Raw genomic sequence first — 57,671 nt, forward strand, 5'->3', positions numbered from 1 at the left:
AAAACCTGAGAAGTTGTATTGTTAAATGTTCTGGGGGTTGCAGAATAACAGCCTAATATGGTTAACTTCATAAAGGTTAAAAATCAAGGTCACGTTCTATTTCTTCCATCTCAATAAGGTCTATTGCCTCTTGAACAGTTGGTACAACCACCAAAGATTCAGGAATATCATCCGTATGCAAAGCATCAGTTACCAGTACGAAAGATTTTTTATTATTTCTATGTTTGTTTGATACTTCTAGAAACTCTAATAGTTCTTCTATCTTCAACTTATCTAATGAAAACAAATTGAGAATTAAATTATCTTCCTTATAATTTGAATAGGTTTCAAAAAATTTATTGGAAAAATCTTTAAAAACAGCAGATTCTCTGGTAAAGATAACTACTGTTTCTTCCTTACTTATTAACATATTTTTATTGTTTGATTTTTGACGCTAGTAAATAAATAACTGCCATTCTAATGGCCACACCATTCTCAACTTGATTAAGAATTATAGCTTGGTCAGAATCAGCCACATCACTTGTAATTTCAACTCCTCTGTTAATTGGACCTGGATGCATAATAACAATTTCTTTATCTAGCCTGTCTAATAATTGTTTATTTACGCCAAATTGTTGTGTGTATTCTCTGGTAGATGGAAAATAACTAATATCCATTCTTTCATTTTGCACACGAAGCATATTGGCTACATCACACCATTGAAGTGCTTTTTCTAATTTAGTTTCTACAGTTACCCCTAAGGATTCAATATATCTTGGTATTAAGGTTAATGGACCGCACACCTTCACCTCTGCTCCCAGTTTTTTCAAAGCAAATATATTGGACAATGCCACTCTGGAATGAAGTATATCTCCTACTATGACCACCTTTTTACCTTCAACAGATCCTAATTTTTCTTTTATAGAAAATGTATCTAACAATGCTTGGGTTGGATGTTCATGTGCTCCATCTCCTGCATTGATAATACTAGCATTTACATGTTTTGATAAAAAAACACCTGCCCCAGGATTTGGATGTCTCATGACCACCATATCTACCTTCATAGATAGAATATTGTTAACTGTATCAATTAGGGTTTCTCCTTTCTTTACAGAAGATTGTGATGCTGAAAAATTAATCACGTCAGCGGTAAGTCGCTTTTGAGCTAATTCAAAAGACAATTTGGTACGCGTACTATTCTCAAAAAAAAGATTTGCAATAGTAATATCACGTAAAGAAGGAACCTTTTTAATAGGTCTATTGATTACTTCCTTAAAATGATCTGCTGTATCAAAAATAAGTTGAATATCTGAAGGGTTCAGATACTTAATTCCGAGTAAATGTTTTACACTTAATTCACTCATTTGTTTTTTCTTGCTTTATACTATTAACTCCCATTTTAGGTTTTAACTAGATATATAACATCTTCACCTTCATTCTCTTTCCACATTACCTTCACTTTTTCATTATTTATAGCATCTACTTGTCTACCTCTATAATTAGGTTGAATTGGTAGATGCCTGCTGAATCTTCTATCTATAAGTGTTAGTAATTCAATTTCTAAAGGACGCCCAAAAGACTGAATTGCGGTTAATGCGGCGCGGATACTTCTTCCTGTGTAAAGTACATCATCTATAAAAACAACCTTCTTATCTTCTACAATAAAATCTATTTGAGTCTTGTTGGCCTCCAAAGGTTTATCTCCTCGTCTAAAATCGTCCCTATAAAAAGTGATATCCAAATATCCGAGTTTAAGATTGGTAATGCCATAGTCTTTAGTAAGCAAAGTAGCTAAACGATCTGCCAAAAAAATTCCTCTTGGCTGAATCCCTACCAAAACTGTATTTGAAAAGTCAAGATGATTTTCAATAAGCTGACAAGCCAATCTGTTTAATATAATATGAATATCCTTTGAAGAAAGCAGTACTTTTTGGCTCATAATTTGAATACCCTCTAATATAGGTCAAAGTTATGCATTTATTAGGGAATATTAAAAGAGGGGCCAAATAAAGAAATATTTATATTAAAAAAACCCTCCAAATTACTATTTGAAGGGTTTAGTATTTATAACAAAAAAGAAAAATGATTACTTCTTTCCTTCCATTTTATCTTTCAACTCTTGCAGTGCATCAAGATCTCCCAAGGTAGTCTTTTCTGCATTATTGTTACTCGCTGAAGCAGCTTTTACATTTTTCTGCTCTTCTGCTTTAAAAATAGCAGTATGAGAAGCTACAACACGCTTAAAGTCTTTGTTGAATTCAATAATTTTGAAATCGGCCACTTCGCCTTTTTTCAATTTTTTCCCATCTTCTTTTTCAAGATGACGAGATGGTACAAAAGCTACAATATCTTCATTGAAGTTAATCGTAGCACCTTTATCAACAATTTCTCCAATTTCTGCATTATGTACTTTTCCTACAGCGAATTCACTTTCATATTTATCCCAAGGGTTTTCGGTAGTTTGTTTATGACCTAAACTTAACTTTCTGCCATCAACATCTAACTCAAGTACAACAACTTCAAGCTTATCACCCACATTCACAAATTCTGATGGATGCTTAACTTTTTTAGTCCATGAAAGATCTGAAATATAAATAAGACCATCAATACCTTCCTCTAATTCTACAAACACTCCAAAATTGGTAAAGTTTCTAACAATACCTTCGTGCTTAGAACCAACAGGATACTTAGTAGTAATATCTGTCCATGGATCTGGAGTTAATTGCTTAATACCAAGAGACATCTTACGTTCTTCTCTATCTAGCGTCAATACAACTGCATCTATTTCATCACCTACATTTACAAAATCTTGCGCAGAACGCAAATGGGTAGACCAAGACATTTCAGAAACGTGAATAAGTCCTTCAACTCCTTCCGCCACTTCAATAAAAGCTCCGTAATCTGCTATCACGACAACTTTACCTTTCACTTTATCTCCTACTTTGATTTCTTCACCAAGTGCTTCCCATGGATGTTTTTGTAGTTGTTTAAGACCTAATTGAATTCTAGATTTATTATCATCAAAATCAAGAATTACCACATTAAGTTTTTGATCTAGGTCTACTACTTCGTTAGGGTGATTAATTCTACTCCAAGAAAGGTCTGTAATATGGATAAGTCCATCTACACCACCTAAATCAATAAATACACCGTATGATGTAATATTTTTAACAACTCCTTCAAGCACCTGACCTTTTTCAAGCTGCCCAATGATTTCTTTCTTTTGCTCTTCAATATCTGCTTCAATCAACGCTTTATGGGAAACTACTACGTTTTTGAATTCGTGATTAATTTTAACCACCTTAAATTCCATAGTCTTACCTACATATTGATCATAATCGCGAATTGGCTTCACATCTATCTGAGATCCTGGAAGGAAGGCTTCAATACCAAACACGTCAACGATCATACCTCCTTTGGTTCTGCACTTCACATAACCATTCACAATTTCTCCATTGTCATGAGCTGCATTTACTCGATCCCATGCTTTAATAGTTCTTGCCTTTCTGTGAGACAATACTAACTGACCTGTTCTATCTTCTCTAACATCAATTAATACCTCTACTTTATCCCCTACTTTAAGATCTGGATTGTACCGAAATTCATTTAAGGAAATAACCCCTTCAGATTTCGCATTGATATCAATAATTGCTTCTCTTTCTGTAAGGTGAACAACTGTACCTTCTACTACCTCTTCATCTGCAGTATCAACAAAATTGTTTTCTACCAGAGATTCAAATTCTTTTAGTTTTTCGTCTTCAACCTGCTCTATGCCTTCTTCGTAATTTTGCCAGTTAAAGTTTGCTAAAAATTCTTCAGGATTTTGAGTTTCCTGATTTTCTGTTTTTGTGCTTGTTTCAGCCATTGCTGATTAAAAATTTGTATTCTACATCTAACCGAGAGTGAGCAATTGATAGATTGTAAAAGTGTTTATATTTATTTAAGTTTTTATTTTCCCTTTTCTCTCATATATTGCAAAAAGGAGTGCAAAAGTATCACTATATTATTTGATTTACAAGTAATTAAATATTAAAATAATAATAGCCCTTCTACATTCTCAATATGGAATAAATGTTAAATAGATGAAAGAAAATAATTATCTTTGGGCATCTAAACATTAAAATTAAAACCATGAGTGTAAAATCTAAATACAAATCTGTTCTGGATTTGGGTGAAAAATTAAATATCAAAGACGGTAACGTTACTGAAGAAAATGGAGTTTTAAAAATAAAAGGGCAAGCCGCTACTCCTTATGAAAAAAATGTTCTTTGGGATGAAATTAAAGAAGTTGGTGGTGAAAGTCCTTCTGATATCAAAGCGAATATTAGTGTCGCAGATGAATCTGTTTACCACAGACATATTGTTCAAAAAGGTGAAACACTAGGTAAAATAGCAAAGCATTATTATAAAGATGCTTCAAAATACAATGCTATTTTTAAAGCAAACACAGATAAACTTAAAAATCCAGATCTTATCCATCCAGATCAGGAATTGGTGATACCAAATATCTAAAACAAAAAAACCGCTTAAAGCGGTTTTTTTTATTTATTGACCTAAATAATGTAATTAGCTATTTTGAATTGCCTGCAATACATGTTGATGAATTTGTTTAAACTGTTCTTCTAGACCCATTGATGAGTTATCAACTTCAATAGCATCTTTTGCTTTTTTTAAGGGAGAAGTTTTGCGAGTTGAATCTATTTCATCTCTTGAAGTAACATTTTTAAGTACCTCATCATAAGTAACATTTTCACCTCGTTCCAGTAATTCATCATATCTGCGTTGCGCTCTTTTTTGAGCTGATGCGGTTAAAAATAGTTTTAATTCTGCATCAGGAAAGACTACCGTACCAATATCACGACCATCCATCACAATTCCTTTTTTCTCTCCCATACTTTTTTGCATTTCAACTAATTTTGAACGCACTTCTGGAATAGTAGCTATACTACTAACAAAGGAAGAAACCTGCATAGTTCTTATTTCTTTTTCCACATTCCTTCCATTGAGATACATTTCTGAATAATTTAAATTTGAATTGAATTTAAATTCAAGATTAATGTTAGAAAGTTCTGCTACCAATGCTTCCCTATTTTCATGATCTTTAGAAATATATCCATTTTCAAGTGCAAAGAGTGTAATTGCTCTGTACATTGCTCCCGTATCTACATATACGTATTCAAGTTCTTTAGCCAATCTTTTTGCTATAGTACTTTTTCCTGTAGAAGAAAATCCATCAATAGCTATAGTTATTTTTTGATTCATAAACTTGATAAAAAGTAAGGTGCATTAAATTAACTAAAAATATAGAAAGCTTCTATAAAAATGAAATTGAAAAAGCACTGTAAAAATGCTCGCTACTGTAGATACTATAAAAAAACCTGGTTTAACCAGGTTTTATTTTATAACACCTTAGCATTTTTAACCTTCTGATTAGTGATGGCGATGTCAATAACCTCACTCATCTCAGATACATAATGAAAGGTAAGACCTTTTAGATAAGATTCTTTTATCTCTTCAATATCTCTTTTGTTTTCTTTACATAAAATAAGCTCTTTAATCCGGGCTCTTTTTGCTGCGAGAATTTTTTCTTTAATCCCTCCTACAGGAAGTACTTTCCCTCTAAGGGTAATTTCACCTGTCATGGCGAGACTCTTTTTAACTCTTTTTTGTGTAAACAAGGATACTAATGAGGTAAGCATCGTAATACCTGCACTAGGACCATCTTTTGGTGTGGCCCCTTCCGGTACATGTATATGTACATTATATTTGCCAAAAATATCTGGATTTATATCCCACTTTTCTGCGTTAGATTTAATATACTCCATTGCAATGGTAGCCGACTCTTTCATAACCTGTCCCAGATTACCTGTTATATTAAGGGCTCCTTTTCCCTTAGACAAGATAGATTCTATAAATAATATATCACCTCCTACACTCGTCCAAGCTAAACCTGTAACCACTCCTGCCACTTCATTATTTTCATACTTGTCACGTTCAAGTCTAGCAGGTCCTAAAACTTTAATCACATCTTCTTGAGATACTTTTACTGCATAGGTTTCCTCCATAGCAATTGACTTTGCCGCATACCTTACCATTTTGGCAATTTGTTTCTCTAGTGAGCGAACTCCAGACTCGCGGGTGTAGCCTTCTACAATTTTTTCTAATAAGCGCTTATCTATTTTTAAATGCTCTTTTGTAAGTCCGTGTTCTCTAAGTTGCTTGGGTAACAAATGTTGTTTCGCTATTTCTACTTTTTCTTCTGTAGTATACCCAGTAACTTTGATGATTTCCATTCTGTCACGCAAGGCAGGCTGAATAGTAGAAAGACTATTTGCAGTAGCAATAAACATTACTTTAGAAAGGTCATAACCCATCTCCAAGAAGTTATCATAGAACTCATTGTTTTGTTCAGGATCTAAAACTTCAAGCATGGCAGAAGACGGATCTCCTTGATGACTTGATGCCAATTTATCTATTTCATCTAATACAAATACTGGGTTGGAGGTGCCTGCTTTCTTAATAGATTGTAATAATCGCCCGGGCATGGCACCAATATATGTCTTTCTATGTCCTCTTATTTCTGCCTCATCACGCAATCCGCCAAGTGACATTCTAACGTATTCTCTTCCCAATGCCTCTGCTATTGATTTCCCTAAAGATGTCTTCCCTACACCAGGAGGCCCATATAAACAAAGTATGGGAGACTTCATATCGCCTCTTAACTTTAAGACTGCTAAATACTCTATTATTCGTTTTTTAACATCTTCAAGTCCGTAATGATCTCTGTCTAAAATTTGCTGTGCTTTTTTAAGATCAAACTTATCTTTTGAAAACTCATTCCAAGGAAGATCAAGAAAAAGATCTAAATAATTTCTCTGTATTGAATACTCTGCAACTTGAGGATTCATTCTATGCATTTTAGCGAGCTCTTTATTGAAATGTTCTTTTACTTTTTCATTCCATTTTTTATCTTTTGCTCTTTTTCTCATTTCTTCAATCTCTTCCTCATAAGACCCTCCTCCTAATTCTTCTTGGATGGTTTTCATTTGTTGTTGAAGAAAATATTCACGTTGTTGTTGATCGAGATCATGCCTTACTTTAGATTGAATATCATTCCTTAACTCCAATCGCTGAAGTTCAATGTTCATATATTTTAAAGTAGCTAATGCTCTTTTAGTAAGATCGTTAATCTCTAATAATTCCTGCTTCTCCTTCACACTTAAATTCATGTTTGAAGAAACAAAATTGATTAGAAATGAATTACTTTCAATATTTTTAATTGCAAAAGAGGCTTCGGAAGGAATATTAGGATTATCTCTAATAATATTGAGTGCTAATTCTTTTATAGAATCAATTACTGCATTAAACTCCTTATTATTTTCTGCCGCCCTTACTTCAGGTACTTCCTTTACTGTTCCTTTAAAGTAAGGGTCAGTCTGTGTCATCTTATCAATGGCAAAACGCTTTTTACCTTGAATAATAATGGTTGTATTACCATCTGGCATTTTAAGCACTCTGAGAATTCTTGCAACGGTACCAATTTGATGAATATCATCTGCCGCTGGATTCTCCACAGATTCATCCTTTTGTGATACTACTCCAATTACCTTATCAGCGTTATTGGCGTCTTTAATTAATTGTATAGATTTATCTCTACCGGCGGTAATGGGAATTACAACACCTGGAAACAGCACCGTATTTCTTAAAGGAAGAATAGGCAGTAAATCTGGTAACTTTTCATTGTTAATTTCTGCTTCATCTTCTGGGGTCATTAAAGGAATTAATTCTGCATCTTCATCAATTCCTTGAAATGACAAACTGTCAATATTTAAAATTTTTGTCTTTGCCATAGTTCATTTTAAGCCAGATTGTCACTATTCAATCTGGTGATTTTCTTTTTCAACAATTCTTGTTTACTGAAATCATTAAATAGTAAGGGATATAGTTATCTTATTATTTAAATTCAATTATTAGAAGTCAATAGTTATGCCAATCCTTCAATCTGTTATAAAAAAATAAACTTACTTAATTTTACCATTGTTTTAAAAGATGTAAACTTTTTTTCAATCCAAAGTGTAACAATCTTAAAACGCTATCATCTTTTAATATAAATGAATACTTTTTGAGCCAAACAAAATTAGATATCAATCAACTATTGTCCTTATGCAAAAAAGGTGATCAACGTGCACAAATGGAAGTTTATAACCGTTATTACAAAGCCATGTATAATACCGCAATACGGATTGTTAAAGATCGCTTTGAAGCTGAGGACATTATGCAAGAATCATTTTTGAATGCTTTTATGAAACTGCACACTTTTAAAGGAGAGGTTAGTTTTGGTGCCTGGTTAAAGAGAATTGTTATTAATAACAGTATCTATCAGTACCAGAAAGCACGAAAAAAAAATGAGGTATCTATAAATGAAATAATGTACAGGGTCGAAGATTACAACGAGGATGTCTCAGACCATGTGTTTACAAATGTTCAGGCTCGAAAAGTTTTGGAAACCATGAATCTGTTAAAAGATAATTATCGAGTGTCTTTGACCTTACATTTAATTGAAGGATACGATTATCAGGAAATGTCTGAAATCATGAAAATTAGTTATGCAAATTGCCGGACTATGGTTTCCAGAGCTAAAGAAAGTTTACGAAAAAAATTAACCATATCATGTCTATGAAAAAAGATGCTATAGAAGAATTGTTTACCAGCTTAGAGCATACGTTTGATATAGCTGAACCAGAAAACGATCATCAGGCGCGTTTTATGGAAAAGTTACAAAAATCGGGTGTAAAACCGTTGCGTATAGCAAAGAAAAATAAAGCTTGGTATTGGAAGCCATTGAGTATAGCAGCATCCATTGCAATTTTGGTAGTATTTGGGTTAAAGCTAATTAACAACTCTGTACCAAACGTATCACCTGAAGTTGAAAAAACTCAATTTTACTTCGCTTCTTTATTGAATGAAGAAATTGAAAAACTAAATACCATAGCCGATGATGATACCAAAATTTTGGTAAACGATGTTATGCAACAGTTAACGAAACTTCAGGAAGACTACACATTATTGGAACAAGAACTGGTTAAACATGGTGACCATAAGAAAATACTATATGCCATGATCATTAATTTTCAAACTCGAATTAACCTCCTTCAGGAAGTAATCCATCAAATTGAAGAAGCAAAAAAATTAAAAACATCAAATACAAACTTTTATGAAAACTCTTCTATATAATTTATTCATCATTTTCTTATGCCTTCCCAACTCTATATTTGCAGGAAATGGGCATACAGGAAAGTACACCAAAGAAAAAAAGATCAAAAAAGAATATCAAGTTGATGCCAAAGCCATGTTAAAAATTGACAACAGCTACGGAAACCTCTATATGACTACTTGGAATGAGGATAGAGTAGTTATAGAGGTACACATCAAAACCAATGGTAATAACGAAGAAAAAGTTAAGAAAAAATTAGATGAAATTGACGTGATATTTGAAGCCAACAATTCAATGGTATCTGCTAAAACAGCTTTCTCTAAAAGTAAATGGAACTGGAACTGGGGTAAAAGTAATAATGTAAATATTGAGGTAAATTACACCATAAAATTACCTGCTTCTAATAGTGTGAATCTTTCAAATGATTACGGAGGTATTTATTTAGATAAATTAGAAGGAAAAGCTTCTATAAGTTGTGATTACGGAAAAATTGAAATAGGCCAACTCTTGTCAAGAGGTAATTTCTTAAAATTTGATTATACTTCAAAATCTTCTATAGATTTTGTAAAAGGTGCAACGATTCAAGCTGATTATTCGGGATATGTAATTGGAAAGGCAGAAAACCTTATTGTAAAAGCAGATTACACGAGTTCAAGAATTAAGGAGGTAAAAAACATTGAATATAAATGCGATTATGGATCTATAAGTGTAGACCAACTCACCAATATTCAAGGTAATGGGAGTTATTTAAAAACCGAATTGGGTATAGTGAATGGAAATGTTGATATAAACTCTGACTTTAGTTCCATTAAGATTGAAAAACTCACCAGAAATGCTGGAAATGTAGTTATCAGATCTGAATATGCCGGGATAAAGATTGGGTATGCCCCTGAATATTCCTTTAATTTTGAAGTCAAACTGGATTACGCTGGTCTAAAGAGCGATAGTCTTGAATTTACTACCAAGCGTTCTCAGAATAATCAAAAATATTACAAAGGTTTTCACGGAGCTGAAAACAGTAGTAATTTTGTTAAGATCAACTCTCAATATGGAGGTGTTAGCCTCAAACAAATTTAATTCATTTATCAAATAAACATAAACTTATGAAAAAATTAACCACACTCGTTCTTATTTTATTTTTAGGCACCTCCTTACATGCGCAATGGTGGGGAAATGATAAAGTTAAAGGAAATGGTAATGTAACCACAGAAACTAGAAACACAGGAGAATACGACGGTATTTCTTCTGCAGGATTCATGAATATTGTACTTGTTTCAGGAACTGAAGGAAACATAACGATAAAAGGAGAATCCAACCTACTTGAATATATTGAAACAGAAGTCTCGGGAAATAATTTGAATATTAAGGTAAAAAAGGGCTATAACTTAAAACCATCTTCAGGTAAGCAAGTGATCATTACCATACCTGTTAAGGGAATTTCAAAATTATCGCTCGCAGGATCTGGCACTATTATTTCAGAAACTACTTTGGAATCAGATGATTTCAAACTAAGTGTTGCCGGCTCAGGTAATCTTAAAACGTCTATTGAAGCAGACAATATTAAAGCTAGTGTGGCTGGTTCTGGAAACATCACCCTTTCTGGTAAGGCTGGTAATATGAAACTTAGTATTGCAGGGTCTGGAAACCTAAATGCTACTGAGATGAAAGTAACAAACATAAACGCTTCTATCGCAGGGTCTGGCAATGCAAAAATACATTGCGATGGTTCTATCAAAGCTAGAATTGCAGGCTCTGGAAACCTCAAATATTCTGGTAATCCAACATTAGAAGACACGAAGTCTGTGGGATCAGGAAAAGTGATTAAGATATAACACCCTCCATCATTCAATCAAAAAACGAAAAAAGCCTCTATTGAGGCTTTTTTTATGGAGCACTTGTTTCAAAATCCTTCTTCCATCTATTCCAATCTTCTAGATAATAGTTTAAAATAACAGGATTATCCAGTGTATTAACTAAAGTTTCTTTGAGAATGACATCTGTAGGCCATTCAAAAAGGTTTTCAAGCTGTGTCTGATTTAAATATTTTAAATTTTCTGGAAGTGACCTAAGCTGTTTTATGTTTGTACTAGATCTAAATGCCATATTAAATCCCCAATCTCCGAAAGAAGGAATATATACATGATAGGGTGTTACTTTATCAAAAACCTCATTCATTGTAGTATTGATGCAACTAAATACCGTATTTGAAAAATAAATTTCACCAGATTGGGTAACAAAGATACCATCAACTTTCATGTTACGTTTCACCATTAAAAAAAACTGTTTGCTGTAAAGCCTTGCAATACTTTCATTTGAAGGATCAGGTAAATCTGCTATTATTAAATCATATAAGTCTCTATTAGAATTTAAAAATGTAAATGCATCTTCTGTGATTAAATTTACTTTTTGGTGAAGCGCTGCATTTTTATTTATTTGCTTAAGGAGTATATTCTCTTTTGCCAGTTTAAACATTTCACCATCTATATCAACCACATCAATATATTCAATCCTATCGTCTTTTAGAGCCTCTCTGCTAGCTAAGTTTTCACCTCCACCTAAGATAAGAACTCTTCTAGGACTTTTATGATATACTAAAGGTGTATGCACTAATGATTCATGATACCGATGTTCATCTTTTGAAGAAAATTGGATAATCCTATTTAGATAAAGTCTGATATCATTATTTGGCGTTTTTGTAAGTACTATTTTTTGATATGGAGTTTGCACGTTTAACACAATAGGACTTTTATAAATTTTCTCGTCCCATATTTTTAATAATGAACCCGCAGATACTACTAATATTAATAAAGAAATCAAGGCAATAAATCCAGGTATAAGTTGTTTTTTTCGCTCTTTAAAAAAGCGTAAACTTAAAAGAAGCCCCAGAATAATATTTACAATACCGAAAAGCAAGGAAGAATAGAAAAGCCCTAAAAACGGCAATAAAATAAACGGAAAAATTAAGGTGGCAAGTAACCCGCCAATGTAATCTAAAGAAAGTATGTTTGACAGATCATCTTTCACTTCTTTTTCAGAAGACACAAAAGTTAGCAATGGTACCTCCATGCCTGTGAGGAGGCCAATTATAAAGATGATAAACAAGCAATAAAACTGCAGTGCAGTAGGACTCACATTTACAAAAAGGAAATATATTAGAGGTACCGAAATTCCACCAATAAAACCTAGCAAGTACTCAATATGTATAAAAAACAATAATGATCTTTTTTTGAAAAATTTAGAGATAAAGGCTCCAACACCCATTGAACAAAGGTATACACCTATAATAAGTGAAAACTGCTTTACTCCATTTCCTAAAAAATAAGTAGCAGCCGTACTAATGAGTAATTCATAAATAATAGAGCAAAGTCCCGCTGTAAATACAGCGATAGCCAGTAGAATTTTTTTTCTCATAAAATTTAACTATGTTTGAAACATAAACTAATTTTCACGGTCAAAGATGAACAAAAAAATTATTAACGCTCTTGAATTATCTAAAAAATTAGCGCTCGCTGGTTTATTTTCAAGCATGCTTGTTCTCAACAGTTGTTTTTCAGATAATGGGGAACCAAGAATCAAGGAATACGACGAAAAAACCGTTTATGAATCTACCAAAGGAATTATTACTGAGGTAGAAGAAATTGAACCTGGAAATGATTACCGCGTTCTTGATGAAAAAATAATTGATGATAAAAGTAAGTCTATAGCTATAGTACATGCGTTAGATGGAAGCATTGACACCTTATCTATTGCCAAGATTGAATCTGACAAACAAGAAAGTAATCGCCATCACTCTGCCTTACGTCCTATTCTTTATTATACACTTGCCTCTTCACTTTTTAGAAATAATTTAGGAAGCGTAGCTCCAAATTCCAAATATTATAAAACGCAAAGTGCATTTAATAAATCTACCGGGCTTAAAAACGACCTTCAGAGTACTGCAACAAGAAGGACAGTAAGAACACCTAAAGCGTCATCTTCAGGGTATGGAAAAGGGAAGTCTTTTAGGTCGTTTGGGGGATAATAGATTCCGTGAAATAAAAAAACTAAAAAAGAAAAATATTCCTCATTACCTTCATTGGTTTCTTAAAGAAGATTATTTTTCAGAAGAATTACTAGGTATTTACCGTCATGAAGTAGATCGGTTTAAAAATACGGCACAGGAGGCATTTACTATTTTTGAAAAAGCTACTGAAAAAATTATCTCTGAAAAAAGCTTAGACTTGCTAGGGATCCCATCTTTCTTTCATGAATGTATTTATCATTCTTGGGAAAATCGTGAGCACCATACATTTTTATATGGAAGATTTGATATCAATGGTGGCTTTGAAAAGAAAGGTGAAAAAGTCATAGAATTCAATGCAGACACTTGTAGTACATTACCTGAAACTCTTTATTGGCAACCGTTGCAATTTGCCCAGTTAAAGTCTGGTTCCAGCATGTTTAATCATTTAGAAAGTGCACTAGTAAATAAACTTACAAAGTTACATGCAAAATTAGGTATTGAAAATCCAGTTTTTTTAGGTTCTTCTTTTGGTTATGAAGAAGACAAAATGAACGTAAATCCCATTCTGGATCTAGCTTATCAAGCTGGGTTCAAGCCTTTTTATGAAGATTTAGAAAATGTAGTGTTTTCTGAAGAAGGTATTTTCTATAAGGTAGGTGAAGAATATCAAATAGTAGATGTTTGGTTTAAAATGATTCCGTGGGATTGGATGTTCAATGATGAACCGGAACTTGCTAAAATTGTAAGCGATTTAATAGTGAAAAATCTGGTTATTGTTTTGAATCCACCTTATACTTCTATTTGGCAGAACAAAAAATTCTTAGCATATATTACGAAGCACTTTCCTTCAGAATTCATAGCAAAAACGTATACGAATGAGCCATCATTAGGAGACTTTGTTAAAAAACCGGTATATGGGAGAATTGGAGAAAACATTCAAATTAAAGCCCTAGGTAAACGAACAGAAACAACGGGAGATTATGGGAAACAAGATTTTATCTTTCAAGATTATTGCCCGCTATTATTAGATCAAGAAAACTATTATTATCAACCTGGGGTCTTTTATATGGAAGAACCTGTTGCACTGAACCTAAGAACTCAAGATCAAAAAATAATGACAGATGATTGTGAATTTATGTCACATTTTATATTGATTTAGGATTCTGGTAAAATTATTTTATTTCACAGATGGCGTTGGTATCCTTCCGCGTTTCATAGAAGAAGTTTCAATCAGGTCTGCTCTAAATTTATCTAATAAATACGTTTTTAATTTAGAAATCTCAATTGGTTTACAAGAAAAAATATCTATTGCGGCAAATTTATGCTCTGGCCATGTATGAATACTTATATGACTTTCTTCCAGTAAAATAAAACCTGTGACACCAACAGGTTGAAATTGTTTAAATGCCGACTGTACTTTTGATAAGTTTAACTCATCTATAATCTCGTGAAGTAAACCATCAATAAAAGGAGTGAACGAAATAGTAGCTTCGTCACAACCATGAATATCCCAAATGTAGTGATAGCCAATACTCAAAATATTGTAAATTATTAATTAATATCAGCTTTACTCTCCTTCTTCAGGAATACTTTCATATAATTCAATAGGGTCTGTCAATTTAACTAAGATCGTATACAAATCTCCATCCTCTATCATAACAGTTTCAGGAAGTACCTCACGTGGACCATAATCCCACCTTACTGTATTGATAACGTCCTCTACAATTTCATAATTTCCTTCAATTTCCATTCCAAGATAATTAACGGTCTTTAAAGGAATAGAACTTTTATGCATGTTTTGATAAATGGTATTACCATAGAACTCCTCATACATCAAATATTTGGTTAGTGTAGGATTTACCATGTATACATTTTGAGTAAAATTGTATTTAATGACACTGTCATTTTCCAACTTTATCTGGTGCTCTCCCTTTCCCATTTCTACCCATACCACTTGTCTTGCTGGAACTTCTACCAAAAGAGAATCAACAGAAATCAACACGGCTTCATTTGTAGGATTATCAATAGCCAAATCTACTTTTGAGGAACAAGAAACCACCAAGCAGATAGCGAGTAAAATCAGGACTTTTTTCATGAAATATAATTTATGGAACTGCAATATACAAATTAAATTTTTTCTTCAAAATAATAAGTAAATAAGCCGTATATAAAATTCCAACGACTTTATAATTGTATAAAATCATTGAAATTTCTATTCGAATAAGAGTAACTCTTTTACACTAATAAGATACGTCAATAAAAGAGCCGTCTTCAAGTACTATAGGTCTGTACTCTTGATCGTAAGCCGTAAAATGAAAAGTACCTGAAATTTTTCGATTCTCAAGATCCAGCTTGGTAATCTTAATTTCACCCCAGTTTCCTTCAATACCATTTGTAAGGTATCCTTTGTTTTCTGTATTAAGTAAAAAACCAGCAATATTGCCTTCAGGATTTTCCGAGGAATCTCCCAGATTCAATGTACCTTCACCTAATAGCTTGAATGTCAGGAAGACTGAACGGTTTGAAGAGGTCTCTGTACCTACGATATTTACAAAGTCACCCTCTGCATTTACCGCAACCTCATCTGGTTGAAAATTTTGCCGATTCACTTGAACTTCAATAAAGTTCTCATCGGCGGTAATAATTTGTTCGTTTGAGTCTCCGATATTATCAGAATCACTGGAACAAGAATACATAAAAACAGCAATTTGGGATATGCAGCATAGTAGGAATAATCTTGATAGTTTCATATTCCTATTTTAAGTTAAACGAATATAGACTTTAACATTCAACTAGCATTACCAAGATCGACAAAGTACCAAAAGAATCGTTAAAATACATGGTTAAAAAAGCAAAAAAAAATTACCTTTTTTAGCAATTCTATTCAACTATTCAATCTTAGAAGGGATGGTTTCATTTTTTCTTGGAACAAATAATAAAAGTATAAATCCTCCAACAAAAAAAACAACTATTGCTAGAATAGAAGAACGCATACTTCCTGTAATCTGAGCAATAAACCCATATACAACCATCCCGATCACAATCCCAATTTTTTCAGCTACATCATAAAAACTAAAGAAAGAGGCAGTATCTTCTGTTTGGGGTAGAAACTTAGAGTAGGTAGACCTACTTAGAGATTGCACTCCTCCCATTACCATACCCACAAAAGCAGCAGTTATATAGAATTCATTGGGAGTAGTTACAAAATACGCTACAATACAAATTACAATCCAAATTAGATTAATCACCAGTAAAGTCTTTATATTTCCAAACCTTCCTGAAGCCTTTGCAGTAAGCCATGCGCCCAATACTGCTACAATTTGAATTAACAGGATACTTATGATAAGGCCAGAAGTTCTTTGATCTGCACTCCCCCATTCTAATTCTTCTTCTCCAAAATAAGTAGCAATTAACATCACAGTCTGTACTCCCATACTGTAAACAAAGAAAGCTATCAAATACCGCTTTAATCGCAAAGAATCATTTAATTTATTGAAAACAACAGAGAGTTCTCTAAAACCATTAAGCATAATTTTGCGAGTGACTTTCTTAACTTCATGTGTTCCGGTTGGCAAATAATAAAAACTATACTGACTGAAACCAATCCACCATACACCCGTTAAAATGAATGCTAATCTAGTAGGAGTTCCAGCACCTTCAAAACCGAACCATTCATACTTTAAAATCATGGCAAGGTTTATTAACAACAAAAGAACGCTTCCAATATAGCCCATTGAATACCCTTTGGCACTCACCTTATCTTGTTGCTCTGGAAATGCAATATCAGGAAGGTAAGAATTATAAAAAACCAGACTCCCCCAAAAACCAACAAGGGCTAAGAAATAACAAAAAAGACTCAAGTAAATATGCTCTAAAGAAAACCAATAGAGAGCAATACAGGACAAAGCCCCTAGGTAACAAAAAAATTTCATGAAAACTTTTTTATTACCAACATAATCTGCTATTCCAGATAAAAGGGGCGATAATACCGAAACCACTAAGAAAGCAAAAGCGGTGACATAACTTATAAGGGGAGCTCTTGCTATCATCCCTCCGAATACTTCTATTTTCTCTATCTGCGCTTCTCTAAAAAGTGCCCCGTAGAATAACGGGAAAATAGCAGATGCGATTACGAGACTGTAGACGGAATTAGCCCAATCGTAAAACGCCCATGCATTAAGAAGTTTTTTACTTCCTTTAGTAAGTGTTGTCATAGTTTCTATTTAAAAAAAGCTGCTCAAAATGAACAGCTTTTAATTAATCTCTATAGAGTTAAATACTATCAATTTTATTTTTGAAACTTAGTCACTCCATACTTTTTAGCCTCTTCTACCGCTTTTGGTGCTAACTGTGCTAACTTATTGATACGGGTATCATTTGATGGATGTGTGCTTAGGAATTCTGGCGGCTGTTTACCTCCACTTTTTGCTTTCATCCGCTTCCAGAGTTCTGCGGCTTCATAAGGATTATACCCTGCTATTGCCATAATTTGAATTCCAATAGCATCTGCTTCAGATTCATGACTTCTACTAAAAGGCAACATACCTAATACATTAGAACCCACGCCATATGCAGTATTAAATAACTGTCTGTTTTCATCATCTTTATTCAAAGCAACATTTCCCGCCACTGCACCTAGCTGTTGTAGCGTTCCGGCACTCATGCGTTGTGCTCCATGATCTGCAAGAGCATGAGCTACTTCATGTCCTAAAACAACAGCTAAGCCCGTTTCGGTTTGCGTAATTGGCAGAATACCAGTGTATACCGCTATTTTACCTCCAGGCATTGCCCATGCATTTACCTGATCTGCTTTTATCAAATTGTATTCCCATCTGTAGTCTTTCAAATATGCAGGATACCCATTAGCGGTAAGCCATCTTTCAGCAGCACTTGCTATACGTTGTCCTACTTTTGTAACTAGCGTAGCTTCATTAGTTCCTTTAACCACTTTACTTTCATTCAATACCTGATCGTACTGTTGAAAAGCCATTGGAAATATCTGACTATTAGGATAGAAATTTAATGTCTTTTTTCCAGTAAACGGATTTGTTTTACAAGAAAGTACCAAGAAAAAAAAGGAAAATAAAATAACTGATCTCTTCATTTCATCTAATTTATTTGAAAATTACAAATTTTTAGGCTCCAATAATATGCAATTCAGTAAATTCTTTATCAATTTCTAGGGTATTATCCCCATTTATCTTGATGTCTTTAAACGGAATTTCTTCATTGTCATATTGAATTGCTTTTATTTTAAAAGGAAGTCCATGCATTTTCAAAGTGAATTTTTGATAAGGAGTTATATATTTACCAACTTTATGATGCTGAATAATTAATTCGTTTTCCTTACCAGTAAGTTTAAATGTTCTTAAACAATAACGCCCTTTTTTATAATCAAAACCATCATTAGAATCTTCATAAACAGAAGAAACCTCCTTGCCTCTTTTATAATAAACTTCTAGTGTGAGTTCATCTATTTCTTTTTCACCCACATACTGTTGAATTGGGTATTTGGGTATAATTGCTCCTTCTTTAACAAAAAGCGGCATACTGTCAATATCTGCTTCCACCCAGTGTTCTTTTCCACCAGAGATCAACTCATCATTCCAGTAGTTATACCAATTACCCTTGGGCAGGTACATTCTTCGTCCTTTTGAGTTGGGTTCTAGCACAGGACATACCAATATTTTTTCCCCAAAAATAAATTCATCTGTTCTATAATGTGTTTGAGTGTCTTCTTGATCGTAATATACTAGTGATTTAATAAGAGGCACTCCTTCTTCTGTATATCGCCAGAACATAGTGTATAAATAGGGAAGCAATTGATACCTTAACTCCACAAACTTACGAGTGATATCTATTACATCTTCTCCGAATGACCAAGGCTCTTGATCTCCATGATCTCCACTGGAATGCACTCTACAAAAAGGATGGAATACTCCTAACTGAATCCATCTTGCAAATAATTCTCCAGTAGGATGTTCTGCAAATCCTCCAATATCGGTTCCTGAAAAACTCATCCCACTCATACATAATCTTTGGACTTGTATGTTTGCTAACCATAGATGTTCCCAGGTGGCTACATTATCTCCGGTCCAAGTAGAACAAAAACGTTGTGCTCCAGCATAGGCAGATCTTGTAATAACAAAAGAACGTTTTGGAAAAGAAAACCTTTTAACACCTTCATAGGTTGCTCTTGCCATTTGAGTTCCATAAACATTATGCGCTTTTCTATGGCTACAAGGATTGCCATCATAATCATGACGCACATCTAAAGGAAATGTCTTTGTGGGCACTTCCATAACCGCAGGTTCATTCATATCTGTCCACACTGCTTTTACTCCAACCTCAGCAATGAGTTCTTTAAACAATCCGGCCCACCACTCGCGTACCTCTGGATTGGTGAAATCAGGAAAATTACATTCACCGGGCCAAACCTTTCCTCGCATAAATGGACCATCTGCTCTTTTACAGAAATAATCATTTTCAATGGCCTCATTGTATACGCTGTAGTCTTTATCTATTTTAATGCCCGGATCTATAATAACCACTGTTTTAAAACCATCATCTAACAGTTCTTTCACCATTTTTTTTGGATCTGGAAAATATTCTTTGTTCCAAGTAAAACAACGAAAACCTTCCATATAATCAATATCCAAATAAATAGCGTCACAAGGAATTTTTAATTCTCTAAACTTTGCAGTTATATCTTTAACTTTCTTCTCTGGATAATAACTCCATCTACTTTGATGATATCCCAATGCCCATAAAGGGGGAAGTTCTGGTTTTCCAGTTAAATCTGTGTAGCTTACTACCACCTCAGGTATAGATGGACCATAAAAGAAGTAATAATTCATTTCTCCTCCATCTGCCCAAAAACTAGTGATATTTCGTCTCTCATGACAGAAGTCAAAATGTGTTTTAAATGTGTTGTCAAAAAAAATTCCGTATGCTACTTTATGATGAAGTCCTACATAAAAAGGAATTGTTTTGTAAAGTGGCTCTTGCTCTTTTCCAAATGCATATTGATCTGTACACCAATTATGTACTCTTTTACCTTTTAAATTTACATGAGTTGCTTTATCGCCAAGACCGTAGAAGCTTTCTGCCTCTCCGCTCATTTTACTCATTTTAACAATATTACCTCCATACTCATAGTTTTCCTCCCAGTGAAAACCAGATTCGTCTTGATTAATCAGATTATCATCAAGATCGAAAATCGCAATCTTAAGATTTTCCTTTTGAACGGTCATTTTTATTTTAGAGGTAGTAATGGAGAATTGTGTTTTTTCTTCATTGACCTCTAAGTGGTTATATCCAAAATTAGCTTCTTGATCTATTGCGTAAGAAAAGTCTGGTTCAAAAAGATTCTCTGTAGCGTATCGAAAATGAATTGCACTATCTCTAAGTACTGTTATTTCTAAAATCACATTATTTTCTGTATAAAAATATATGCGATCTACTTCTTTTTTATAATTTACAATTTTTGAAGGATATAAATTTCCTTTAAACTCCAGCTCTGTATTGGTAATCATTTTTTTTTCTTTATTTCAATAGCCTACAAATGAAAGGCTTTTGATTTTAAAATGAAACAAATGTTTATAAAATTTCAAAAACAACTACTCCCATGGGTGGAAGCATAATTTCAGTGGAATGCTCTCGAAACTGCCAAGTCTTTTTCTTAGAAGCAATTTGTTTCTTATTGCTTACACCACTTCCTCCATACTTTTTAAAATCACTATTGAATATTTGATTAAGCGTACATTTAGCAGGCAAGCCAATTTTATAATCTTCTCTCACTACGGGAGTTAGATTACAAACGATTAATAAATTTTCCTTGTCATCATTTCCTTTTCTCAAGTAAGAAAGCACAGAATTTTGAGCATCATTATGATCTATCCACTCAAAACCGTCTGCATCAAATTGCTTCTCATAAAGTGCAGGATAGTTTTTATAGAGTTTATTTAAGTCTGTTATTAGCTTTTTAATACCTGCATGGTAGTCGTATTGAAGTAGATGCCAATCAAGACTTTCTTCAAAGTTCCATTCGTTAGATTGCCCAAACTCTGCTCCCATAAATAATAATTTGGCTCCCGGATGCGTAAACATATAGCTGTACATAGCCCGAAGATTGGCAAAACGTTGCCATTCATCTCCTGGCATACGACCTAAAATGGACATTTTACCGTGAACAACCTCATCATGCGATAAGGGAAGCATAAAATTTTCTGTAAAAGTGTACGTCATACTAAAGGTGATATCATTTTGATGATGCCTGCGATAGATGGGTTCTTTTTTAAAATATTCCAACGTATCATGCATCCATCCCATCATCCATTTCATACCAAATCCTAATCCGCCTAAATACACTGGTCTTGAGACCATAGGGAAAGCAGTTGATTCTTCAGCAATGGTTTGAACACCCTTGAAGTTCTTATAGACCTCTTCGTTCAACTCTCTAAAAAATGAAATCACTTCTAAATTTTCTCGACCTCCATAAATATTAGGTTCCCAATCTCCGTCTTCTCTTGAATAATCTAAGTATAGCATAGAAGCTACTGCATCAACTCTCAATCCATCAGCATGATATTGATCTAACCAAAAAATTGCATTACTAATTAAAAATGAGCGTACTTCGTTTCGTCCATAATTAAATATCAAACTCTTCCAATCTGGATGATACCCTCTTCTTCTATCTGGATGTTCATATAGATGAGTTCCATCAAAAAGACCTAGTCCATGGGCGTCTTCAGGAAAATGAGAAGGCACCCAATCTAGAATTACACCTATATCGTTTTGATGAAGTTTATCTACCAAAACCATAAATTCTTCTGGTGTACCAAATCGTGAAGTTGGTGCAAAATAACCGGTTAGTTGATATCCCCATGAAGGATCATAAGGGTATTCCATAATAGGCATAAACTCTACATGAGTAAATCCTGTCTCTTTAACGTATGCTACAAGTTCATCTGCCAATTCCAGATACGTAAGACTTCTGTTTTCTTCTAATTTTTTCCTCCAAGATCCAATATGCACTTCATAAACAGAATAAGGCGCGTTGAGACTATTTTTTTTCTCTCTTTGGCTCATCCACTTTTTATCGCTCCAATCATAATTTAAGCTCCACACTACAGATGCGGTGCTAGGAGGCTGTTCACAATAACGTGCAAATGGATCTGCCTTTTCTGTTTTAATATCGTTATGAGATGAGTGTATTTTATACTTATATAAAGTACCTTGCTCAATACCCGGTATAAAACCTTCCCAGATACCGCTAGAATCCCAGCGTACGTTTAGCAAATGTTCTCCTTCTAACCAATAGTTAAAATCTCCTATTACGGATACACTTTTAGCAGAAGGTGCCCAGACTGCAAAATAGGTTCCCTTTACTCCATCTATTTCAATAACATGAGAGCCTAATTTTTCATAAAGGCGATAATGTTTTCCTGCCTTAAATAAAGCAATATCGAAATCAGTGAATAAACTGTGTACTTGTACATTACTCATGTTATTTTGGTTGGTTATAATTCATTATACTTGCTATACCTTCTAAGGGTATAACTGCCCATCTTGGTCTGGAGTTTAATTCATAGCCTAATTCATATACTGCCTTCTCCAATAGACAATATTTTAATAAAAACTTAATCTCATGACTGTAGCCAATATTAAGGTTTTCCCTTTGTGCTTTGTCTATGTAAGTTTCCAAAAATACACCTACCATGAATCTGTAGAGAATTTCGCCTGCTCTAAACAAATCATTCTTATCATGTTCATAATTTTCAGAATTATTAAAAATAGTAGAATAAATTGCGTAATGAAAAGATCTAAACATTCCCGCAACATCTTTAAGTGGTGGTTGTTTTACTTTTCGGTCACGTATGGTACTCTCTGGTTCTCCTTCAAAATCTAAAAGATAAAAATCATCACCTTTTACCAATACTTGACCCAAGTGATAATCTCCATGAATTCTGATGCGTTCACTTTTTAGTTTAGTCCAGTCAAATTCTAAAAACTTTTTTCTAATTTCTTTTTTACGCTCTAAAAATTGTTGTGCTAGTTCTAATGCTAGCCCATCAAGCTTATGTAAATTATTTTCAATAGTATTTAATCGATTTTGAAATTGATAAATTAAACGGTTTTTTAGCCATACGGTGTAATCACTATTATAATTGGAAGGAGTGAAAGAGGTATCTTGTATTTCACTTCCTAAAGCAATGTGCATTTCTGCAGTTCGCAACGCTAATTGTTTAATTCTAATGAACAAGTTTAAACCTGCCCAATCAATAATTTCTGGTGGAATATCCGTTATTTTTAATCGCTTAAATAAAGAGATTTTGGGTAATTTTGAAATTTGTATTTTCTTGCGTTCCAGATTGCTAAAAACCTTATCTAACTCATCCAACATATATTTCCAAGCATCTCCTTGATTGGGTACCAATTCTTGCATGAGACCTAATGTAATGGTATCATCTTTACCATGCTGAAGATTGATACTGCCATGATAAGCAGGGGTATTATTAAAATTACTACGCTCTGTTAAAAAACGACTTATTTCATAGTCAGGATTTGTATTAATATAAATACGTCTAAATAATTTGAGGACAAAATGGTCATTAAACACGATGGAAGTATTACTTTGTTCAACCCCCATAAAGCTGGAAGATTTATAAGCAGTTTCTTTTAACTTCAATCCTTTATGAAACTGTATTTTCTGTCCTTTTTGATAAGGATCGGCATACAATATCTTTTCAAACAACAATTTTCTAAATTCTTCTTCATGTAAGGCATCCATTATATACCCTTCTTTGCCGTCAAAACTTATAGGGGTAATTACCGTATTAGTATTCAGGTTTTCTTTTAAACAAAAGGAAAGTGGCATAAAGTAATTTTGAAAAAAAGCTTCCTTAAAATTTACCTCTAAAAGAACTCCAAAATACAACTTGGTCTCCGAAACAATTTTAAAATAATCTATGATTTCAATATATTTTAAAGTACTCGCCTTGCCTGCATACCAACGCTTTTTTATAATATAATCTTCTAAAATATCTTCAGAAAATACTTTGAGAAATTCATCACTATTAAAAGCATTCTCCCATTTAGTCTTAAAAGAAAATGGCGTTTTAAAGGTGTCTTGGTCGGTTGCTTTATGACTCATTACTTATGTACTTTAAAAAGGTGAAACGGCAGCGCGGGGTGTAATTCTACAAAACACCATTCTTTATCCCATACATAGCTGCTTCCGGTAATGGTATCATTAATATGTAATTGTTGACCCTCTCTTGTATTGAGTTCAGCTAGTGGCAATTTTATCCAACCTTGGCTCTTGTAGTAAGAATCTAAATTAACGACCATTAAGGTATAATCTTTTCGCTCATCATCAAACTTTAAATAAGCCAATATATTATCATTATCTGTTTCACAAAAGATAATGTTTTGAGTTTGTTGCAAAGAAGGATGTTGTTTTCTAGATTCGTTAACCTTTTTAATTACACTAGTGAGTTTATTTTCTATATTCCAATCCCAATGACGTATTTGATATTTTTCAGAATCTTTGTATTCTTCTTTCCCTGGCATTGGTTCTGACACCATTTGCTCAAAAACTGGCCCGTAAATACCTGTATTTGAACTTAAGGTTGCTGCTAAAAAGTATTTTTGTAAATATTGAGCTTCATTAGCACCTTGCAAGGCATATGGATTAATGTCTGGTGTATTTGGCCAAAAATTGGGTCTAAAATATTCCTTCTGAGAAGTTTGTGTAAGCTCTGATAGATACTCTTTAATCTCCTGTGCAGAATTACGCCACGTGAAATATGTATATGATTGCGTAAAACCTTGTTTGGCTAGTTCCTGCATTACCTTAGGTCTTGTAAATGCTTCAGAAAGAAATAAGACATCAGGGTACTTTGCCTTTACTTTGGCAATAAGCCATCCCCAAAAATAAAAAGGTTTTGTATGCGGATTATCAACCCGAAATACGTGAATACCACATTCTTTGATCCAGAACATCATGATATCTAATAATTCCTTCCATAAATTCTTCCAGTCTTCACTCTCAAAATAAATAGGTAAAATATCTTGGTACTTCTTTGGTGGGTTTTCTGCATATTGTACTGTACCATCTGGCCTCCATTTAAACCATGAAGGATGTTCTTTAACATAAGGATGATCTGGAGCTGCTTGCAATGCAAAATCCATAGCTACTTCTATACCGAGCTCTTTTGCTTTATTCACTACAGACTTAAAGTCTTCTATAGAGCCTAACTCAGGATGTGTAGATTTGTGTCCTCCCAAATGAGAACCTATACCCCATGGAGATCCTACATCTCCATCTTCTGCATTGGTTGCATTATTTTTACCTTTACGGTTTACCTCTCCTATTGGGTGTATTGGCGGGAAATACAAAATGTCAAATCCCATATCTGCGATTCTTGGAAGCAGTCGCTCGCAATCTTTAAATGTACCATGTTTTCCTTTTTCTTGCGCAGAAGAACGAGGAAAAAACTCATACCAAGTAGAAAAACGAGCTTTGAGTCTGTCAACGTAAACTTTTAATTCTGGTGAAGTATTTACCAACAGTTTTTCTGGATATTTTTTAAACAAAGTCTTGAGAGTTGATGATCCCGCTTCTTCTACTGCTTGCTCATATGCCGTATCTGATTGAAACCAATGTAACAGGTTATCTAAATATTTTTGTTCATCTGCCGTTGCTTTAGGTAACACTTTTTTAATATATTCAACACCTTCCAATAACTCTGAAGTTACTTTTTGACCATCTTCAATTTTACGCTCAATACCATGTTGCCAATTTAATGCATAGTCTACCCAGCCTTCAATATAATACGTATAGTATCCTTGTTCATCAACCCTAAATTCCGCCTCCCAAACATCATTCCCTTTAGGCAGCATGCGAACTTCTTCTGCCAATTTTTGTTTTTCATGTTTAAACCTAACGGCGCATTCTATAACATCATGCCCGTCCGAAAAAACATCTGCAATTACTGTCACTTTTTCTCCCACAACCCTTTTGATATAAAAAAGACCTCCATCCAGTTGAGGTGAAACATTTTCAATAATTACTCTTTTTTGGCTCCACATTTTTTTAAACTTTAGTATTCGTTAAAAATATAAAAAAGGTTTTAAATAAATAACTTGCAGTCTAATTAACTAAGTGATGACCAAAGAAGCTATAAAAAAAGAAAACAAATCAGTATTAAAAGTTCCCAAGAGTATCTTATTCACTGGAAAATTATTACAACTTTTCTCTTTAAAATTGGTTGCTAAATTTGCTGCACGCCTTTTTATAACCCCTTTCAAGCATGCCATCCCTAGGCGAGAATTTTCAATGGATAAAGAGAGTAAACAAACCTTTTTGAATCTCCCGCATAGTAAAAAACAAATCTGCGTTTATAAATTTGGAACCTCTCAAAAAAAGATCTTGCTAGTGCATGGATGGAGTGGACGCGGTACACAATTAGTTAAATTTGCCGAAAAGTTAGTCGCACTTGGCTATCAAACTATTAGCTTTGATGCGCCTGCCCATGGCAAAGCCACTGGAAAAACAACCGATATTAAAGAGTTTATAGAAGCTGCCCTATTCTTATCCAAAAAATATGGTCCGTTTTACGGGGCCATTGGCCATTCGTTAGGAGGAATGACGTTGCTCAATGCGATTGCTCAGGGAATGATTACAAGAAAAATTGTTATTATTGGTAGTGGCGATATTGTAACCGATATAATGGACGACTTTATCAGAAACCTTGAATTAAGACCTCAAGTACGATTTTTAATGCAAGATATTTTTGAGAAAAGAACCAACGAACTCATGAATGATTACTCCGCTAGCAAAGCAGCTAAATTTGTAAACATCCCTGTATTAGTTATTCATGACAAAGATGATAAAGAGGTATCTGTAAAATGTGCCTATCACCTTCATGAAAACCTTTCCAAATCAGAAATATTTATTACCTCCGGCCTAGGTCATCGTAAAATCTTAGGAAATGGTACGGTTGTTGATAAAACTATGCAATATATCAATAGAACCTAAAAATTTAATAACATTATGAAACATTTTGGAAAATTACTCTTAGCATTCTCTGTTCTTTTTATCTCTTGTGAAGGTGACCCAGGTCCTCCCGGTTTTGATGGGTTAGATGGTCTGGATGGTGAATCTCTTTTAGGAACTGTATTTGAAACTCCCGCTATAAATTTCAATCAAGGAAATGATTTTTCAGCTTCTTTTGATTTCCCTACAAATTTTGAAGTATTTGAGTCTGATGCTATTTTAGTGTACTTATTAGAAGATGTAACCGGAGACGGCAACGGAGGTGAAGCAGATATCTGGACACCCTTACCGCAAACTTTCTTTTTAAATGAAGGCACATTGCTGTATAGTTTTAATCATACTTTTTTTGATGTAGCTCTATTTTTAGATGGAAATTTTGATTTATCATTAACCCCAGATGGCTTTACGCAAAACCAAATATTTAGAATTGTAGTAGTTCCAGCAGAATTTGGGCAAGCATCAAACGTAGATCTATCTAACTTTTCTCAAGTAATGAAAGCCATGGGTAAAAGCGAGATTGATATTATAAAAATGACTCGTGAACAGTAAATTTTATTTTGAAGTCTTTTGTAAAATTTATGGTTTTATTACGACCAAGGGATAAAGTGAATTCCTAAATTTGTTAAAAAGTTGATTATGAATAAAATTATCTTGGCCATTGCGGTTGTAACACTGGCAGGTTGTAATGGCAATGCACAAAAAAAAGAACGGCAAAAAAAGGAGCAGGAAAAAACCTATGCTGTGAATAAAACACCCGAGGAATGGAAAGCACAACTTTCAGACAAAGCATACTATATTCTAAGACAAAATGGTACGGAAAGAGCATTCACGGGAAAATATAACAAGTTTTACGAATCAGGTGTTTACCAATGTGCAGGATGCAAATCACCCTTATATAAAAGTGAACATAAGTTTAACAGTGGTACAGGCTGGCCTTCTTTTGATCGTGGCTTCGATGAAAATTTGGAATATATAACTGACAATTCCTATGGAATGTCCAGAACAGAAGTGGCTTGTGCGGTTTGTGGAGGCCATTTAGGTCATGTATTCAATGATGGGCCTCAAGACACAACTGGAAAGAGACATTGTATAAACTCAGCAGCTTTAAACTTTAAACCAGAAGATGAAGGAAAATAAAAAATACGCCATTCAAAAAAGTGACGCAGAATGGAAAGCACAACTTTCGCCTGATGAGTATCGTATTATTAGAGAAAAAGGCACAGAGCGTCCACATTCTGGAGAATATAATTTACACTTTGAGAAAGGTATTTATCAATGCAAAGCATGCAATACTCAACTTTTTAAAAGCAATAGCAAATTTGAAAGTGGATGTGGTTGGCCAAGTTTTGATGATGCCATTGAGGGAACGGTAGAATATCATAAGGATATTACTTTTGGAATGATCAGAACCGAAATTGTGTGCGCAAATTGTGGAGGTCACCTAGGTCATATTTTTGATGATGGTCCCACAGCAACAGGCATGAGATATTGTGTAAACTCCGCAAGTATCAATTTTGACGAAAAAAAATAACTACTAACGGCTTCCTAAAATAGGAAGCTGTTTTTTTTATTCACATTCCGGCACCATTATGAATGCTAATTCGCCCAACCAATTTTCTTTCCTATGCTACAATTGCAAAGAATATAGCAGTCTTCAACCTCTCCATAGAATAAAAATTTGCAGAAGATTTACAGCAGGCGAAGCATCTGGCAGATGAGGCTTTTCTTTCATTGATTTAAATAAAACAAAAACTGATACTTCTGTTTTATAAAAGGCTAAAAATGTATAAAAATTTAGTCCTTAAAAACTTATTGCTTAACTTCGTGACCGAAAAATTAGCAAATAAAAATCTACATCATGAGTAAATACGATATCATAGTTTTAGGTAGTGGTCCTGGCGGTTATGTAACCGCTATCAGAGCCTCTCAATTAGGGTTTAAAACTGCTGTGATTGAGAAGGAAAGCCTTGGAGGTGTTTGTCTTAATTGGGGCTGTATCCCTACAAAAGCTTTATTAAAATCGGCTCAGGTTTTTGAATACCTTAAGCATGCTAAAGATTATGGCTTGAAAGTTTATGAATATGATAAAGATTTTGACGCAGTTGTTAAAAGAAGTCGGAATGTAGCAGATGGAATGAGCAAAGGTGTTCAATTTTTAATGAAAAAGAATAAGATTGATGTTATTGAAGGATTTGGTTCCGTGAAGCCAGGAAAAAAAGTAGATGTTAAGGATAAAGATGGAACGGTAACAGAATATCAGGCAGACCATATAATAATTGCTACCGGAGCTCGATCCAGAGAACTCCCAAGTCTTCCCCAAGATGGAAAAAAAGTTATTGGATACAGAAAGGCAATGACATTGCCTTCTCAACCAAAAAGGTTGATCGTAGTTGGTAGTGGCGCTATTGGCGTTGAGTTTGCATATTTCTATAATTCTATGGGTACAGAAGTTACCATTGTAGAGTACCTACCTAGAATAGTACCCGTTGAAGATGAAGAAATTTCTAAACAGTTAGAAAGAAGTTTTAAAAAGAGTGGTATCAATATTATGACTTCCTCCGAAGTAACTCAGGTAGATACTTCTGGTGATGGCGTTAAAGCAACCGTAAAAACTCAGAAAGGCGAACAAATACTGGATGCAGACATCGTATTATCTGCAGTTGGTATTAAATCCAATATTGAGAATATAGGACTTGAAGAAACCGGAATTGCTATAGATAGAGATAAAATTTTGGTGAATGATTATTATGAAACCAATATTCCTGGATACTATGCTATTGGCGATGTTACTCCAGGCCAAGCCTTGGCACATGTTGCTTCTGCCGAAGGAATATTATGTGTAGAAAAAATTGCAGGAATGCATGTAGATGCCCTTGATTATGGAAATATTCCTGGGTGTACTTATTGCAACCCAGAGATAGCTTCTGTTGGTTTAACAGAAGCACAAGCCAAAGAGAAAGGGTATGAAATTAAAGTTGGGAAATTTCCTTTTTCTGCTTCTGGAAAGGCCAAAGCAAGTGGAAATCCTGAAGGCTTTGTAAAGGTTATTTTTGATGCAAAATATGGTGAATGGCTAGGTTGCCATATGATTGGTACTGGGGTAACAGATATGGTAGCAGAAGCGGTGGTTGCTAGAAAATTAGAAACTACAGGGCACGAAGTTCTTAAGGCAGTTCACCCTCACCCTACCATGAGTGAGGCCGTTATGGAAGCGGTGGCAGATGCCTATGATGAAGTAATTCATCTCTAAAGATTAAGCAATCAATATATAATTATAAAAATCCGGATTTTTCATTTAAAATTAGCATCGTTGAAGTTATTCTTTGATAAAACTTTTAATAGCCAGTTCATAACTCTGCATACCAAAACCAAGTATCACTCCTTTTGCTCCCGCAGAAATATAAGATTGATGTCTAAATGCTTCCCGTCCAAAAGTATTAGAAATATGAACTTCTACAACAGGTGTCTTAATTGCCTTTACAGCATCACCAATGCCTACAGAAGTATGCGTATAGGAAGCGGCGTTTAGTATAACACCATCATAACTAAAACCCACTTCTTGTAACTTGTCTATCAAAATTCCTTCAATATTAGATTGGAAATACTCGAGTTCTATAGCTCTAAATTTCATTTGTAACGATCTAAAGAAATCCTCAAAGGTTTCGGTTCCATAAATTTCGGGTTCTCTTTTACCTAATAAATTTAAATTAGGCCCGTTTATGATAATCAGTTTCATTTTGTCTTATTAAGAACGTAAAAGTAGCAAAAGTGAAGGCATAAAAAAAGCGGAAGAAAACCTTCCGCTTTTAAATATTTAAATTTAATTCGTTGTATTATAAAAAGAAATATCCTACAGACAATTGGAAAGCTCCGTTTTTAGCATCTGCATCTTCAGCGATGTCTGCTAATCCAAGACTATATCTTCCCTGAAAAAATAAACCGCTATCAAGCGTATAGCTCAAACCTAAATTAAGGCCGTAGTCAAATGAATCAGCTTCAACATCTTCACCTAAAATTTCGTCTTTTACTAAAAATCCTACCTGAGGACCTGCTTCAATACTAAACGCTTCTGAAACTTTAAATTTAGCTAAAAGAGGTAAGGTAATATAATTAAGATTAAGATCTATACCACTAAATGAAGCACCCTGTGCAGAGTATAACAATTCTGGTTGAAATGCAAATTTGTCTGAAATTCCTATTTCAGCAACAGCTCCAAAATGGAAATTTGTTATGCCATCAAATCCATCAGCACCATCGCCATTAAGGCTCGCAAAGTTAGCACCCGCTTTAGCACCAAATTTAAAAGATTGCGCAGAAGTAGTCATTACCAATGCGAGGGCAAACACACTAAATAAAATCAATTTTTTCATAATAAGTCAAGTTTAAAATTAAGGCGCAAACATAGCATTCTATTCAATTCTACCCTAATAATCAGGTATTTTTTAACAAAAATTATAGAAAAAAACTTTCTTTGTAAGAATTTAGCCTCTTTTTTATTGTTTTGATAGTTTCTCTATATTTTAAACACTATTTGTTTCTTTTAATTCAAAAAAAGATGACTTTATCACCCTTATTGATAATTTAAAATGTTCATACTACTTGTTAAAAATGTTAAAAAAAAGAAAATAACGTACTAAAACTTTGGCAGGGTTACCTGGAGTATAGGTTAACTGCTGAGAAATCATAGAATCCTGCATTAGCATCTTTTCTTTATTATAGCAACTCACCTATGGAACTACTTCTCCACTTCATTTATCAGTCAAAAAGTGCTTCCCTTAATCTTGACTAACAGCATGATTTGATTCTTTTATTTAGAATATTCATAATTTAATTAGATTAAAAAATAAGTTAAGTTATTTATCCTTTAAAACTAAAATGTATTTACCCAAATAGGTACATTCTTTATATTGATTAAGAAGTAAACTGAGTAACTTAAGTATCTTTAATAATACAGATTCACTTTTATTTTTTGAAGTAAACCAAATTTGAATAAATAAAATTCTATTTTTAAGCTATGAAATGGGAACATGCCTTAAAAGATTTTCAAAACTATCTAAAAATAGAAAGAGGTTTGTCTTCCAATTCAGTAACCAATTACTGCTTAGATCTTAAAAAACTCATTGTTTTTTTAGAATGTAACAACATTGAGGAATCTCCTGTTACCATAGGTTATGAAACTATCCAATCTTTTATTTATCAAATAGCAAAAGAGGTAAATCCTCGATCTCAGGGAAGAATTATATCTGGATTGAAAAGTTTTTTCAATTATTTGGTTTTTGAAAATTATCGAGAAGATCATCCATTAGCACTTATTGAAGCCCCTAAAATAGGTAGAAAGCTTCCAGATACCTTAAGCCAGAACGAAATTGATTTACTTATTAAAACAATAGATTTAAGTAAACCAGAAGGAGAAAGAAACAGATCTATTCTTGAAACTTTATATGGTTGCGGACTCAGAGTATCTGAGCTAACAGACTTACGTTTATCTGATCTGTATTTTGAAGAAGGCTTTATTAAAGTAACTGGTAAAGGAAACAAAGAAAGACTAGTTCCTTTGAGCCAGCCTACCCAAAAATTTATGACGTTATACATAAAAGGTATTAGACTTCATCAAAATATTCAAAAGGGAAATGAAGATATTTTGTATCTTAACAGAAGGGGTAAAAAGCTCACTCGTGCCATGATATTTACTATTATAAAAAGATTGGCAGAAGCTGCCGGACTCAAGAAAAGTATTAGTCCACATACTTTTCGGCATTCTTTTGCAACTCATCTTTTGCAGAATGGAGCAGATCTAAGAGCCATTCAACAAATGTTAGGACATGAAAGTATTACCACTACAGAAGTCTATATGCATGTGGAAAGAAGTTATCTTTCCAAAGTGATCAATGAATATCACCCAAGAAACAATTTAAATCTATGAGTTTATCAAATCAATTTCAGCATAATTGGTGGAAAGAAGGAATTGTTTATCAAATCTACCCAAGAAGTTTTCAAGATAGTAATGGAGATGGTGTAGGTGACTTAAGAGGTATTATTAGCAGATTAGACTATATCAAAAGTTTGGGTGTAGATATTATCTGGTTAAATCCTATATATGATTCTCCAAATGATGACAATGGTTATGACATAAGTGACTATAGAAATATTCTTGATGAATTTGGAACTATGGAAGATTTTGATGTACTCCTTAAAGGTTTACATGAAAGAGGAATTAAGCTTCTAATGGATTTAGTGGTAAATCATTGTAGTGACGAACACAAATGGTTTAAAGAGTCTAAAAGTTCCAGAGACAGCAGTTATCGTGATTATTTTCATTGGTGGCCTGCTGAAAAAGGTATCCCCCCTAAAAGATGGAGTTATTTTGATGTAGAAGGAAATGCATGGAAGTATGACGAACATACAGATGCCTACTATTTACACTATTTCTCTGTAAAACAACCAGACCTAAAGTGGGAGAACCCAGCGTTGCGGAAGGAAATCTATGATATGATGACCTTTTGGTTTGAAAAAGGAGTGGACGGATTTAGAATGGATGTTATTTCATTTATTTCAAAAGACACTAATTACCCAGAACTGCCTGAAAAATATAAGGGTGATTTTATAAGTTATTACGCAAACGGACCAAGGCTGCATGAGTTTTTAAATGAAATGAATACAGAAGTACTTTCTAAATATGATGTGATGACCGTAGGCGAAGCTCCTGGGGTAACTTTAGAAGATGCGTTGTCTTTTGTAGATGAAGACCGCAAAGAGCTCAATATGTTTTTTCACTTTGATTTAATGTCACTGGATAGAGCGCCTGGGGAAGTTTTTAAAATGAGAAAAGATCGCTGGAAGCTTACCGAATTTAAGAAAATACATTCTGCTTGGGATAGAGCTTTTGAAAAAAAAGGATGGGGAAGTATGTTCTTAAGTAATCATGATTTCCCAAGAAGCGTCTCTAGATGGGGGAATGACCATCCAGAATTCTGGCATAATTCTGCTACAATGCTTCAAACTTTTTTACTAACTATGCGTGGCACTCCCTATTTCTATTTTGGTGACGAAATTGGAATGACGAATGTTAAGTTTGAGCGTATTGAAGATTATCGAGATATCAATACCTTAAATGCTTATCATGCTGCTGCACATAACGCTGATGATCTTGAAGCTTTTATTGAAAATGAAAAAGAAGCTGCAAGAGACAATGCACGCACTCCAATGCATTGGGATAGCACTAAAAATGCAGGATTCACAGAAGGAAATCCTTGGATCAAACTCAATGAAAATTATAAGAAAGGAATCAATGTAGCAGAGCAAGAGAAAGATGCTACTTCTGTTCTCAACTATTTCCGAGCTATGGTAAAAGTTCGTAAAGAACATCTTACGCTAGTGTATGGCGATTATGAGTTATTGGACGAGAAAAATGAAGCCATTTATGCATACTTAAGAACTATGAGTAGCAAAAAATATTTAATTCTATTAAGTTTCTCTCAAGTGAATACTTTGTTTGATATCAGTAAGATTTCATTCAAGAAGAAGTACTTGATTATCTCAAATGATGCTGTAATTAAAAAAAACGAAGATCAAATTGAGCTTAGACCTTACCAAAGTATTATCTACAAATTAGATTAAATATGGAAATTAAAAAACAACGTATTGAAAATATTGATGCATTAAGAGGCTTTGCGCTTGCAGGAATTGTGATTGCCCATTTTAGTGAAAATTATTTAGCAAGTCCCGCACCAACGGCATTTAATGAAGCTGTGCACCCAGGCGCAATAGATTCAATTGTAGATGGATTTATTTTTTTGTTTATCAGAGGAAAATTTTTTGCTTTGTTTTCCTTCTTATTTGGACTTAGTTTCTTTTTACAAATGAGTCGTGCGCATGATGCAGGGAAAAATTATGGACTCCGTTTTCTATGGCGCATTGTTATTCTATTTGGTATTGGATATGTGCATCACCTATTCTACAGAGGAGATATTCTTACGGTATATGCAATCGCCGGTGTTTTTCTTATTCCCTTTTATCGTATTCCTGTTCGTTGGACGTTGGCTATAAGTGTTCTTATTTTCTTGGGAGTATTCAGGATTTTAATTTATTATATCACACAGGGTAATCCCATTTTTTCAAGTACTGAATTATCTCCTGAAAGTCCTGATGTTCTCAATTATTTTAAAATAATTTCAGAAGGCTCATTAATAGATGTATTTAAGATAAATGCTGTGGACGGTTTTCTACAAAAGATGGAATTTCAGTTTGGAGTTTTCTCCCGTGGATATCTCACTTTTGGTTTTTTTCTTTTAGGTTTAATCGCTGGGAAAGTTCACTTATTCCTAAATTATGAAGACTATTTAAAAAAGATTAAGCGTAGCCTTGTTGCTTGTATCGTATTGTTTTTTGTTTTTGCCGGGTTAACTACCTTTTTAATGTCAACTGAGCAAAACGGATTCAATATGAAAAGTCTTCGGTTTATGTTTGGACTTAATCTTTATGATATGCTTAATTTGGTGATGACGCTTGCAATTATCTGTATTTTTATTTTGGCATGGCGCAAACAATGGGGATATAAGTTTTTAAGTCAATTTACTGATTATGGCAAAATGGCGTTAACAAATTACCTCTTACAAACCATATTTGGCACCTTATTTTTATACGGTTGGGGCTTTGGTTATATAGGAGAATTTAGAATTCTATATATTTTTCTTATCTCTATTATATTCATAATAATACAAATATATCTAAGTAAGTTATGGCTTAAAAAATTTAGTTATGGGCCTTTTGAATGGGCTTGGAGATGCCTTACTAATTTTAAATTATATTCCATTTTACGTAATAATCGCTAATAAAATGTAAGAAAACGTTATCTTTAACTGTATAATTGCAACAAAAAAAACAATAAATGCAATGTAAATAACTTTAAAAGCTAGTTCTTATCAACTCGTATTTTATATCTTGCATTCTTTAAAACTAATCTCAGGCTAAACCTAACAAATGTGAAGAGTTATTATTTCATACCTCTTTTTATAGTGATTTTATGTACAGATTTAGTATTTAATAATCATAGCGAGCTTCAGTTTTTGCGAGTTTATTCAAAACCCGCCCTCTCCATTACACTGCTTCTCTTTTATTACTTGAACAGTAAAAATCGGCATAAAAAAGAACGAATACTTCTTATCTTATGTTTATTATGTTTACTGCTTGGTGATATTTTTTTACTAGAAGATAGTAGAATTTATTCATTTCCCATTGGGCTATTTGCTTTTTTCATGGCAAATATATTCTATAGCATGGTGTTATACCGCAGTGCAAATATTGAGATCAATAAATCGTATCCATTTTTAGTGGTATCTGCAATTTACCTTTTTGCAATTTTCTATTTGATGTATGACAAACTAAATGAATACTTTGTACCTGTATTGATTTATATATTTGCAGTGTTAAACATGATTCAGGCTGCATTTTTAAGATACAAAGTGGTTAACCATTACAGTTTTATTCTGGTATTTACAGGTGCTTTGCTTTTTCTATTTTCAGAAAGTATTCTAGCCTTGAATATGTTTTATACTCCTTTTCCATATAAAAACTTCCTAATCATGTTTTTTTATGGAGTCTCACAGTTACTTATAATTTTGGGGATCTTGAGAGAACAAAAAAAATTCAGACGTTTTGATTAGCCTTCGCAAGATTATTGCGACTTTTTTTATAAGGTCTTATTATTAAGCGTGCTTCTCTATCAAAACGCACATAATTATACACCCAATTTATAAAAACAACCATTCTATTTCTAAACCCAATAAGAAAAAATAAATGAACAAACATCCATACAAACCAAGCAAAAACGCCTTGAAATCTAAATTTAGGTAGATCAACTACTGCCTTGTTTCTTCCAATGGTGGCCATAGAACCTTTGTCAAAATAACTAAAAGGTTTCATTTCTTTTTTATTTAATAGGCGTTCAAAATTATCTCCTAAGTGCTTCCCTTGTTGCATGGCAGGTTGGGCCATCATAGGATGCCCAAATGGATAATCTTCATCTATCATACACGCCAAATCACCAATAGCAAATATATTCTCAAATCCATCTACCTGATTGAATTTATTTACTTTTATTCTATTTCCCCTAGCTATAAAGTCACCTGCGTCAAACCCTTTAATAGTGGCTCCTTTTACGCCAGCAGCCCAAACAAGCGTTGCGGCTTCAAAATGTAAATCGGTATTCGTACTTACTAAATTACCGTCATAATTTGTAACTCTCACTTTTTTCCATACCTGTACGCCTAATGCTTCTAAAAAGTCTTCCGCTTTTTTAGACGCCTGAATACTCATTGCATCCAGTACACGTTCTGATCCTTGAACTAGGTTTATTTGCATTTTTCGGATATCAAGATCTGGATAGTCTTTGGGTAAGATACCCTTTTTGATTTCGGCTAACGCCCCTGCCAATTCTACGCCTGTTGGCCCTGCTCCTACAATTACAAAATTCATCAAAGCATTTCGCTCATTGAGATCTGAAGTTAAAATGGCTTGTTCAAAATTCTCTAATATAAGGCTTCTAAGATTTAAAGATTGTGGTATGGTTTTCATTGCCATACTATGAAGCTCAATTTCCTGATTCCCAAAAAAATTTGTTTCAGATCCCGTGGCAAGTATTAAGTAGTCATAAGAAAGATTACCTATATCTGTTTTAAGACTATTTTTTTCGTGCTGGATCTCTTCTACATTTGCGAGTCTAAAATAGAATTCAGGATAATCCTTTAAGATTTTACGAATAGGATAGGCTATAGAATCTGGTTCTAATCCACCAGTAGAAACTTGATAAAGTAGTGGTTGAAATGTATGATAATTGTGTTTATCTAACAATACTACCTGTACTTCTTGTTTCCCTAATTTTTTTGCTAGAGAAATTCCTCCAAACCCACCGCCTACTATGACTATTCTTGGATTACTTGTTCTGGGTATATTCATTTGTATTACTTCTACCGCAAAATTAACAATTAACATAGATTTTAAGTAAGTATCCTATGTTTATATTTTATATAAATTAATGAAATGCATTTTAGCTATTTTTCTAAGAAATAAAGTGCTCAAAATTAAAATACACTTCATAGCTGATTGATTACTGCTATTTTTACAAAAAAAACAATCATTAGTGTAACTTTTTAATAAGTTGAACTACTAATAATAGAAAACTATCTAACCAACTTTAGTGAATAAAGAACTTGAACATAATTTTGTAACGGCACTGGAGCGTAACCAAAACATAGTTCATAAAGTATGTCGTATTTATACCAATGATGAAGATTCGCATAAAGATCTTTTTCAGGAAATAACCATACAACTGTGGAAAGCATATCCAAAATTTAGAGGCGACTCAAAATTTAGCACATGGATGTATCGTGTAGCTCTTAACACAGCCATCACACTTTACAGAAAGTCAAAAAGAAGTCTAAAAACACAAGACTTTGAAAGTGTGGTATACAAAATAAGTGCAAAAGAATACGACGATACGGAAGAACAACATTTGAAACTAATGTATGATGCAGTTAAGCAATTAAACGATATTGAAAAAGCATTGGTATTTCTATATTTAGAAGACAAGAATTATACAGAAATATCAGAAACATTAGGTATCACAGAAGTAAATGCCCGCGTTAAAATGAACCGGATAAAAACAAAATTAAGAACCATATTGAACCCTTAATATGAATGAACTTGATCTTTTAAAGAAAGACTGGCAGAGCAAAGAACATTCGCTTCCCAAACTTTCTTACGATGAAATTTATCAAATGATCTGGAAAAGATCATCTTCCATTGTTAAATGGATCTTTTATATAAGCCTAAGTGAAATACTCATTGGTTTGTTATTTACCCTCTTTGCTGCAGATAAAGAATACTGGGAAGAATTAGATAGAATAGGACAAACAGAAATCACTATTGTTACATATATTTTATCGTATGTGATAGTTGCTTACTACATCTATCTTTTCTACAAAAATTATAAAGAAATTAGTGTTACCGAAAGCACTCGTAATCTGATGAAATCTATTCTTAAGACCCGAAAAACGGTGAAAACTTATATCGCAATTCTTCTTGGTTTATCTGGAATTTATAGCACGCTTCTTTGTATAGGGTATTTACAAACAGATTTCACACAACAAATACTTGCTGAAAACAATGGTGTTTTGCCCGATTATTTTTGGCCACTTATGATATTTCTTTGTCTAGTAATGGTATTTATTGCCTTAATTTTTATATGGCTTTTTTATAGATTACTTTATGGAATACTCTTGAAAAAATTATTGCGAAATTACGAAGAGTTAAAAAAAATGGAAGTCTAAAGGTTAAAATTAAGCTCAATTAATAATTCCAATTACGGTATTTATTCAATTCTTCTTGCGCTATTAATTCTTCCTGAGGAATCACTTTTATAAATGAAGGATGTTGCTCAATTGCGTATTCTAATTTTTCTACAATCTCTTCAACAGAATCATTGTCATAATCAATTTCCAAGGGCTCTTTAATCACCATTGATTGAAGTATTCCCTTCTTTTTAATCATTAATCCTTTTTTATCAAAAGAACGTCTAAAACCATCTATTACAATAGGAATAACAATGGGCTTGTATTGTTTTATTATGTGTGCTGTTCCTTTTCTAATGGGTTTCCATGGCTTAGTAGTGCCTTGTGGAAATGTAATTACCCATCCGTCTTCAAGCGCAATACCTATGTTCTCTGTGTCACTTAAATTTACATTTCGCTGAATGTTTTTCCCCTTTTCACGCCACGTGCGTTCCACAGTAATCGCGCCGGCATATGAAAGGATTTTAGGTAGTAAACCAGACTGCATCGTTTCTTTTGCGGCTACATAGTAAATGTTTAGTTTGGGATTCCAGATATAGGCAATGTTACGAATGGAATCTGTTCTACCGCTTAGGCTTGCATTAAAAACATGAAACATTGCCACCACATCGGCAAAATATGTTTGGTGGTTTGACACAAACAAAATGCCCTGTTGAGGAAGCTTTTTTATAATTTCAGAACCCTCAATTTTTAACTCATTAAAACCTCGATATCTACCATGTGTAATTGCTCCAAAAATTCTTATCAACCATTTCTTTAAAAAAAGTATATGCCCAAAAGGGTTTTTTTTAAATAATCCCATGTACTACATTTTTCAAGTCAGTTAAACAAAACTACGAATAAACGCGGTTATAATATGCCTTTTAGCAGTTCTTTAGCTTCATTTAGCATCATTGCAGTAGCTCCCCAAACTGTATATCCCTTTAAATTAAAAGCTGGAACATCTACGTTTTTAGCATAGGAAGTGTTTAATTTTTGGGTAAATACCACCTTATCGTCTAAAAACTCTTCTACCGGTATCTCTATTATTCTTTCTACTTCTTCTGGTTGTGCGCGAAAAGAAGGATATATTTTAGAAACTCCTACAAAAGGAGACACCATGAAATTGCTGGGAGGAATATATACTTCTGTCAATGATTTAATAACCTCTACTTGTTTTGAGATCACCCCTACCTCTTCTTGTGTCTCTCTTAATGCTGTTTGCATCAAACTTGTATCTTCTTTCTCTACCTTTCCTCCCGGAAATGCTATTTGGTTTGAATGTACTCCGGGATACTTTTTTCTTTGAATTAACACAAAGTTTGTTTTTTCTTTTTGGTCTGGATAAAAAAGAAGCAATACCGCTGCTCTTTTCGGATTCATTTTTTCTATATCAAGAGAATTTAGCTCTTTTAAACGCATTAAAGGGGCCATTTTATAATGCGAATCTAAACCGGGAAGCGGTCTTTTTATTATTTTTGGTACCGATTTCAGAAAAAAATCAAATTTCATGTTAAAGCTATCTCCATCTTTACTTACAATAATACTATTTATATTTTTAATAGCGTGCAATAGCTCTCCATCTGATAAAAAATCAATAAACAGTGAAAAAGCTGATATGATTGAAGAACCAGCTAAAAAATTAGATACCATCATAGAAGAAGAAATACCACCGCCTTTTAAGTTAACAGAAGAAAATGCAATTCGTTTCTTTTTTGAGTATGCAAAAGAAAATCCCGAAAAAAAAGTACGTATTACAACTGATTTTGGAAGCTTTGTAGTTGAATTGTATGATAAAACCCCATACCATAGAGCCAATTTTATATATTTAACTAAAGAGGGGTATTTTAATAATACTTATTTTCACCGTGTTGTTAAAAATTTTATTATTCAGGGAGGTAATGCAGACACTAAGGAAACTGCATTAAAAAGAGCAAGCATAGGAAGATACTTGCTTCCTCCAGACACCAAAAAAGGGTATAGACATCACAGAGGAACCATTTCTATGCCAAGCAGTGATATCAACAACCCGCATAAACTAGCCTCTCCTTTTGAATTTTTTATTGTGGTTACCAATCCAGGATCATATCATCTGGATGGAGATTATACTGCCTTTGGCAGAGTCATTAAAGGAATGAATGTTGTTGACAAGATTAATTCTCAACCTATAGACGACGGTGAATGGCCCTTACAAAACATTAAAATAAAAGCAGAAGTCGTAGAATAATCATTTTTGAATACTTGGTAATTTTAATTTGAAATATACAGCCATCAAACGAACAATGATTACAACCAAGGCTGTAATTATGTAACTAATATTTTCAGATACTGGAAACATTTGCACTAAGAAGTAGGTCAAACCTCCTATTAGGCAAGCCGTTGCATATACTTCTTCTCTAAAAATAACAGGTATTTCATTACACAAAATATCCCTGATTACACCTCCAAAGGAAGCGCTAATTGCACCTAATGCAATACAGATAATTGGATGCAGTTGTGCTTCTACTCCTTTTTCAATACCAATCAGCGTAAAAACTCCTAAACCAATAGTATCAAAAAGGAAAAGAGATTTACGTAAATAATCTATTTTTTGTTTAAAAATAATGGCTATCAAAAACCCAATTAAAATTATATAAATATAATTAAGATCATACATCCAACCCACAGGCGTTCTACCTATTAAAACATCACGAAGCGTTCCTCCTCCTACCGCAGTTACAAAGGCAATAATAAAAATCCCAAACAAATCAAGGCGTTTATTCATTGCTGCTAGTGCTCCGGAGATCGCAAATACCAAAGTTCCAATAAGATCAAGAGAATAAAATAGCATTACATACTTTGGGTATAATAATTATAGTCTGAAATTATTTTCTTAACAAATTCTAATGGAGTTTCTGAAGATTTTACCTCCAATATTTTTTGAATTTGATGACTGAGTTTTACAATTACATTATGGTTTCCATGCTTAAGAGCACTTTCATACATAGTTTTAATCTCTTGAATTTCCAAGTCTGTAAAAAGGGTTACTTGTGGATACCTAGGTTGATAATCTAAGGGGATTTCTTCATGCAAAGTATCACTTAGTTTAAATAAGTGCTTTTCACTAATTACCGTGGTTCCTGCGGCAATATCTCCTAATCGTTGTCCTTTACCATTTAATAATATCGTTAATACCGCTCCACCACCTGAAGTAAGAGTAACCTCAATTACTCTTAAAATCCATCGTAGAAAATAATTTGAAAAAGCAGGTTTGCTTCCATCCAACTTCACCACTCTAGTTTTTACTACAAATTTACCTACGGTTTTACCATCCGTAAAAGTTTCCAAAATTAGATAATACAAAAAACCCGGAAGGCTTGCTAATAAAAATAAGGCCCATTGATCTCCTGGGTTTAAATCAAGAGATACCAATATCCAGAAAATCAGTATATAATAAGATATAATGACAACAGTATCCAACAAAAAGGCTAGCATTCTGTCTATAATACTTGCAACATTTTGATGTATCCCTACATTTTGAGAGGTTTCTATTTGGAATTTATCCATTTTTTGTTTTCTTTATGGCAAATAAATCAATAATCTTCTTTAAGGGTATTTATGCGCGAAGCTGCATTTGTTAGGCAAAATAAGGATAAATGGTCCACTTTTGAAAATGTTCTCAAAAATAAAGAACAATTAGATCCCGGAGACTTGTCCGATCTATATATTGAGATTACAGATCATCTTAGCTATGCAAAGACATTTTATCCTAAAAGTAATACCATGGCATACTTAAATAGTTTGTCTTCTTTAGCACATCAAAAAATTTATAAAACCAAAAAAGAACCTAAGAATCGTATTATTACGTTTTGGAAAGATGAGTTTCCTAAGGAGTTCTATAAATATCATAAAATATTATTGGTCAGTTTCTTGTTTTTTTTACTTTTTACCATTATCGGAGCTTATTCTGCAGCAACCGATGGTGATTTTGTACGCTCTTTTTTGGGCGATAATTATGTAAACATGACGCTAGAAAATATTGAGAAAGGAGATCCTATGGGTGTTTACAAAAAACAAGGAGAGTTTAATATGTTCCTTGGCATTACCATCAATAATATTAAAGTTGCTCTTATGGCGTTTAGCTATGGACTCATATTTAGTCTTGGTACACTCATTATATTAATGCAAAATGGAATTATGCTTGGTAGTTTTCAATACTTCTTTTATGAACAGGGATTGCTTTGGGAATCTGTAAGAACTATTTGGATTCATGGAACCATTGAAATTTCAGTAATTGTGATAGCTGGTTGTGGAGGTATTGTAATGGGAAACGGATTATTGTTTCCAGGCACCTATACCCGTTTGCAAGCATTTAAGAGAAGTGCAAAGGCAGGATTGAAAATTATTATGAGTACTATCCCGTTTTTCATCATCGCGGGCTTTTTAGAAGGTTTTGTAACAAGACATACGGAGATGCCAGATTGGCTGGCTATCTTAATTATAAGTATATCCTTATTTTTAATTCTTTTTTATTACGTTATTTATCCTATTCAACTCAACAAAATATCCAAATCATGACAAAAGCGAAAATTGAATTTAAAAAGCAACGGGAAATTGGAGAAATTATTACCGATACCTTTGCTTTTATACGTCAAGAATTCAAAAACTATTTTGGAACCATTATAAAAATGGTAGGTCCATATCTGCTAATTGCTATTGCAGGTATTGGTTGTTATCTATATAGTCTAGGGTCTCTTGTAAACATACAGATGTTAGAGTCTAACTTTTCTGAAACCGATCTCATATTTTTAATCATTGGAGTTATATTTTTATTAGTTGGAGGAATTGCTACTTACGCATTGTCTTACTCTGTAACTCTTAATTATATTAAATCTTATGAAAATAATAACGGAGTTGTTATACAAGAAGAAATACGAAAGGGAGTTAGGGATAGTTTTTGGGGAATTATTGGTTTGGGAGTTTTAGTTTTTATCATGATGTCTGTGGGAATCATGCTATGTTGTTTTCCCGGCATTTATCTTTGGGTTCCACTAACCTTATCATTTTCTTTATTGGTATTTAGAAATTTATCTGTTACGGATGCTATTTCTGATAGTTTTTCTCTCATAAAAAATGAATGGTGGATGACCTTTATTACCATGTTTGTAGTTTGGCTTATAATGGCTATTGCTAGCTACGCATTTAGCATGCCTGCTATCATTTACAGTTGGGTGAAAATGGGGATTTCTGCGGGAGAAGGTGATTTTGCTAATGGCGATTTTTTTATAAAAGACCCGGTTTATATTGCACTCAACCTTGTATCTTACTTTTTTCAATATTTTTTAAATTTAGTTACTCTTATTACCTCTGTTCTTATTTATTTTAATTTAAATGAAAAGAAAAATTTTACTGGAACTTTTGAAAAAATTGATTCTTTAGGAAGTAATTCATAGAATTAATGAGAATATTATTTCTTTTTATTTGTTGTTTAACTTGTATAAGTGCCTTGCGAGCTAACTCCTTACAAATACCCAAGGATAGCAGTGATATTTCATTGATAGAAATTAAAAAAGAGCAGCTAGAGAAATACAAAAACAATCCAGATTACGATTACAACACCAAAAAAAACCAAGTAACCTGGTGGCAACAATTTAAGAATTGGGTTTTTAATTTGATTATAAAAATCCTTAAATCTCTTTTTAATATTGATATTACTTTTGGAATTCTGTCTTTAGTTTTTAGAATCCTTATTTATGGATCTATTGGATTGCTAATTTTTCTTCTTGTAAAACTCTTTTTAAAAGTTGGCACACGTTCTTTTATTAGCTCAAAAACCAATACCCCAATGGTATCATTCTCGGAAGAAGAAGATATTATTCAGAATGAAAATATTCCTTCTCTAATTGAAAAAGCTCTTGCTAATAAAGAATTTAGACTTGCTGTAAGGTATCAGTATCTTTTGGCATTAAAAGAATTAAGTGATCATCATATGATTGAATGGGAGCAACAAAAAACAAATGATGATTATCTTTCAGAATTAAGTCATCATGAAGTTTCAGGATTGTTTTCAAGCATTACTAAAATTTACGACTTTATATGGTACGGGAATTTTGATATAGATGAATCCAGATACGCAAAAATAAAACCTGTCTTTACCTCCATATCTCAAAAAATCAATATGCATGGGTAAAGAAGGAAAAATTTATATCATCATTACGGTAGTGCTCATTGGATTGCTTGTATTCATAGAATATACCAAACCCAAAGAAATAAGTTGGTTTCCCTCATATTCTAAAAATCATACGATCCCATTAGGCATGAAAGTCTTGCATACCGAGATGAAATCAATATTTAAAGATCGTTTTGAAGACACCTCAATAGCTCCTTATTCTTTTCTAAAAGAGCAGTATCCAGAAGGCACTTATTTTTTTGTTAATGAAACCGTAAAGTTTGGAAAAGAAGAACTTAATTCCTTGTTAGCATGGGTAGCTGAAGGAAATCAACTGTTTATTGCTTCTTCAAGTTATGAAAAAAGATTATTGGACACATTAAATTTAAAAACCGATTATATTACAGATCTTGGTACTTTGACTTCCTCGTATAAGCTTTCCTTGATGAATGAGACTTTTAAGAATCAAAAAACTGCATTTTTTGATCGAAATATGACGATCCCTTTTTTTAAAAACGGAGATTCATTACAAACCACTGCAATAGGCACCATCAAGCTTGAAGGAGAAGCTAAAAATTATGTGAATGTTATAAAACAGCCTTTTGGTAAAGGTGAACTTATTTTATCTTTATTTCCAGAATCATTGTCTAATTATTTTATTCTTAAGAGTCCTAATGAAGAGTATGTATCTGGGTTGTTATCCTATTTAACTTCTTCAAAGACCATCTATTTTGATAATCACTATAAAACAGGATCAAAATATTACAGCTCTCCTATGTATGTTTTTCTAAACAATAAAGCACTAAAGTGGGCTTATTATCTTGTTTTAATAGCTACTTTCTTTTATATTATTTTTGAAGGCAGAAGAAAACAAAGAAGCATTCCAATTATGGAACCACTTAAAAATCAGACCTTAGATTTTGTGCGTACTATTGCGAATATGTATTACGAAAAAAATGACCATCGAGATATAGCCTCTTACAAGATAAATCATTTTTTAGCTTTTATCAGGAATCAGCAATCTGCTTCTGTTTCAGAATTAAATACCCGGCAAATTAAAGATATTGCTTCTAGAAATGGTAAGAACTTTGAAGAAACCAAAAAACTGTTTGATTTCATAAAAACTATCCAGCATAAAATCAGTATCAGTAAAGAAGAACTCATGAATCTCAATCAAATGATTGAAGATTTTAAAAAATAAATCATGGAAGAAAACAAACCTATGGAATTTAACAGTCGTATTGAGCTAACTACCTTAAAAGAAGGCATTGAAGGAATAAAAAAGGAACTTGCTCAAATAATAGTAGGTCAGGAAAGTTTTATAGAATTATTGTTAGCCGGTTTGCTTGCAGATGGACATGTACTTATTGAGGGAGTGCCTGGAATTGCTAAGACCATTACCGCCAAATTATTTGCTAAAACTCTTAAAACAGATTTTGGACGGATCCAGTTTACGCCAGATCTTATGCCTTCAGACATTATAGGAACTTCCGTTTTAAATATGAAAACTTCAGAATTTGAATTTAAAAAAGGACCTGTTTTTAGCAATATCGTGCTTATTGATGAGATCAATCGTGCTCCTGCCAAAACACAGGCAGCCTTGTTTGAAGTAATGGAAGAAAGACAAATTACTATTGATGGACATACTTTTAAGATGGATGCACCATTTATGGTTCTTGCAACACAAAACCCTATTGAACAAGAGGGTACCTATGCACTTCCGGAAGCACAGCTAGACCGCTTCATTTTTAAAATTAAAGTAGATTACCCTTCACAAGAAGAAGAAGTGCAAATTCTATTAACTCATCATGAACGCAAGGGTAAAAAACCAGAAGCTATTATTAAAGCCATTCTGGAACCTGAAAAACTAGCAAGTTTTAAGGCAAGTGTTATGGATGTCATTTGCGAAGACAAAATCATTAAATACATTGCAGAAGTTATATCAAAAACAAGAACACATTCACATTTATTTTTGGGAGCTTCTCCTAGAGCTTCCATTGCTGTTCTAAATACTGCTAAAGCATTTGCTGCCATGAGTGGAAGGGATTTTGTAACTCCTGAAGATGTCAAAAAAGCATTATTGCCAGTATTAAATCATAGAATTATCCTTTCACCAGAACGAGAAATGGAAGGTATTACACCAGAAAAAGTAATTGAAATGATTCTACAATCTATTGAAATACCGCGATAAGAATGCTACAATTCATTCGCTCTTTCTATCTTAAAAAGTTCTTTTTCCGGTCACTTATCGGCCTTTCGCTATTATTTTTTATTTCGCATTGGTTCCAAGAATTATACCTATTAGCATGGCTGAGCGTACTTGTTTTTTGCATCTTATTAATTTCCGATATTCTTTTAGTTTTTATGCCAAAAAACCCAATAGATGCCAATAGGATTTTACAAGAAAAGTTTTCTAACAGTGACCCCAATCCAGTACCTGTAATTGTTTTCAACCACTATACATTTCCTATTCATGTTGGTATTATTGATGAATTGCCTTTTCAATTTCAAAAAAGAGACTTTTATCACATAACACGTATTGAAAAACAACAAGAGTATCGTTTTGAATATAGGGTAAGACCCGTAGAGCGAGGACTCTACCAATTTGGCTCACTGCACATTTTTGTTTCCTCACCACTACGTTTGGTAAGAAGGCGGTTTTCATTTCAAAAAGCTCAGGAAGTAGCAGTGTACCCCTCATTTATTCAAATGAAAAAATACGACTTTCTTGCCATAAGTAATCAACTTACAGCGTTTGGTTTTAAAAAAATTAGGCGTCTTGGTCACACTATGGAATTTGAGCAAATTAAAACATATGTGCAAGGGGATGATTTTAGAACTATCAATTGGAAAGCCACTGCTAAACACTCGCTGCTCATGGTAAACCAATATCAAGATGAAAAGTCACAACCCATTTTATCCTTACTTGATACCGGTAGAGTTATGAAAATGCCATTTGAAGGATTAAAGCTTTTAGATTATGCAATTAATAGTACACTTGCTTTTTCTAATGTTGCACTAAAAAAGAAAGATAAGGTGGGGATGTTGTCTTTTAATAAAAATGTTGCAGACTATATAATGCCCTCAGATAAACTTTCTAATCTTACCAATATTATGGAAAGGTTGTATAAAGTTGACACTGATTATCCAGATGCTGACTTTGGGTTACTCTATAATTTTATAAAAAGGAAAGTATCCCATAGAAGTTTATTAATGCTTTACACCAATTTTGAGCACATCTCTTCACTTAAAAGACAGCTTCCCTATCTTCAGGCCATTGCTAGAAAACATTTATTAGTTGTTATCTTCTTTGAGAATACCGAATTAAAAAAGTTAACCGATCAAGATGCTGAAGATTTACAAGGTATTTACCATAAAACTATTGCAGATAAATTTGATTTTGACAAAAGGCTTATGCAGAAAGAACTGCAGAAACACGGCATCCAAAGCATCCTTACTACTCCAGAAAAATTGTCTATTAACGCAATAAACAAGTACTTAGAAATTAAGTCCCGAGGGTTATTATAATGTAGTTTTTAGTGCTAATTCTCTCTTGAAGAATTAAAATTTACAATTCAATCCTTATTTTTTACAATCCGGTAAAGTATGTTATGATTACCTGTCTGTGGTTTGCACTTTTGTCATGTAATTATTTATAACTATTAAAATATAACATCATGAAAACATTAAGACTCTTTATCTTCATCGCATTAATTTCAACATTCACATTTGCTCAAAATTCTGAAGAAAAAATAGCAACTGGGGTTACTCTAAAAGTAAAAATTGACAATGTAAGAAACGAGGAAGGTCATGTTTTATTTTCTCTACATACAGAAGAGACCTTTATGAAAGCTCCTGGTATTCAAAACGCTGCTGTAGTTATAGAAAATGGTACTGCACATGCAATTTTTGAAAACGTGACACCTGGTAGTTACGCTATACTAGCACTACATGACAAAAATAATAATAATAGGATGGATTTTGAACCAAATGGTATGCCTAAAGAAGACTACGGCGCTACTAATAACGTAATGGTCATGGGGCCTCCAACTTATACGGATGCAGAATTTACAGTAGAAAACGTAGATTTAGAATTATCTATTCGTTTCTAAACTTCACTTGAATCTAATAAAAGGGATGTTTTTAGACATCCCTTTTATTATACGCTTTCATCCAGCCAAGCTTTCATCATCCAGATGATTTTCTCCTGTTCGGTAATAAAATCACTCATCATTGCATTTGTACCTTCATCATTAAAATCTCCAGATTTGTTTAAAATGATTCTTTCAATTTTCAATAATTCGGTTAAAGAAGATACCACTAGAGAAACTGCTTTTTCATCTATAGAAATGTTCTTTCCTACCGGAACCTTGGCAGCTTTAATATAATCTTCAAACGTATGCAAAGGAGTACCTCCTAAGGTTAATATTCTTTCTGCAATCATATCTACCTTTAATTGTGCATCGTTATAAAGTTCTTCAAACTTCACGTGCAAATCAAAAAAACGTTTTCCACGAATATTCCAGTGAATGCCTCTTAAATTCTGATAATATAATTGAAAATTAGCTAAAAGATTATTGAGATCATTTTGTAACTCAATAGTTCCTTTAGCATCTAAACCAAGACTATTTAAACTCATTGTTATTTGCTTTTAAATTCTACATAAAGATAGGCAGATAAACTTTTACTATTGTAATAAGTTTTATTGATAGTTTTTATATTTTTATCATCTAAAATTATACTGATGACCATTACGCAATTACAATACGTTTTAGCTGTTGCAGAATATCAAAATTTCACCCTTGCTGCTCAAAAAAGTTTTGTCACACAACCTACGTTAAGTATGCAAATTCAAAAATTGGAAGATGAGCTTGAAGTTTTAATTTTTGATAGGAGCAAAAAGCCTATTCAATTAACAGAGATTGGTAAGAAAATTGTTAATCAGGCCAGAAATGTTGTAAATGAATCTGACCGAATGCAAGATATCGTAGATCAACAAAAAGGATATGTTGGAGGTGGGTTCAAGTTAGGTATTATTCCAACTATAATGCCAACACTACTACCTATGTTTCTTAAACATTTTATCAAGAAATATCCAAAAATAAATCTTAGCATTGAAGAAGACAACACAGAGAGTATTATACAAAAGCTGGAAGATGGTCATTTAGATGCCGCTATTGCAGCTACGCCATTAGGAAAAGATAAAATAAAGGAAAAAGTACTTTATTATGAACCTTTTGTTGCTTACACCCCTCCAAATCATGTGTTGAGCGGGGCTTCTCAAATAGAAGTAAAAGATCTGAATCTTGAAGATATTCTATTGCTGGAAGATGGGCATTGTTTTAGAGATAATGTTTTGAATCTATGTAGAAGTAATAGAGCTAAGAAAGACGATACCTTTCATTTAGAAAGTGGTAGTTTTGAAACTATGACAAAACTGGCTAATGAAGGTTTGGGCATGACATTATTACCGTATTTACATACCTTAGACCTCAAAGAGGAAGACAAACAATACTTAAGATATTTTAAAAAACCTCAACCAGCAAGAGAAGTAAGTATTATTCATAATAAAAGTGAATTGAAGCTACATATAATAGCCGCCTTAAAAGAAACTATTTCTGATGTTATAAGAGGGGCTATTGCCTTTCATGATGTTGAAATAATAAGCCCTACAAGCAAGAAAATATAACCTAATGTAGTTTTTTCATTACTTTTTTATATCTTTTAAATATATAAATCTTAAAACCAAAGAATTATGAAAAAAAAGATTGTAAAAAGCTCCCTTACACTCAACAAAAAAACCATTGGTAATCTTAACACCATTAGTGGAGGAAGACCTCCTGGAAGTAGAGACTGTACTATCGTAAATCCGGGACCAATTACCATTGAGACTATTTGTTGGACCGAATCCAGAGACGCTGGTTCTAACTGCTGGTGCTCTTCAGATGATAGTTTTGCCTGCTAAATTTTAATTTACCCATAAAAGCATCCTCTGAGGGATGCTTTTGTATTATTTGTACCCTTTGAAATTAATTTTCAAAATCTTCCCACATTTCTTTCAAAAGCTATTTTTCAGCAATAATATTAAGTTTTTTCTCTAAAAAAAATAAGTAAAAAGATATTAATTTACTATCTTTAATATTTAACTATCTAAATTTTAGATTTTTATGAAAAAAACTGTCAGAAGCTGAATATTTCAAAGCAAACAATTGCAAGCCTTAAAGGGGGGCATATTTCTGTAAATGCATGGCAGCAAATATCACGAAAAGAAACATGTTTGTGTATGACAATAACCAGTCCTTGCGAACAAACAAACCTATAAACATAACATCTTATGAAAAATAAAAAAAACTTAAAGTCGCTTACTCTTGACAAAAAAACAATTAGCAATCTAAATTTGACAGGAGGGATTAAAGCGCTTAGCGAAGAAATTCCTGAGACTTTTAGACAAGGTTGTCCTACCGATCCTAGGATATGTGATCCTGTAGAAACAGTATTTATTAAGTACTAGTAGACCCGTTGTAATTCTTGACATTCACAGATAGTGAAAAAAGAAAATCATTAAAATTTCAAAAAGAAAAGATGGCTAACCTCATAGATTTCAAAGGAGGTGTTGATCTTTCTATTACCGTACTCAACAGTGAAGCGTTATTGCTTATCAATTGTTGACTATTATACTTGCATTACTAGACTCTAGATGAAAGCATTAAAATATGCCCAACGGATGGTTAAAATTTAACTGATGAAAAAAAAGATTCTTAAAAATCTTATTTTGAATAAATCTACTATTTCAAATCTTAATGAGGTAAAAGGGGGCGATTTGATTCCAATTACCATAATAAGAACACAATTTGTTGGCTGCCTTTCTTTCATAGGCCATCATACATGTGAAACAGGTCTTCAACCTACTTGTGATCATAGCTATAGAATTTGCCCTATTACAACAGAAGTAGACTGTTAAGGCTCCAAAAACATTTTTTATATCAACACAAATTCTCAAGAAATGAAAAAAAAGAAAATTAAAGGCAAACTTTTCTTATCTAAAAAGATAATTAGCAATCTAAACAAAATTCGAGGCGGAATAGATGTTGTGCTAATAGATTTTAACACGAACCTTGAAAATTGCACTGCACTTACTAAAAATAGATTGACTTGTCAGACCGGGTTACATTTTACCTGTGATCATAGTTATCGAATTTGTCCTGTAGATACAGAGATACCAAAGGAGTTTTAAAACCTTTTATCTGAACTAAAATTTTCCGTCTATCTTTCAAAAAACTGGCTAACCTTCATAAGGTAATTCTAGACAAATAGATTTTCACAATAACAAGAGAGTAAGTCTAGTACTTTCTAATAATAAAAATACCCCCAACTAGTATTAAACTCATTGGGGGTATTTTAGATACAAGTGGTTTTAAGTTATACGCTCAAATAAATCATACATTGATTTAAGTCTGGGCGATCTTTTGTGAAATTCTCTAACCACTCTTTTAATTGCTCAATTTCATAGGGTAATAATAGTTTTACTGCTTTTTCTAATTCTTTGTAGAATAGAACTGGATCAAAACTTACCTTTTGTAAGATGACTCTTGTGTACTCATACATAGCTCTAGCCATAAATATTTGTTATTAATTGGGGTTTGTTTTACTCTGTTAAATTAACTAAATTTTCCCATATAATATTGTTTGCAAAAAGTTAAAACTTATTGCTTATTTGTTAATTCTTGATTATTTCTATATCCATTTTCCTGTGGATACCTTATAAATAATCAAAAAAAAAGATATTAATTATTATTAAGTCTCATATTTACTTCCGATTATCTATCATACAAGGCTACTTTTGTATTTCAACTATCAAGGCTATTTAGAATTGTAAAAATGATTCGGTTTAAAAGGTATTTTAACAAATGAAAAAGAGTTAATTTTATAAACCTAAAGTTAGTTATAATAGAACATTACTACGCTTCAAAAAAATTGCTAAATGTGTTTACAATCCATAGGTGTCAAAGCTGTAACTGCAATCATAATTATATGGCTATGTGCTGCCTGCGGCACTCAAAATAGATTCACTTCTGAAATGATTAAGGTTTCCGAAAAAGAACACTTCATCACGGGATTTATGCTGTATGATCCAGATAAAAAAGACACTTTAATAAGTATTAATCACAACAAATACCTTAATCCAGCTTCCAATACAAAAATCTTCACTTTATATTCAGCAATGAAAATGATAGGAGATTCCATTCCTGCTATCAAATGGAAAGAACAGAATGATACCCTTTTCTTAATGGGAACAGGAGATCCTACCCTGCTCCATCCTTGGTTTAACTCAATGCGGGTTATAGAATTAATTAACACCTCATCTACTAAAAAAGTAGTTTTAGATACAGGCAATTATTTAGAAGACAAATATGGTCCTGGCTGGGCATGGGAAGATTATGCCTATTATTTTATGCCAGAACGAAACAGTTTTCCTATGTATGGTAACGTAGTAAATTTGGCTTTATCTAGAGATGCTATTCAGGTAGTTCCAGATATTTTTGCACCTCAAATCAAAAAAGAGAAACAACCATACTCAAGAAGTTTAAACAAAAATACTTTTTATATAACCTCCAACAAGATAGACTCACTGGAGGTTCCGTATATAACAAACGACAGTCTTACAATGGGACTGCTCAACAAACATCTTTCTAAAGAACTTGTATTGGGTAAATTCCCACCCAGCCAACTATCTTCAAAAATACATTATAGTATTAAAGCTGATAGCTTATACAAAAGGATGATGAGTGTAAGTGACAATTTTCTAGCAGAACAGATGATGATTCTTTGTTCGGGTACTATTTCCGATACACTTTCTGTAAAAAAAGCAATTGATTACTCACTAAAAAATTATTTTTCAGACATTCCTCAATACCCCAGATGGGTAGACGGTTCTGGTCTGTCCAGATACAATCTTTTCTCTCCACACAGTTTTGTATATGTTTTAAATAAGATGTATCAGGAATTTGACAAGGAAAGATTATTAAATCTTTTTCCAGCAATTAATTTATTAGGAGAAACCGATAATGATTTGAACCTCTATTTATATGCTAAACCGGGATCTTTCAGCAACAATTACTGCTTAAGCGGCTATCTTATTACTAAATCGGGTAAAACACTTATTTTTAGTTTTATGGCAAATCATTTCACCATTCCTAGTAAGGAAATAAAAAGACAATTACAGACCATACTTTTGGAAATAAGAAACCAATACTAAGTTAATTGTCTTTTTCTAAAAGATGCTTGATATACCCCCTAATATTAACTCTCACCTACGCTTTTTCCTCCAGCTCTAGGTGCGGAAGCCAATACCTTATCTGCCAATCTGCTAAATGGGAGTGATTGCACATAAGCTGTACCCGGACCTCTTAACCTTGCGAAGAAAAGTCCTTCCCCTCCAAACAAAGCGTTTTTAATACCGCCAACAAACTCAATGTCATAATCTATACCTTGCGTAAATCCAACTAAACATCCAGTATCTACTTTAATTTCTTCACCCTCGGCCAAATCTTTGCGCCCTAAAGTTCCACCTGCATGAATAAATGCCATACCATCACCTTCTAGTTTTTGCATAATGAAGCCTTCTCCTCCAAAAAACCCACGTCCTAGTTTTCTTGAAAATTCAATCCCTACTCTTACACCTTTTGCAGCGCATAGAAAAGCATCTTTTTGACAAATAAATTTACCTCCAAATTCGGTTAAATCAATAGGAATTATCTTTCCGGGATAAGGAGAGGCAAAACAAACTTGTTTTTTACCTTCCCCTATATTAAGAAAAGCAGTCATAAAAAGACTTTCTCCAGTGAGCATGCGCTTACCAGCAGAAAATAATTTTCCAAGAACGCCCTTATCTTGATTAGAACCATCTCCAAAAATAGTTTCCATTTGTATCCCACTATCCATCATCATAAAACTACCGGCCTCTGCTACTACTGCTTCCTCCGGATCTAACTCCACCTCCACATACTGCATTTCTTCTCCGTAAATACGATAATCAATTTCGTGTGCTGTCATTTTTTTATTTTTTATATTTATTTTAATTATTAATAGGTAGTAATAGTAGGCTAATTGTTACAAGTAGTTACTTTTTTAAACGAATTGTCCATTCAAAATTAAAGGTAGAAACGGTCACGCCTTCTTCATTTACCCCTACTGATTGCATCCAAAAAGTTTGTCCTTCTCCTGTTTTTATCGTCTCTTTTATTGCTTCAGCTATTAAATGACCATCTTTACAGGTAAAAGTAATTCTGCCCGTAGCCTTTTTAGAAAAGTTTGCGTTATTGTTGGCCACCAACATAGAAATCTTCTTCCCACTTTCCTTTATTTGAGCAATTACCATAGCACCAGTTGCTAATTCTGCTGCCATACCCTGAACTGCCCAAAACATAGAATTAAAAGGATTTTGATTGAACCAACGATGTTTAACAGTCACAACACATTGGCCTTCCGTTATAGATTTAACCCTTACACCACTGAGCCAGGCAGAAGGTAACTTTAACATTGTGAAGGAATTAAGCTTAGAGGGTGTCAATTTCATACGATAATTTTAATACTTGTCAATGTATTGAAAATATATGGCTTATCAAGAACCCTAATTTCTTAAACTTTTGTTAAATTATAGTACTATGTTTTGCATAATACCTTTTTTTAGATATATATTTGCATAAGAAAATAATATGTAATGAACTCATCAATCACAAAAAATCAAAAAACGCTGGCAACTATCACCCACTTGTCCACCTTTTCAAAGTACTTTTTTCCATTTGGAAATTTTATTGTTCCCTTAATACTATGGTTATCAAATAAAAATGAGTCTTCATTTGTTGACTATAATGGGAAGCAAGTACTAAACTTTCAAATAAGCATTCTTATCTATAGTCTTACGGTAGGAATTATTGCGGTACCACTTTTTCTCATTTTTGCGCAAGACTTTATTGGGTTTTACAGTATTCTTGAACACAATACACATAATGTAGATTTTGACCCGGAAAGTCTTTTTCATTTTAATAGTGGCTTGCCATTTCTAGGACTCATTGCCGTAATTGGTGCAGCCTTATGGGCATTAGATGTAGTTTGTACCATTGTAGCATCTATAAAAGCTGGGGAAGGCGAAAGCTACAAATATCCGTTAACAATCAATTTTATTAAATAAAAATATCATTCATCATCAATCATTCATCATCAATCAAAAACGACCATCAATCAAAAAATGAACAGTTTTAACAGTATTAAAAAATTTATCTATGAACATTGAGAACACGAAAGCGCAAATGCGTAAAGGGGTGTTGGAATACTGTATCTTGTCTATTCTGGAAGATGAAGACAAGTATGCATCTGAGATTCTAAGCACTCTCAAAGACGCAAAGATGCTGGTAGTTGAAGGTACAATTTACCCTCTACTAACAAGACTCAAAAACTCTGGATTACTCAACTATCGTTGGGAAGAATCCACCTCCGGGCCTCCAAGAAAGTATTACACACTTACAGACACGGGAAAATTATTTTTAACTGAGTTAACTAATACCTGGGACAATCTGCGAAATGCGGTAAATCTCGTAACTAGCCAAAAACATAAACAATGAACAAGACTATTAACATAAATTTAGCCGGTATGTTTTTTCACATAGATGAAGACGCATACACAAAATTACAGCGCTATTTGGATGCCATTAAACGTTCATTTTCTACCACCCAGGGGCGGGACGAAATTATTGCAGATATTGAAGCTCGAATTGCAGAGCTCTTTCTGGAAAAAATGGAAAATGACAGGCAGGTTATGGGTATGGCAGATGTAGATTATATCATCAATATTATGGGGCAACCCGAAGATTATCTTACAGACGATGATATTTTTGAAGACGAGCCGCCAAAAGTAACCGCACAACCAATCTCTACCAAAA

Annotated in this window: 61 protein-coding genes and 1 pseudogene (2 of these 62 running past the window's edge); 34 read left to right on the plus strand and 28 right to left on the minus strand. The window is 33.3% G+C overall.

Annotation, left to right across the window (positions count from 1 at the left end; genetic code table 11):
- The 5 genes from WBG07_RS02415 to rpsA all read right to left on the minus strand — a co-directional run.
- Window positions 1-71, minus strand: partial view of a ribonuclease Z gene (locus WBG07_RS02415; protein WP_340198886.1) — the start only. Its footprint begins 835 nt before the window's first position; the window shows 71 of its 906 coding nt (coding positions 1-71); it begins with the start codon at window positions 69-71; its stop codon lies off the left edge, out of view.
- A 5-nt stretch (window positions 72-76) separates the two neighbouring features.
- Entirely contained in the window at window positions 77-409 is a 333-nt protein-coding gene (locus WBG07_RS02420; RefSeq protein WP_340198887.1) for a ribonuclease Z, read from the minus strand.
- A 4-nt stretch (window positions 410-413) separates the two neighbouring features.
- Entirely contained in the window at window positions 414-1,343 is a 930-nt protein-coding gene (locus WBG07_RS02425; RefSeq protein ID WP_340198888.1) for an aspartate carbamoyltransferase catalytic subunit, read from the minus strand.
- Window positions 1,344-1,378: 35 nt separating this feature from the next.
- The gene (pyrR, locus tag WBG07_RS02430; protein ID WP_340198889.1) at window positions 1,379-1,918 is read right to left on the minus strand and encodes a bifunctional pyr operon transcriptional regulator/uracil phosphoribosyltransferase PyrR; all 540 of its coding nucleotides are present in this window, start codon (window positions 1,916-1,918) and stop codon (window positions 1,379-1,381) included.
- A gap of 147 nt (window positions 1,919-2,065) precedes the next feature.
- On the minus strand, window positions 2,066-3,844 hold the full coding sequence (rpsA, locus tag WBG07_RS02435; protein ID WP_340198890.1) for a 30S ribosomal protein S1: 1,779 nt from the start codon (window positions 3,842-3,844) through the stop codon (window positions 2,066-2,068).
- 266 nt (window positions 3,845-4,110) lie between these two features.
- On the opposite strand from rpsA, the gene WBG07_RS02440 reads away from it, so the two are divergent.
- On the plus strand, window positions 4,111-4,491 hold the full coding sequence (locus WBG07_RS02440; protein ID WP_340198891.1) for a LysM peptidoglycan-binding domain-containing protein: 381 nt from the start codon (window positions 4,111-4,113) through the stop codon (window positions 4,489-4,491).
- Between the two features lie 54 nt (window positions 4,492-4,545).
- Here the strand turns inward: WBG07_RS02440 and cmk are convergent, their stop codons facing one another.
- Entirely contained in the window at window positions 4,546-5,241 is a 696-nt protein-coding gene (gene cmk, locus WBG07_RS02445; RefSeq protein WP_340198892.1) for a (d)CMP kinase, read from the minus strand.
- Window positions 5,242-5,378: 137 nt separating this feature from the next.
- Window positions 5,379-7,829 carry an endopeptidase La gene (gene lon, locus WBG07_RS02450; protein WP_340198893.1) on the minus strand — a complete coding sequence of 817 codons (2,451 nt, stop codon included), beginning with the start codon at window positions 7,827-7,829 and terminating at the stop codon, window positions 5,379-5,381.
- 272 nt (window positions 7,830-8,101) lie between these two features.
- On the opposite strand from lon, the gene WBG07_RS02455 reads away from it, so the two are divergent.
- From WBG07_RS02455 to WBG07_RS02470, 4 genes are read left to right on the plus strand one after another with little or no spacing between them, the layout of a single operon-like run.
- Window positions 8,102-8,659: an RNA polymerase sigma factor gene (locus tag WBG07_RS02455; RefSeq protein WP_340198894.1), complete on the plus strand. Its 558-nt coding sequence runs from the start codon at window positions 8,102-8,104 to the stop codon at window positions 8,657-8,659.
- Window positions 8,650-9,213, plus strand: coding sequence for a hypothetical protein (locus WBG07_RS02460; protein WP_340198895.1), 564 nt, complete (start codon window positions 8,650-8,652; stop codon window positions 9,211-9,213). The genes WBG07_RS02455 and WBG07_RS02460 overlap by 10 nt, the downstream gene beginning before the upstream one ends.
- Window positions 9,194-10,270 carry a hypothetical protein gene (locus WBG07_RS02465; protein WP_340198896.1) on the plus strand — a complete coding sequence of 359 codons (1,077 nt, stop codon included), beginning with the start codon at window positions 9,194-9,196 and terminating at the stop codon, window positions 10,268-10,270. The genes WBG07_RS02460 and WBG07_RS02465 overlap by 20 nt, the downstream gene beginning before the upstream one ends.
- A gap of 26 nt (window positions 10,271-10,296) precedes the next feature.
- Entirely contained in the window at window positions 10,297-11,025 is a 729-nt protein-coding gene (locus WBG07_RS02470; RefSeq protein WP_340198897.1) for a head GIN domain-containing protein, read from the plus strand.
- A gap of 52 nt (window positions 11,026-11,077) precedes the next feature.
- Here WBG07_RS02470 and WBG07_RS02475 read toward each other — a convergent pair whose 3' ends face one another.
- Window positions 11,078-12,604, minus strand: a complete 1,527-nt coding sequence (locus tag WBG07_RS02475; protein ID WP_340198898.1) for a polyamine aminopropyltransferase — start codon at window positions 12,602-12,604, stop codon at window positions 11,078-11,080.
- A 46-nt stretch (window positions 12,605-12,650) separates the two neighbouring features.
- Here WBG07_RS02475 and WBG07_RS02480 point away from each other — a divergent pair, with 46 nt between their 5' ends.
- On the plus strand, window positions 12,651-13,214 hold the full coding sequence (locus WBG07_RS02480) for a hypothetical protein (RefSeq protein ID WP_340198899.1): 564 nt from the start codon (window positions 12,651-12,653) through the stop codon (window positions 13,212-13,214).
- Window positions 13,177-14,355 (plus strand): glutathionylspermidine synthase family protein, encoded by a 1,179-nt coding sequence (locus WBG07_RS02485; protein ID WP_340198900.1) that lies wholly within the window; start codon window positions 13,177-13,179, stop codon window positions 14,353-14,355. Before WBG07_RS02480 ends, WBG07_RS02485 begins: the two co-directional genes overlap by 38 nt.
- Before the next feature lie 18 nt (window positions 14,356-14,373).
- Here WBG07_RS02485 and speD read toward each other — a convergent pair whose 3' ends face one another.
- The 9 genes from speD to WBG07_RS02530 form a co-directional block, all read right to left on the minus strand.
- Window positions 14,374-14,733 (minus strand): adenosylmethionine decarboxylase, encoded by a 360-nt coding sequence (speD, locus tag WBG07_RS02490; RefSeq protein ID WP_340198901.1) that lies wholly within the window; start codon window positions 14,731-14,733, stop codon window positions 14,374-14,376.
- A gap of 30 nt (window positions 14,734-14,763) precedes the next feature.
- Window positions 14,764-15,291: a hypothetical protein gene (locus WBG07_RS02495; RefSeq protein WP_340198902.1), complete on the minus strand. Its 528-nt coding sequence runs from the start codon at window positions 15,289-15,291 to the stop codon at window positions 14,764-14,766.
- Between the two features lie 145 nt (window positions 15,292-15,436).
- On the minus strand, window positions 15,437-15,946 hold the full coding sequence (locus WBG07_RS02500) for a DUF6252 domain-containing protein (RefSeq protein WP_340198903.1): 510 nt from the start codon (window positions 15,944-15,946) through the stop codon (window positions 15,437-15,439).
- A gap of 138 nt (window positions 15,947-16,084) precedes the next feature.
- Complete coding sequence (locus tag WBG07_RS02505; RefSeq protein ID WP_340198904.1) at window positions 16,085-17,410, minus strand: MFS transporter; 1,326 nt, start codon at window positions 17,408-17,410, stop codon at window positions 16,085-16,087.
- A 74-nt stretch (window positions 17,411-17,484) separates the two neighbouring features.
- Window positions 17,485-18,300, minus strand: a complete 816-nt coding sequence (locus WBG07_RS02510; protein WP_340198905.1) for a M48 family metallopeptidase — start codon at window positions 18,298-18,300, stop codon at window positions 17,485-17,487.
- Window positions 18,301-18,331: 31 nt separating this feature from the next.
- Entirely contained in the window at window positions 18,332-20,731 is a 2,400-nt protein-coding gene (locus WBG07_RS02515; RefSeq protein WP_340198906.1) for a glycoside hydrolase family 31 protein, read from the minus strand.
- Between the two features lie 64 nt (window positions 20,732-20,795).
- Entirely contained in the window at window positions 20,796-22,703 is a 1,908-nt protein-coding gene (glgB, locus tag WBG07_RS02520; RefSeq protein WP_340198907.1) for a 1,4-alpha-glucan branching protein GlgB, read from the minus strand.
- Between the two features lies 1 nt (window position 22,704).
- On the minus strand, window positions 22,705-24,351 hold the full coding sequence (locus WBG07_RS02525; RefSeq protein ID WP_340198908.1) for a trehalose synthase: 1,647 nt from the start codon (window positions 24,349-24,351) through the stop codon (window positions 22,705-22,707).
- Window positions 24,351-26,291, minus strand: a complete 1,941-nt coding sequence (locus WBG07_RS02530) for an alpha-1,4-glucan--maltose-1-phosphate maltosyltransferase (RefSeq protein ID WP_340198909.1) — start codon at window positions 26,289-26,291, stop codon at window positions 24,351-24,353. The genes WBG07_RS02525 and WBG07_RS02530 overlap by 1 nt, the downstream gene beginning before the upstream one ends.
- Window positions 26,292-26,367: 76 nt before the next feature.
- Here WBG07_RS02530 and WBG07_RS02535 point away from each other — a divergent pair, with 76 nt between their 5' ends.
- The 5 genes from WBG07_RS02535 (at window position 26,368) to lpdA (ending at window position 30,508) form a co-directional block, all read left to right on the plus strand.
- Window positions 26,368-27,240 (plus strand): alpha/beta hydrolase, encoded by an 873-nt coding sequence (locus tag WBG07_RS02535; protein ID WP_340198910.1) that lies wholly within the window; start codon window positions 26,368-26,370, stop codon window positions 27,238-27,240.
- Window positions 27,241-27,255: 15 nt separating this feature from the next.
- The gene (locus tag WBG07_RS02540; RefSeq protein ID WP_340198911.1) at window positions 27,256-27,807 is read left to right on the plus strand and encodes a collagen-like protein; all 552 of its coding nucleotides are present in this window, start codon (window positions 27,256-27,258) and stop codon (window positions 27,805-27,807) included.
- A gap of 87 nt (window positions 27,808-27,894) precedes the next feature.
- A complete protein-coding gene (gene msrB, locus WBG07_RS02545) occupies window positions 27,895-28,395 on the plus strand; it encodes a peptide-methionine (R)-S-oxide reductase MsrB (RefSeq protein WP_340198912.1) in 501 nt (166 codons plus the stop codon).
- Window positions 28,382-28,789: a peptide-methionine (R)-S-oxide reductase MsrB gene (gene msrB / locus WBG07_RS02550; protein WP_340198913.1), complete on the plus strand. Its 408-nt coding sequence runs from the start codon at window positions 28,382-28,384 to the stop codon at window positions 28,787-28,789. Before msrB (WBG07_RS02545) ends, msrB (WBG07_RS02550) begins: the two co-directional genes overlap by 14 nt.
- A 327-nt stretch (window positions 28,790-29,116) precedes the next feature.
- Window positions 29,117-30,508 (plus strand): dihydrolipoyl dehydrogenase, encoded by a 1,392-nt coding sequence (gene lpdA / locus WBG07_RS02555; protein WP_340198914.1) that lies wholly within the window; start codon window positions 29,117-29,119, stop codon window positions 30,506-30,508.
- A gap of 66 nt (window positions 30,509-30,574) precedes the next feature.
- Here the strand turns inward: lpdA and aroQ are convergent, their stop codons facing one another.
- Window positions 30,575-30,994, minus strand: a complete 420-nt coding sequence (gene aroQ, locus WBG07_RS02560) for a type II 3-dehydroquinate dehydratase (RefSeq protein ID WP_340198915.1) — start codon at window positions 30,992-30,994, stop codon at window positions 30,575-30,577.
- Window positions 30,995-31,091: 97 nt separating this feature from the next.
- The gene (locus WBG07_RS02565; RefSeq protein WP_340198916.1) at window positions 31,092-31,628 is read right to left on the minus strand and encodes a porin family protein; all 537 of its coding nucleotides are present in this window, start codon (window positions 31,626-31,628) and stop codon (window positions 31,092-31,094) included.
- A gap of 644 nt (window positions 31,629-32,272) precedes the next feature.
- Here WBG07_RS02565 and WBG07_RS02570 point away from each other — a divergent pair.
- The 4 genes from WBG07_RS02570 to WBG07_RS02585 all read left to right on the plus strand — a co-directional run bounded on the left by WBG07_RS02570 (window position 32,273) and on the right by WBG07_RS02585 (window position 36,920).
- Complete coding sequence (locus WBG07_RS02570) at window positions 32,273-33,181, plus strand: site-specific tyrosine recombinase (protein ID WP_340198917.1); 909 nt, start codon at window positions 32,273-32,275, stop codon at window positions 33,179-33,181.
- The gene (locus WBG07_RS02575; protein ID WP_340198918.1) at window positions 33,178-34,875 is read left to right on the plus strand and encodes a glycoside hydrolase family 13 protein; all 1,698 of its coding nucleotides are present in this window, start codon (window positions 33,178-33,180) and stop codon (window positions 34,873-34,875) included. The genes WBG07_RS02570 and WBG07_RS02575 overlap by 4 nt, the downstream gene beginning before the upstream one ends.
- Before the next feature lie 2 nt (window positions 34,876-34,877).
- On the plus strand, window positions 34,878-36,089 hold the full coding sequence (locus WBG07_RS02580) for a DUF418 domain-containing protein (protein WP_340198919.1): 1,212 nt from the start codon (window positions 34,878-34,880) through the stop codon (window positions 36,087-36,089).
- Window positions 36,090-36,272: 183 nt separating this feature from the next.
- Entirely contained in the window at window positions 36,273-36,920 is a 648-nt protein-coding gene (locus WBG07_RS02585) for a lysoplasmalogenase (protein WP_340199319.1), read from the plus strand.
- Here WBG07_RS02585 and WBG07_RS02590 read toward each other — a convergent pair.
- Window positions 36,904-38,211: an NAD(P)/FAD-dependent oxidoreductase gene (locus WBG07_RS02590; protein ID WP_340199320.1), complete on the minus strand. Its 1,308-nt coding sequence runs from the start codon at window positions 38,209-38,211 to the stop codon at window positions 36,904-36,906. The genes WBG07_RS02585 and WBG07_RS02590 overlap by 17 nt on opposite strands.
- A 241-nt stretch (window positions 38,212-38,452) precedes the next feature.
- On the opposite strand from WBG07_RS02590, the gene WBG07_RS02595 reads away from it, so the two are divergent.
- On the plus strand, window positions 38,453-38,947 hold the full coding sequence (locus WBG07_RS02595) for an RNA polymerase sigma factor (RefSeq protein ID WP_340198920.1): 495 nt from the start codon (window positions 38,453-38,455) through the stop codon (window positions 38,945-38,947).
- Window position 38,948: 1 nt separating this feature from the next.
- Complete coding sequence (locus WBG07_RS02600; RefSeq protein WP_340198921.1) at window positions 38,949-39,584, plus strand: hypothetical protein; 636 nt, start codon at window positions 38,949-38,951, stop codon at window positions 39,582-39,584.
- A 19-nt stretch (window positions 39,585-39,603) separates the two neighbouring features.
- On the opposite strand, the gene WBG07_RS02605 is transcribed toward WBG07_RS02600, so the two are convergent.
- Together WBG07_RS02605 and WBG07_RS02610 are read right to left on the minus strand one after the other, a co-directional pair.
- Entirely contained in the window at window positions 39,604-40,407 is an 804-nt protein-coding gene (locus WBG07_RS02605) for a lysophospholipid acyltransferase family protein (protein ID WP_340198922.1), read from the minus strand.
- A 47-nt stretch (window positions 40,408-40,454) separates the two neighbouring features.
- Window positions 40,455-41,240: an NUDIX hydrolase gene (locus WBG07_RS02610; protein ID WP_340198923.1), complete on the minus strand. Its 786-nt coding sequence runs from the start codon at window positions 41,238-41,240 to the stop codon at window positions 40,455-40,457.
- Here WBG07_RS02610 and WBG07_RS02615 point away from each other — a divergent pair.
- On the plus strand, window positions 41,203-41,811 hold the full coding sequence (locus WBG07_RS02615) for a peptidylprolyl isomerase (protein ID WP_340198924.1): 609 nt from the start codon (window positions 41,203-41,205) through the stop codon (window positions 41,809-41,811). The two genes, WBG07_RS02610 and WBG07_RS02615, sit on opposite strands and share 38 nt — an antisense overlap.
- On the opposite strand, the gene WBG07_RS02620 is transcribed toward WBG07_RS02615, so the two are convergent.
- Window positions 41,812-42,414, minus strand: a complete 603-nt coding sequence (locus WBG07_RS02620) for a trimeric intracellular cation channel family protein (RefSeq protein ID WP_340198925.1) — start codon at window positions 42,412-42,414, stop codon at window positions 41,812-41,814.
- On the minus strand, window positions 42,414-43,130 hold the full coding sequence (locus WBG07_RS02625) for an RDD family protein (protein ID WP_340198926.1): 717 nt from the start codon (window positions 43,128-43,130) through the stop codon (window positions 42,414-42,416). The genes WBG07_RS02620 and WBG07_RS02625 overlap by 1 nt, the downstream gene beginning before the upstream one ends.
- Before the next feature lie 51 nt (window positions 43,131-43,181).
- On the opposite strand from WBG07_RS02625, the gene WBG07_RS02630 reads away from it, so the two are divergent.
- From WBG07_RS02630 to WBG07_RS02660, 7 genes are all read left to right on the plus strand, one after another.
- Window positions 43,182-44,141 carry a stage II sporulation protein M gene (locus tag WBG07_RS02630; RefSeq protein ID WP_340198927.1) on the plus strand — a complete coding sequence of 320 codons (960 nt, stop codon included), beginning with the start codon at window positions 43,182-43,184 and terminating at the stop codon, window positions 44,139-44,141.
- Entirely contained in the window at window positions 44,138-45,016 is an 879-nt protein-coding gene (locus WBG07_RS02635) for a hypothetical protein (protein WP_340198928.1), read from the plus strand. Before WBG07_RS02630 ends, WBG07_RS02635 begins: the two co-directional genes overlap by 4 nt.
- Before the next feature lie 5 nt (window positions 45,017-45,021).
- Window positions 45,022-45,753 carry a DUF4129 domain-containing protein gene (locus WBG07_RS02640; protein WP_340198929.1) on the plus strand — a complete coding sequence of 244 codons (732 nt, stop codon included), beginning with the start codon at window positions 45,022-45,024 and terminating at the stop codon, window positions 45,751-45,753.
- Window positions 45,746-46,933: a DUF4350 domain-containing protein gene (locus tag WBG07_RS02645; protein WP_340198930.1), complete on the plus strand. Its 1,188-nt coding sequence runs from the start codon at window positions 45,746-45,748 to the stop codon at window positions 46,931-46,933. The genes WBG07_RS02640 and WBG07_RS02645 overlap by 8 nt, the downstream gene beginning before the upstream one ends.
- A 3-nt stretch (window positions 46,934-46,936) precedes the next feature.
- Window positions 46,937-47,923, plus strand: coding sequence for an AAA family ATPase (locus tag WBG07_RS02650; protein ID WP_340198931.1), 987 nt, complete (start codon window positions 46,937-46,939; stop codon window positions 47,921-47,923).
- A 2-nt stretch (window positions 47,924-47,925) separates the two neighbouring features.
- Window positions 47,926-49,260 carry a DUF58 domain-containing protein gene (locus tag WBG07_RS02655; RefSeq protein ID WP_340198932.1) on the plus strand — a complete coding sequence of 445 codons (1,335 nt, stop codon included), beginning with the start codon at window positions 47,926-47,928 and terminating at the stop codon, window positions 49,258-49,260.
- Between the two features lie 149 nt (window positions 49,261-49,409).
- Window positions 49,410-49,844, plus strand: a complete 435-nt coding sequence (locus WBG07_RS02660) for a DUF2141 domain-containing protein (protein WP_340198933.1) — start codon at window positions 49,410-49,412, stop codon at window positions 49,842-49,844.
- Window positions 49,845-49,891: 47 nt separating this feature from the next.
- Here WBG07_RS02660 and WBG07_RS02665 read toward each other — a convergent pair whose 3' ends face one another.
- Window positions 49,892-50,371 carry a Dps family protein gene (locus WBG07_RS02665; RefSeq protein ID WP_340198934.1) on the minus strand — a complete coding sequence of 160 codons (480 nt, stop codon included), beginning with the start codon at window positions 50,369-50,371 and terminating at the stop codon, window positions 49,892-49,894.
- A 105-nt stretch (window positions 50,372-50,476) separates the two neighbouring features.
- Here WBG07_RS02665 and WBG07_RS02670 point away from each other — a divergent pair, with 105 nt between their 5' ends.
- The 4 genes from WBG07_RS02670 (at window position 50,477) to WBG07_RS02685 (ending at window position 52,693) form a co-directional block, all read left to right on the plus strand.
- Window positions 50,477-51,421 carry a hydrogen peroxide-inducible genes activator gene (locus WBG07_RS02670; RefSeq protein WP_340198935.1) on the plus strand — a complete coding sequence of 315 codons (945 nt, stop codon included), beginning with the start codon at window positions 50,477-50,479 and terminating at the stop codon, window positions 51,419-51,421.
- Window positions 51,422-51,487: 66 nt separating this feature from the next.
- On the plus strand, window positions 51,488-51,697 hold the full coding sequence (locus WBG07_RS02675; RefSeq protein WP_340198936.1) for a hypothetical protein: 210 nt from the start codon (window positions 51,488-51,490) through the stop codon (window positions 51,695-51,697).
- A 369-nt stretch (window positions 51,698-52,066) separates the two neighbouring features.
- Entirely contained in the window at window positions 52,067-52,243 is a 177-nt protein-coding gene (locus WBG07_RS02680; protein WP_340198937.1) for a hypothetical protein, read from the plus strand.
- Window positions 52,244-52,474: 231 nt separating this feature from the next.
- Window positions 52,475-52,693 carry a hypothetical protein gene (locus tag WBG07_RS02685; RefSeq protein ID WP_340198938.1) on the plus strand — a complete coding sequence of 73 codons (219 nt, stop codon included), beginning with the start codon at window positions 52,475-52,477 and terminating at the stop codon, window positions 52,691-52,693.
- A gap of 458 nt (window positions 52,694-53,151) precedes the next feature.
- Here the strand turns inward: WBG07_RS02685 and WBG07_RS02690 are convergent, their stop codons facing one another.
- Window positions 53,152-53,349 carry a hypothetical protein gene (locus tag WBG07_RS02690; protein WP_340198939.1) on the minus strand — a complete coding sequence of 66 codons (198 nt, stop codon included), beginning with the start codon at window positions 53,347-53,349 and terminating at the stop codon, window positions 53,152-53,154.
- A gap of 364 nt (window positions 53,350-53,713) precedes the next feature.
- On the opposite strand from WBG07_RS02690, the gene WBG07_RS02695 reads away from it, so the two are divergent.
- A complete protein-coding gene (locus tag WBG07_RS02695; protein WP_340198940.1) occupies window positions 53,714-54,988 on the plus strand; it encodes a D-alanyl-D-alanine carboxypeptidase in 1,275 nt (424 codons plus the stop codon).
- A 1-nt stretch (window position 54,989) separates the two neighbouring features.
- Here the strand turns inward: WBG07_RS02695 and WBG07_RS02700 are convergent.
- A pseudogene (locus WBG07_RS02700) lies at window positions 54,990-55,785 on the minus strand (TIGR00266 family protein).
- Between the two features lie 67 nt (window positions 55,786-55,852).
- On the minus strand, window positions 55,853-56,308 hold the full coding sequence (locus WBG07_RS02705) for a DUF4442 domain-containing protein (RefSeq protein WP_340198941.1): 456 nt from the start codon (window positions 56,306-56,308) through the stop codon (window positions 55,853-55,855).
- Window positions 56,309-56,452: 144 nt separating this feature from the next.
- Here WBG07_RS02705 and WBG07_RS02710 point away from each other — a divergent pair, with 144 nt between their 5' ends.
- The 3 genes from WBG07_RS02710 to WBG07_RS02720 form a co-directional block, all read left to right on the plus strand.
- Window positions 56,453-56,923 carry a DUF4870 domain-containing protein gene (locus tag WBG07_RS02710; protein WP_340198942.1) on the plus strand — a complete coding sequence of 157 codons (471 nt, stop codon included), beginning with the start codon at window positions 56,453-56,455 and terminating at the stop codon, window positions 56,921-56,923.
- A 91-nt stretch (window positions 56,924-57,014) separates the two neighbouring features.
- A complete protein-coding gene (locus WBG07_RS02715) occupies window positions 57,015-57,353 on the plus strand; it encodes a PadR family transcriptional regulator (RefSeq protein WP_340198943.1) in 339 nt (112 codons plus the stop codon).
- Window positions 57,350-57,671, plus strand: partial view of a PspC domain-containing protein gene (locus WBG07_RS02720; RefSeq protein WP_340198944.1) — the 5' portion only. 1,358 nt of this gene lie beyond the right edge of the window; the window shows 322 of its 1,680 coding nt (coding positions 1-322); the start codon lies at window positions 57,350-57,352; its stop codon lies off the right edge, out of view. Before WBG07_RS02715 ends, WBG07_RS02720 begins: the two co-directional genes overlap by 4 nt.

The organism is Ascidiimonas meishanensis, assembly GCF_037782385.1.
GTDB lineage: Bacteria > Bacteroidota > Bacteroidia > Flavobacteriales > Flavobacteriaceae > Ascidiimonas > Ascidiimonas meishanensis.

Bases quoted from the DNA above. Each gene is read 5' to 3' on its own strand.
- WBG07_RS02420 (WP_340198887.1), bottom strand. From the start codon at position 409: ATGTTAATAAGTAAGGAAGAAACAGTAGTTATCTTTACCAGAGAATCT.
- WBG07_RS02425 (WP_340198888.1), bottom strand. From the start codon at position 1,343: ATGAGTGAATTAAGTGTAAAACATTTACTCGGAATTAAGTATCTGAAC.
- pyrR (WP_340198889.1), bottom strand. From the start codon at position 1,918: ATGAGCCAAAAAGTACTGCTTTCTTCAAAGGATATTCATATTATATTA.
- rpsA (WP_340198890.1), bottom strand. From the start codon at position 3,844: ATGGCTGAAACAAGCACAAAAACAGAAAATCAGGAAACTCAAAATCCT.
- WBG07_RS02440 (WP_340198891.1), top strand. From the start codon at position 4,111: ATGAGTGTAAAATCTAAATACAAATCTGTTCTGGATTTGGGTGAAAAA.
- cmk (WP_340198892.1), bottom strand. From the start codon at position 5,241: ATGAATCAAAAAATAACTATAGCTATTGATGGATTTTCTTCTACAGGA.
- lon (WP_340198893.1), bottom strand. From the start codon at position 7,829: ATGGCAAAGACAAAAATTTTAAATATTGACAGTTTGTCATTTCAAGGA.
- WBG07_RS02460 (WP_340198895.1), top strand. From the start codon at position 8,650: ATGTCTATGAAAAAAGATGCTATAGAAGAATTGTTTACCAGCTTAGAG.
- WBG07_RS02465 (WP_340198896.1), top strand. From the start codon at position 9,194: ATGAAAACTCTTCTATATAATTTATTCATCATTTTCTTATGCCTTCCC.
- WBG07_RS02470 (WP_340198897.1), top strand. From the start codon at position 10,297: ATGAAAAAATTAACCACACTCGTTCTTATTTTATTTTTAGGCACCTCC.
- WBG07_RS02475 (WP_340198898.1), bottom strand. From the start codon at position 12,604: ATGAGAAAAAAAATTCTACTGGCTATCGCTGTATTTACAGCGGGACTT.
- WBG07_RS02480 (WP_340198899.1), top strand. From the start codon at position 12,651: ATGAACAAAAAAATTATTAACGCTCTTGAATTATCTAAAAAATTAGCG.
- WBG07_RS02485 (WP_340198900.1), top strand. From the start codon at position 13,177: ATGGAAAAGGGAAGTCTTTTAGGTCGTTTGGGGGATAATAGATTCCGT.
- WBG07_RS02495 (WP_340198902.1), bottom strand. From the start codon at position 15,291: ATGAAAAAAGTCCTGATTTTACTCGCTATCTGCTTGGTGGTTTCTTGT.
- WBG07_RS02500 (WP_340198903.1), bottom strand. From the start codon at position 15,946: ATGAAACTATCAAGATTATTCCTACTATGCTGCATATCCCAAATTGCT.
- WBG07_RS02505 (WP_340198904.1), bottom strand. From the start codon at position 17,410: ATGACAACACTTACTAAAGGAAGTAAAAAACTTCTTAATGCATGGGCG.
- WBG07_RS02510 (WP_340198905.1), bottom strand. From the start codon at position 18,300: ATGAAGAGATCAGTTATTTTATTTTCCTTTTTTTTCTTGGTACTTTCT.
- WBG07_RS02515 (WP_340198906.1), bottom strand. From the start codon at position 20,731: ATGATTACCAATACAGAGCTGGAGTTTAAAGGAAATTTATATCCTTCA.
- glgB (WP_340198907.1), bottom strand. From the start codon at position 22,703: ATGAGTAATGTACAAGTACACAGTTTATTCACTGATTTCGATATTGCT.
- WBG07_RS02525 (WP_340198908.1), bottom strand. From the start codon at position 24,351: ATGAGTCATAAAGCAACCGACCAAGACACCTTTAAAACGCCATTTTCT.
- WBG07_RS02530 (WP_340198909.1), bottom strand. From the start codon at position 26,291: ATGTGGAGCCAAAAAAGAGTAATTATTGAAAATGTTTCACCTCAACTG.
- WBG07_RS02535 (WP_340198910.1), top strand. From the start codon at position 26,368: ATGACCAAAGAAGCTATAAAAAAAGAAAACAAATCAGTATTAAAAGTT.
- WBG07_RS02540 (WP_340198911.1), top strand. From the start codon at position 27,256: ATGAAACATTTTGGAAAATTACTCTTAGCATTCTCTGTTCTTTTTATC.
- msrB (WP_340198912.1), top strand. From the start codon at position 27,895: ATGAATAAAATTATCTTGGCCATTGCGGTTGTAACACTGGCAGGTTGT.
- msrB (WP_340198913.1), top strand. From the start codon at position 28,382: ATGAAGGAAAATAAAAAATACGCCATTCAAAAAAGTGACGCAGAATGG.
- lpdA (WP_340198914.1), top strand. From the start codon at position 29,117: ATGAGTAAATACGATATCATAGTTTTAGGTAGTGGTCCTGGCGGTTAT.
- aroQ (WP_340198915.1), bottom strand. From the start codon at position 30,994: ATGAAACTGATTATCATAAACGGGCCTAATTTAAATTTATTAGGTAAA.
- WBG07_RS02565 (WP_340198916.1), bottom strand. From the start codon at position 31,628: ATGAAAAAATTGATTTTATTTAGTGTGTTTGCCCTCGCATTGGTAATG.
- WBG07_RS02570 (WP_340198917.1), top strand. From the start codon at position 32,273: ATGAAATGGGAACATGCCTTAAAAGATTTTCAAAACTATCTAAAAATA.
- WBG07_RS02575 (WP_340198918.1), top strand. From the start codon at position 33,178: ATGAGTTTATCAAATCAATTTCAGCATAATTGGTGGAAAGAAGGAATT.
- WBG07_RS02580 (WP_340198919.1), top strand. From the start codon at position 34,878: ATGGAAATTAAAAAACAACGTATTGAAAATATTGATGCATTAAGAGGC.
- WBG07_RS02590 (WP_340199320.1), bottom strand. From the start codon at position 38,211: ATGAATATACCCAGAACAAGTAATCCAAGAATAGTCATAGTAGGCGGT.
- WBG07_RS02600 (WP_340198921.1), top strand. From the start codon at position 38,949: ATGAATGAACTTGATCTTTTAAAGAAAGACTGGCAGAGCAAAGAACAT.
- WBG07_RS02605 (WP_340198922.1), bottom strand. From the start codon at position 40,407: ATGGGATTATTTAAAAAAAACCCTTTTGGGCATATACTTTTTTTAAAG.
- WBG07_RS02615 (WP_340198924.1), top strand. From the start codon at position 41,203: ATGATTGAAGAACCAGCTAAAAAATTAGATACCATCATAGAAGAAGAA.
- WBG07_RS02610 (WP_340198923.1), bottom strand. From the start codon at position 41,240: ATGATGGTATCTAATTTTTTAGCTGGTTCTTCAATCATATCAGCTTTT.
- WBG07_RS02620 (WP_340198925.1), bottom strand. From the start codon at position 42,414: ATGCTATTTTATTCTCTTGATCTTATTGGAACTTTGGTATTTGCGATC.
- WBG07_RS02625 (WP_340198926.1), bottom strand. From the start codon at position 43,130: ATGGATAAATTCCAAATAGAAACCTCTCAAAATGTAGGGATACATCAA.
- WBG07_RS02630 (WP_340198927.1), top strand. From the start codon at position 43,182: ATGCGCGAAGCTGCATTTGTTAGGCAAAATAAGGATAAATGGTCCACT.
- WBG07_RS02635 (WP_340198928.1), top strand. From the start codon at position 44,138: ATGACAAAAGCGAAAATTGAATTTAAAAAGCAACGGGAAATTGGAGAA.
- WBG07_RS02640 (WP_340198929.1), top strand. From the start codon at position 45,022: ATGAGAATATTATTTCTTTTTATTTGTTGTTTAACTTGTATAAGTGCC.
- WBG07_RS02645 (WP_340198930.1), top strand. From the start codon at position 45,746: ATGGGTAAAGAAGGAAAAATTTATATCATCATTACGGTAGTGCTCATT.
- WBG07_RS02650 (WP_340198931.1), top strand. From the start codon at position 46,937: ATGGAAGAAAACAAACCTATGGAATTTAACAGTCGTATTGAGCTAACT.
- WBG07_RS02655 (WP_340198932.1), top strand. From the start codon at position 47,926: ATGCTACAATTCATTCGCTCTTTCTATCTTAAAAAGTTCTTTTTCCGG.
- WBG07_RS02660 (WP_340198933.1), top strand. From the start codon at position 49,410: ATGAAAACATTAAGACTCTTTATCTTCATCGCATTAATTTCAACATTC.
- WBG07_RS02665 (WP_340198934.1), bottom strand. From the start codon at position 50,371: ATGAGTTTAAATAGTCTTGGTTTAGATGCTAAAGGAACTATTGAGTTA.
- WBG07_RS02670 (WP_340198935.1), top strand. From the start codon at position 50,477: ATGACCATTACGCAATTACAATACGTTTTAGCTGTTGCAGAATATCAA.
- WBG07_RS02675 (WP_340198936.1), top strand. From the start codon at position 51,488: ATGAAAAAAAAGATTGTAAAAAGCTCCCTTACACTCAACAAAAAAACC.
- WBG07_RS02680 (WP_340198937.1), top strand. From the start codon at position 52,067: ATGAAAAATAAAAAAAACTTAAAGTCGCTTACTCTTGACAAAAAAACA.
- WBG07_RS02685 (WP_340198938.1), top strand. From the start codon at position 52,475: ATGAAAAAAAAGATTCTTAAAAATCTTATTTTGAATAAATCTACTATT.
- WBG07_RS02690 (WP_340198939.1), bottom strand. From the start codon at position 53,349: ATGGCTAGAGCTATGTATGAGTACACAAGAGTCATCTTACAAAAGGTA.
- WBG07_RS02695 (WP_340198940.1), top strand. From the start codon at position 53,714: ATGTGTTTACAATCCATAGGTGTCAAAGCTGTAACTGCAATCATAATT.
- WBG07_RS02705 (WP_340198941.1), bottom strand. From the start codon at position 56,308: ATGAAATTGACACCCTCTAAGCTTAATTCCTTCACAATGTTAAAGTTA.
- WBG07_RS02710 (WP_340198942.1), top strand. From the start codon at position 56,453: ATGAACTCATCAATCACAAAAAATCAAAAAACGCTGGCAACTATCACC.
- WBG07_RS02715 (WP_340198943.1), top strand. From the start codon at position 57,015: ATGAACATTGAGAACACGAAAGCGCAAATGCGTAAAGGGGTGTTGGAA.